This is a genomic window from Paracoccus sp. SSK6 (genome assembly GCF_039770665.1).
In the GTDB taxonomy this organism is placed as follows: Bacteria; Pseudomonadota; Alphaproteobacteria; order Rhodobacterales; family Rhodobacteraceae; genus Paracoccus.
Genome location: NZ_JBDPNJ010000005.1, coordinates 1 through 56,033, shown reverse-complemented (window position 1 = coordinate 56,033; position 56,033 = coordinate 1). Strand labels below are relative to the sequence as shown.

The following is a 56,033-nucleotide window of genomic DNA, read 5'->3' as shown; positions in this document are numbered from 1 at the left end:
GATCTGCGACATCAACATCGATGCGGCGCAAAAGGCGGCTGATGGCTTGGGCGAAGGCGCCATCGCCGTCAGGTTGGATGTGACCGACCAGGCCTCCATCGACGCCTGCGTGGCAGAGGTCGAGGATGCCTTCGGCGGCATCGACATCCTGGTCAACAACGCGGCCCTGTTCACCGCCGCGCCCATCGTCGAAATCACTCGCGCCGATTACGACCGGATCTTCGCCGTGAACGTCCAGGGCACGCTGTTCATGATGCAGGCCGTCGCGCGCGGGATGATTCAGCGCGGTCAAGGCGGCAAGATCATCAACATGGCCTCTCAGGCGGGTCGCCGGGGCGAGGCCCTGGTTGCCGTCTATTGCGCCAGCAAGGCCGCCGTCATCAGCCTGACCCAGTCGGCGGGGCTGAACCTGATCGCGCACGGCATCAACGTCAACGCCGTCGCCCCCGGCGTGGTGGATGGCGAGCATTGGGACGGCGTGGACGCCTTCTTCGCCCAGTATGAAAACAAGGCCCCCGGCCAGAAGAAGAAGGAAGTGGGCGAGGCCGTTCCCTTCGGCCGCATGGGCACCGCCGCGGATCTCACCGGCATGGCGATCTTCCTGGCTTCGCCCGAGGCGGATTACATCGTCGCCCAGACCTATAACGTCGATGGCGGCAACTGGATGAGCTGAGGCTTGTCCCCACAGAAGAAAGGTTCGGCCATGGCCGTTTCATTGAACGCATCCGCCTTGCGCGATCTGCCCGACAGTGTGGGGGGCCCCGGATACGACCGCGCGGGCCTGCGCCCCGGCATCGTCCATGTGGGCGTCGGCAACTTCCACCGCGCGCACATGGCCTGGTATCTGGACCAGTTGTTCGAGATGGGCGAAGGGCAGGACTGGGCGCTGATCGGCGCGGGGGTGCGTCCGGGCGATGCGGCCATGCGCGACCGGCTGGCCGCGCAGGACTGGCTGACCACGGTGGTGGAACTGGATCCGAACGGGCTGAACGCGCGCGTGATCGGGTCCATGGTCGATTTCGTCCCCGTCGATCCGCAGGCGGTGATCGCGGCCATGGCGGATCCCGCGATCCGCATCGTGTCGCTGACCATCACCGAGGGCGGCTATTACGTCGATGCCAAGACCAACGGTTTCGACGCCGACCATTCCGACATCGCCCATGACGCGGCCAACCCGGATCAGCCGCGCACGGTCTTCGGCATGATCCTGGCCGCGCTGCGCCAGCGCCGGCAGGCGGGGGTCGAGCCCTTCACCGTCATGTCCTGCGACAACCTGCCCGAAAACGGCCATGTCTGCGCGCGCACCGTCACGGAACTGGCGCAACTGTCGGATCCGGCGCTTGCGCAATGGATCCGCCAGAAGGTCGCCTTCCCGAATTCGATGGTCGATTGCATCACCCCCGCGACCTCGGACCGGGAACGCGCCCTGGTCCGCGACCGCTTCGGCATCTCTGATGCCGCCCCCGTGGTTTGCGAGCCGTTCCGCCAATGGGTGCTGGAGGATCACTTTCCCCAGGGCCGCCCGCCGCTGGAGAAGGTCGGGGCGGAATTCGTGGAGGATGTGAGCCGCCACGAGTTGATGAAGCTGCGGATCCTGAACGGCGGGCACGCGGCCATCGCCTATCCCTCGGCGCTGCTGGGCCATCACTTCGTCCATGACGCCATGGCCGATCCGCAGATCGAAGCCTGGCTGCGCGCGCTTGAGGAGCGCGAGATCATCCCGACGCTGCAGCCGATCCCCGGCGTCAGCTATGACGATTACCTGGAGCTGATCGTCAGCCGCTTCGCCAACCCCGAGGTCGGCGACACGATCCCCCGCCTGTGTCTGGACGGGTCGAACCGGCAGCCGAAATTCATCCTGCCGACGCTGGCCGACGCGCTGAAGGACGACCGCGACATCGAGGGACTGGCGCAAGAGGTCGCCTTCTGGTGCCGCTACTGCGAGCGCATGGACGAGGCGGGGAACCCCATCGCGCCCAACGACGACAACAGCGATGCCTTGCGCGAATACGCCATCGCCTCTCGCCGCGATCCCCTGGCCTTCCTGGGGAATGAGACGGTGTTCGGCCCGCTTGCCGCCAATCCGCGCTTCCAGCAGGCCTTTGCCCGGCGGTTGAAGATCGTGCAGGAGCAGGGCGTGCGGGCAGCGATCGAGAGCTATCTGTCCGGCACCTAAACCGGCATGAAAAAACCGGCCCTGAAAAGGGCCGGTTTCTTTGTTGTGCATCGGATCAGGGCCGCAGCGTCTGGATCGTCACATAGCCAAGGTTCGGCCCGATCCACTGCCGCGACACGGCGATCTGGCCGCCCTGGACCATGTAGCTGTTCTGGAAGGTGGCGCCGTGGCCTTCGCAGCTTTCCACCGTCACGCCCGGACGCGGGCCTGCGCCCACGGTGCAAGCGAACTGCAAGGGCCGCTCCACCCCGTCGCCCGCGAAGTAGCGCATGACGCGCGTGCCGCTGCCCGACGCGCCCGCGCGGATCAGCCCTTCGGTCCCCGGCTCTGCCACGGACAGGTCATGGCCCAGCCCCCGCGTGCCGACCAGCATCCCGCCGCGCAGGATCAGCGCCTCCTCGGCCGGGGTCATGTAGGTGCGCAGGGCGCCGTTCTGCCCGGTCATGGCCATGATCTGCGTGCGGCCCAACCCCTCGAACCCCGCCTGGATCAGCGGACCGGGATTGACGCGCAGCGCCTCGGCCGCGGCTTCCTGTGGCGATTTGGCGGGCGCGGCGGGCTGATCGGCTGCGCGGCGCTGCGCGACCACTTGGCCTGCCGTCTGCGCCAGCGCGCCAAGCGGGCCGTTGCCTTCGCTGTCGTTGCCGCAAGCGGCAAGGCTGGCCAGCAGGGACGCCGCCAGCGTGATCTTCAGGACGCCGGTCATCGCCAGAACCTCCCCCAGCCTTCATAGAGTTTGACGGAATGACTGTCCCGGACATGGTCGTACAGGCGGTCGCGGACGTTCAGCTGCGCCCCGCCATCGCGCGACAGGGACCGCAGGTCGGCGTTGACGCGTTCGCGCGACGGCTGTCCGGTCGCCCAACCCAGCGGGATCGACAGGGTGATGCCCTTGTCGAAACTGCCTTCGCCGAATTCCTCGGACGACAGGTCGGTCTTGGTCGCATAGGCGCCGATTCGCCAGCCATTGGCGAATTCGCGCGTCAGGGTCACGGTCGCGCCCTTGTCGCCCGCCAGATACTTGCCCAGGTCAAGCTGCGCCGTGAAGCCTTGCGCGAATTCGTAATAGGCCGAGACATGGCCCATCGTGACCTCGTAGTCGCGGAAGTCGAACAACTGGTCGAAGTCGCGCTTCTTCACGCGGTTGATCTCGGCCCCGAAGGCGAAGGGAGAGTTGACCGGCTTCCACAGCACCTCGGTCGAGACGCCGCCAAAGGAGCGTTCCAGCAGGCCCGCCGTGACGCGGGTATAGACGGTGGGCGTGGGCTTGGCATACCAGGCCAGCGTCAGTTCCGGGATCACCGGATCGTTGTTGCCGGTATACATGCGCGTGTCGGACCGAACGCGCGGCACGCCCTCGGGCGTGGTTTCCAGCGACGGATCGGCCAGGTATTCCTCGGGCGTGTAATGTTCGCCGCGCCTGCCGGGGATGCCGGGCCCGCGTTGGTCGATGTCGCCGAAGGCCCGCTGGCGCAGCGCGCCGGTCAGGACCAGGCCGGGGACGATCTCATAGCTGGCGCGCGCCTCGGCCCCGACCTCGTGGGTCAGCCCGTCCTCGGCGCTGAAGATGCCGAGGTCCAGGTATGGCTTGATGGACCAGCGGAAGCGCGGATAAGCGCCCTCGCTGCGCACAAGGCCCGGCGCGCCCGCCGGGGCGTCCGACAGGACGGAGGCGGCGGCGATCTGTCCCGCTTCGGTATTCTCCAGCCGTTCCACATCCGAACGCCGCACGGTGACGGATGACGTGGGCACCCCGTCGGCGGTCGAGGTGATGACGAAGGTCTCGACCGACGGCGGCAGGGCGCGCGTCATCAGCCGCGCGGTGCGGCCGATGGCCTCGGCCTGGCTGATGTATCGCCCGTTGCGCAGCCGCACCTCGGCCCGGTTCGCGGACAGCGCCATGCTTTCCAGGGTCTGGCCTTCCTTGGCCATGGCCTGCCCAAGAGCGGTCTGGATCGCGGGCTGCGCGGTCGGATCCTGCGCCCAGGTGCCCGACCAGCCATCGGGGTCGGCATTGGGCGCGGGACGCGGGCGCACCGGGGCCGGGGCTTTTTCCAGTCCCGAGGGATAAGGCGCCTCGCGCGGGTTCAGGGTGATGGAAAACTGCGCGCCGAAGGTGTTGCCGCCGATGGTATAGACGCCAACCTCATAGTTGCTGCCGAAACGATAGAAGGCGGCAAGGTTCAGGTTGCTGTCCGGCTCCTCTCCCTGCTGGAAGACCTGGCCGTCGCTGTATTTCGCCACATAGTCGGTGTTGGAATATTCCGCGACCAGGCTCAGCCGGTCGTTGACCTGCCAGCTGACCGAGGCGAAGGGCTTGGCGCCGCCCCGGAACCAATCATCGACATTGGGCGTGCCGCCCTGGTCGTCGCTGTCGATGGTGCGCGGCTTGCCCGCCAGCACGCCCCATCCCAGGCCGGCCGACACGCGGATGGCAGGCGTCACCGTCTTGGTGGCGACGATGTATTCGCCCGAATAGACGCCGGTGCCCAGGAAGTCCTGCAAGCCGACCGCGACGGCGGGACGCCAGCCCTGTTCATCCACGACCTGATAGCGCAGGTCCAGCGACCGGTCGCTGATATAGCCGTCGTTGCGGTAATCGTTGATCCCCTCGACCCGCGAATAGCGCAGGACGGTCGTCAGCCCCGGCAGCGCCTGGAACAGGACGCTGCCGCGGCGGCCGTAATCCGACCAGGACACCGTCGCCCCCAGCGTCCCGTCGGGCAGGGTTTCCGCCGTGGGTGTGTCGATCCCCCCCGGCAGGCCATAGGTGGACATGTTCCGCGCATACATCGGTTCCGCGACGGCGGTCGTGCTGACCGAGCCGATGACCAGGGCCACGGGCAGGGTGGTCGCCATCAGGCGTCCAATAAGGGGGGATCGGCGCATGGGTCGCGTGTCCTCGTTCTGCTTTTGGCCGGATCATAGGCGCAAACCGCCCCGATGGCAGCCCATGGACGCAACATGGCGGGCATGGTGCGTCCTGGCTGCCGCAGGGGCGATCACTCGGCGGGTTGGGTCGTGGTCGTGGTGTCGCCTGACGTGCTTGCAGGCGCGGCGGGGGTTGCAGGCATCACCGGGGGCTTGGGCGCAGTCGTGGCCGCCGGGCTGTCCGCTGCGGGCGGCGGCGGCAGGTCCGCCGTGCCTTCCGAAGCGGGCGCGGCAGGCGCAGACGCAGACGCGGGCGGAGTGGCCGCAGGCGTGCTGGCAGTCGGCATGCTTGCGGGGGGCGTGCTTGCGGTCGGCTGCTGGTCCTCGGCTTTGGGCGCGGGGGTGCTGGCCGCCGGGGTCGTGGCTGCGGGGGCGGGCTTTTCCTCGGCCGCTGCGGGCGTCGCGGCGGGGCGGGCGGCTGCCGGACGCTTTGCCGCCGCCTTGGCCTGGCGCGGCGCGGCGGGCGCGGGGGCCTTGGTCGCGGCGACGGCCTGGGCGACCTCGGCGGTGGCGGGGCCCGCGCAGCCGGTTTCCGACTTGCCCGACACGGTCAGGCGCGCGGTGAAGGGGAAGTCCTGGCCCGACATGCTGTCTTCACATTTCGCGGCGCGGACGTTCAGCACGAAGGGGCGGCCCCCATGGACGCCCACGTATTCCACGCCCTGCGCGAAGGCCAGGCGGTTCACGCGGATCGGGCGGCCCTTCTGGTTGTCGGGCGTCTTGTAGATCGCGGTGCTGCCCGCCACATCGACGGCCCAGAAGGGCTCGTTCCCGCGCGCGCTGAAGGCGGCGGTATTGTAGGTCGCGGCCTCGGCGGTGGAAACCGGCTTCGCCTCGGTCCCCGTCTCGATCGGCTGTTCCAGGGGCGAGACGCCCGGCGGGCCCTTGTGGCCTTGAACCTCGGGCTCGGCGCTGCCGATGGTGGGAAGATTGACGCCCTCGCAGGCGGCCAAGGGCAGGGTCATCAGCGCGATGAGAGCAAGACGCGGTGTCATCGGTCAGCCTTCTATGGGGATCACTGTCGCGCCAGCGTTAGCAACCGCCGCGCGGCGGCACAAGCGCGCCGGAAGGGTGGCGGCGACAGCCCGCCGCATTCCCCATCAACAATTCGGCCCATCAACAATTCGGGACGTTGACCGCCAGCCCGCCCAGCGACGTTTCCTTGTACTTGTCCGACATGTCGCGGCCGGTCTGGCGCATCGTCTCGATGGCCGCGTCCAGCGGCACGAAATGGGTGCCGTCGCCGCGCAGGGACAGGCTGGCCGCGCTGACCGCCTTGATCGCCCCCAGGCCGTTTCGTTCGATGCAGGGCACCTGCACCAGCCCGCGCACGGGATCGCAGGTCATGCCCAGGTGATGCTCCAGGGCGATCTCGGCCGCGTTTTCCACCTGTTCCGGCGTGCCGCCCAGGACCGCCGTCAGCCCCGCCGCCGCCATGGCGGATGCGCTGCCGACCTCGGCCTGGCACCCGGCCTCGGCGCCCGAGATGCTGGCATTATGCTTGACCAGCCCGCCGATGGCCGCCGCCGTCAGCAGGAATTCGGGAATGTCGCGTTCGGACGCGCCCGGCACATGGTCCAGCCAGTAGCGGATCACGGCAGGCACGGTGCCCGCCGCGCCGTTCGTGGGGGCGGTGACGACCTGTCCGCCTGCGGCGTTCTCTTCGTTCACGGCCATGGCATAGGTGGACATCCAGTCGTTGATGACATGGGGCGCGGTCAGGTTCATGCCGCGTTCCGCGATCAGCTTTTCGTGGATGGCCTTGGCGCGGCGCCTGACCGACAGCCCGCCGGGCAGGATCCCGTCGGTCGAAAGCCCCCGGTCCATGCAGTCGCGCATCACCTGCCAGATCCGCATCAGCCCGTCGCGGATCTCGGCGTCCGAGCGATAGACGCGTTCGTTGTCGTGCTTCATCCGGGCGATGGACTTGCCCGAAGCCGCCGCCATCTCCAGCATCTCGGCCGCGCTGGCGAAGGGATAGGGCACGGCGGGCGCGTCGTCGCTGCGCGCCTCATTGCCCTTGCGGGCCAGTTCCTCATCCGTCAGCACGAAGCCGCCGCCGATGGAGTAATAGATGCGGTGGAAGATCACGTCGCCCTGCGCGTCCGTGGCCGACAGCGTCATGCCGTTGGCGTGCCCGGGCAGGGCGTGGTCGTAATCGAAGCGCAGGTCGCGGTCGGGGTCGAAGGCCAGATCGCCAAGCCCCTCGGGCGACAGCACCCTGGTTTCGCGGTTCGTCGCCAGCGCGGCCTCGGCGGCCTCCGCATCCAGCGTGGCGGGGACAAAACCCGCAAGCCCCAGGATCGTCGCACGGTCGGTCGCGTGGCCCTTGCCGGTAAAGGCAAGGCTGCCGTGCAGGCTGGCCTTCAGCCCATGCGCCTTGAAGGGCTGCTGGCGCAATTCGTCCAGGAACCGCGCACCGGCCACCATCGGGCCCATCGTATGCGACGACGACGGGCCGACGCCCACCTTGAACAGATCGAAAACCGACAGGAACATGCGTCCCCCTTGTATTTTGGCATTCATCTAAGCATCTGCCCGGTCAAAGGCCATTCCGATTGCGACACTTGGGCTGGATCTTGGCGACATCCACTGCCAAGCAGCGCCTGCTGATATTTCGGGCTTGATGCTGTAAATATAGGCAATCATGCGGGTGGGCAAAGAGGCGGCAGTCAAGCCTGCGGCCATCATCTTGCGACCCGTGGCGGTCAGGGCGAAGGACAGGTTCATGCAATTCGGCGATCCGATCATTCTTGGCGACACGCGGCTTGGGCCGCCGGTCTTTCTTGCACCGATGGCGGGAATCACCGACCTGCCGTTCCGCCGCGCCGTCGCGCGCCATGGCGCGGGCCTGATGGTCAGCGAAATGGTCGCCTCGACCGAGATGGTGACGCCGCGTCCATCGACCCGCGCCGCCGTCCGGGCCAAGGCGCTGACCGAGGGCGCGTTGCCCGTCAGCGTCCAGATCGCGGGGCGCGAGGCGGGGGCCATGGCGGAAACTGCCCGTATCGTCGAAGAGATGGGCGCGCGGATCATCGACATCAACATGGGCTGCCCGGCCAAGAAGGTCACGGGCGGACTGTCGGGGGCCGCGCTGATGCGGGATCTGGACCATGCGCTGACTCTGATCGACGCGGTGGTGGGCGCCGTGTCCGTGCCCGTCACGCTGAAGATGCGGCTTGGCTGGGACGAGGATTGCCTCAACGCGCCCGAACTGGCGCGCCGTGCCAGCGATGCGGGCGTCAGGATGCTGACCGTGCATGGCCGGACGCGCGCGCAGTTCTACAAGGGGCAGGCGGACTGGACGCGGATCCGGGCGGTCGCGAACCTGCCGGGCCGCCCGCCGCTGGTCGCAAATGGCGATGTGGTAGATGCGGCATCCGCCCGTGCCGCGCTTGCGGCATCGGGCGCGGAGGCGGTGATGGTCGGGCGCGGCGCGCAGGGCGCACCCTGGCGGTTGGCGCAGATCGCGCATGATCTGGTCGGCTCGCCCGCCCCCGAGGTGCCGCAGGGCGACGCCCTGGCCGACGCGGTGGCCGAACATTACGAGGATATCTTGGACTTCTATGGCATCGACCTGGGCCTGCGCGTCTCGCGCAAGCACCTGGGCTGGTATGCCGATGCGAATGGCGCGCCGCTGCGCGACCAGATGCTGCGCGCTGACAGCCCGGCGGCAACCCTGGCGCTGATCCGGCAGGCCTTCGGCGATGCGCAGGTGGCCGCATGACGCGCCACAGCCCGGCCGGTTTCGATCAGTTGCAACCGGGTCCGGGCTGGGACGCGCTGCCGCTGCCTGCGCTGGTGCTGGACAGCCAGGGCCGGGTGGCCGCGATGAACGACGCCGCCGAAGTCTGGCTGAACATGTCCCGCAACTCGACGGTCGGGCGGACGCTGGACGGGGACGAGATGCGGGCGCGGCTGCGCATCCAGCCCTCGCTCTCGCCGCTGATCGGACGCGTGATGAAGGGCGACGAGGCGCTGTACCAGCCCCAAGTCTGCTTCGAGATCGGCGACCGCGCGGGCGGCCACCAGGACCGCCACGCCGCCGTCCATGCCGGGCCCGCCGCCAGTATCGGCGGCGCGGTGTCGCTGCTGCTGGTTCCGCAGGACGAAGGGGCGCTGCAATCGCAAAGTCGCGCCGTGCGCACCGCCGCCCGCAGCGCCATCGGCATGGCCGAGATGCTGGCGCACGAGATCAAGAACCCGCTGGCGGGCATCCGGGGCGCGGCGCAACTGATCGGCATGAACGCCTCGCCCGACGACCGCGAGATGGCCGAGATGATCGTCAGCGAATCCCGCCGCATCGTGTCGCTGTTGGAGCAGGTGGAACGCTTCGGCGACACCTCGGCCCCGAACTTGCAGGCGATCAACGTCCATGACGTGCTGGAAAAGGTGCGCCGGTCCGCCACGGTGGGAATTGCCAGGAAAATAGGCATCGTCGCGGAATACGACCCGTCCTTGCCCGACGCCCTGGCCGATGCCGACCAGTTGACGCAGGTCTGCCTGAACCTGGTCAGGAACGCGGCCGAGGCGCTGAAGGACACCGACCGCCCCGTGATCCGGCTGCGCAGCTTCTACGACCACACCCTGCGCCTGCCCCCGGACGAAACCGACCCGACCGGCCGCCCGCTGCCCCTGCAGATCGAGATCGAGGACAACGGCCCCGGCCTTCCCCCCGCCATCGCCGACCAGGTCTTCGAGCCCTTCGTGTCGGGGCGCGAGAACGGCACCGGGCTGGGGTTGGCGCTTGTCAGCAAGATCATCACCGACCACGGCGCGCTGATCCGCGTGGACTCGCGCCCCGGCCGCACCGTTTTCCGCATCTCGTTGCCCAAGGCATAAGGACCGAACGCCATGGATGGAACCGTTCTGATCGCCGACGACGACCGCACCATCCGCACGGTGCTGACCCAGGCGCTGACCCGCGCGGGTTGCCGCGTCCATGCCACGGGCAGCCTGGCGCAATTGTCGAAATGGGTCGAGGAAGGGCGGGGCGATCTGATCATCACCGACGTGATGATGCCCGACGGCAACGGTATCGACCGCATCCCCGCGATCCGGCAGGCGCGGCCCGACCTGCCGGTCATCGTGATTTCCGCCCAGAACACCATCGTCACCGCCATCCGCGCGACCGAGGCCGAGGCCTTCGAATACCTGCCCAAGCCTTTCGACCTGCCGGATCTGATGGCCAAGGCGAACCAGGCCCTGTCGCGCCGCCCGCGCAAGTCGGACCCCGTGCCTGACGCGATCCCGGCCGCCCGTCCCGCCGCCGACCCGGCCATGCCGCTGATCGGGCACGCACCCGCCATGCAGGCGCTGTTCCGCATGGTGGCGCGGGTGCTGAACGCCGACCTGCCGGTGCTGATCGCAGGCGAGCCGGGAGTGGGCAAGACCACCATCGCGCGGTCCTTCCATGACCTGTCGGACCGCCGCGACCAGGGGCTGGCGATCCTGACATCCGCCGATGCAGGCGAGGACGCGATCGCCCGCGCGGCGGACAAGGCGCGCAGCGGGACGATCATCATCGAAAACCCGGCGGGCTTCGATCCCGCCGCTCAGGCCCGGCTGATCGGGCTGATCGAATCGCTGGAAGGCGGCCCCGACCGCGCCATGGCCCCCCGCATCGTGGCGACCACCGGGCCGGACCCGCAGGCGGATGTGGCGGCGGGGCGGCTGCGGTCGGATCTGTATTACCGGCTGGCCGGGGTGACGGTGACGGTGCCGCCCCTGCGGTCGCGGGTCGATGACATCCTGCCCCTGGCGGGCCACCTGCTGGCGCGCGCGGCGGCCCAGGGCCTGCCCGACCGGACGCTTGGCGACGACGCCGCAAGCCTTTTGCGCGCCCATCCCTTTCCCGGCAATGTGCGCGAGCTGGAGAACATGATGCGCCGCCTGGCCCTGACCGCCAGCGGCACCGCCATCACCGCCCCCGAGATGCGCGAGGCGCTGAGCCAGCAGGGCGGCCCCCGCGCCCCCGTCGTTCCCATGCCCATGCCGGTCGCGCAGGTGGCCCAGGAACCCGCCCTGGGTTTGGGCAATGGCAACGGCCCCCTGTCGGATTCGGTCGAGGCGCATCTGCAACGCTATTTCGACCTGCATGGCGACAGCCTGCCGCCTCCGGGTCTTTACGACCGCATCCTGCGCGAGATCGAGCGTCCTCTGCTTCAGGTTGCGCTGGATGCCACGGGCGGCAATCAGCTGAGATGTGCCGATCTGTTGGGAATAAACCGCAATACCCTGCGCAAGAAGCTGACCGACCTGAATATCGAGGTGACACGGCGCCGCAAACTGATGTAAAACCGCCACAGGGGCAGTGCCATCCGTTTCGGCGCTGCAACAGAAAGCCGCGAAAGACGGCGGGTGGGGGCAATGGCAGGGGCTGCATCAGGGCTGAGCTGGGACAGGCTCGCAAGGGTCAGGCTGCCGCGTCACTGGCGCGGCGCGCTGACGGCGGGGCTGCTGGTCATGGGCGTCCTTCTGGCGGGCGCCACGATGACGGTGCTTGGCCCGCTGGCCCAAGGCGCCGAAAGCCGGATGCTGCGGCTGATCCTGCTGCTGGACTTGGCCTATCTGATCGTGCTGATCGGCATCATCGTGCTGCGCATGGCCCGGCTGATTACCGCGCGGCGCAAGACCGCCGCCGGATCGCGCCTGCACGCGCGGCTGGTGCTGATCTTCGCGGGCCTTGCCCTGGTGCCCACGGTGCTGGTCGCGCTGTTCGCGGGTTTCCTGGTCAATATCGGGCTTGAGGGATGGTTCTCGGGCCGGGTGCAGCAGGTGGTCACGACCTCTCAGGCGGCGGCCGAGGCCTATCAGGAAGAACACCGCCGCGACCTGACCGAGGATGCCAAGGCCTTGGCTGGCGTGCTGACCCAGGCGGGCCGCGCCAATCCGATGATCGAGGACGGCGAGTTGCGGCTGCTGCTGGGCCAGGGGCAGGCGCTGATCCAGCGGGGTCTGCGGGAAGCCTATGTCATCAACGGCAACGGAGAGATCCGGGCACGCGGCGAACGGTCCTATCTGTTCTGGTACGAGGCCCCGTCCAGCAGCGACCTGGACCGCGCGCAGACCGATGGCGTGGTGCTGATCGAGGACTGGCAGAACAACGAATTCCGCGCCTTGGTCGCGCTGCCGCCGCTGGCCGACCGTTACCTGTATGTGACCCGCGACGTGGACGGCAACCTGCTGGGACTGGTGGACGACACCCGCGCGACCGTCGGCAGCTATCGCCAGCTGGAACAAACGCGCAGTCAGGTGCTGTTCGAATTCTCGCTGGTCTATCTGGCCTTTGCGCTGCTGCTGGTCGCCGCCGCCGTGCTGCTGGGCCTGTGGTTCGCGTCCCGCCTGTCGCGGCCCATCGGGCTGCTGGCGCTTGCCAGCGAACAGGTGGGGCGCGGCAACCTGGACGTGCAGGTGCCCGAACCCGATACGGGGGACGAAATCCAGACGCTGGGCCAGTCCTTCAACCGCATGACCCGCCAGCTCAAGGCGCAGCGAGAGGAGTTGGTGGACAGCTATCGCATCAGCGACGAACAGCGGCGGCTGTTCGACAATGTGCTGTCATCCGTGACCTCGGGCGTGATCGGGCTGGATGCGGCGGGGGAAATCGACTTCGTCAACCGCTCCGCCAGCCGTTTGCTGGGGCTGGACCCCAAGCGCGACATCGACGCCCTGCTGTCCGAGGCGGTGCCGGAATTCGCCCCGCTGTTCGACCGCCTGTCGGCCTCGGTTGCGGAGACCGTGCAGGATGAGGTGCGCCTGATGCGCGAAGGGCGCGTGGAAAGCCTGCTGGTGCGCATGGCGGTACGGCGGGGAACGGACGGCGACCTGGCAGGCTATGTCGTGGCCTTCGATGACGTGACCGAACTGGTGACCGCGCAACGCATGGCCGCCTGGGGCGACGTGGCCCGTCGCGTCGCGCATGAGATCAAGAACCCGCTGACGCCGATCCAGCTTTCCGCCGAACGCCTGCGCCGCAAGTTCGGCAAGCTGGCATCGCCCGAGGACAAGGCATCCTTGGACCAATACACCGATGTCATCATCCGCCAGACGGGCGATCTGCGCCGGATCGTGGACGAATTCAGCCGCTTCGCCCGGATGCCCGAACCCGACCGGGCCGAGATCGACCTGGCCGCCCTGCTGCGCGAGGTCGCGCTGCTGCAGCAGGACGCGCTGAAAGGCGCGCTGGCCACCCATATTCCCGACCAGCCGGTGATCGTCGATTGCGACGGGGGGATGCTGCGGCAGGCTTTCACGAACCTTATCAAGAATGCCGGGGAAGCCCTTGACGAAAAGCGGGAAAACCCTCCCGATGGCTGGACGCCAGGGATCGCCGTCGATATGCGGGCCGACCACGATGCCGTCACGATCCGCATCTGCGACAACGGTCCCGGCCTGCCCGCCGACCGCTCGCGGCTGTTCGAACCCTATGTGACGATGAAAAGCGGCGGCACCGGCCTTGGCCTGCCCATCGTCAAGAAGATCGTCGAGGAACATGGCGGCAGCCTGACCCTGTCCGACAACCCAGACGGGCAGGGCGCCGTGGCCGAAATCCGCCTGCCACGGGAACGCCATCCCGTGCGCGGCGCGCAACGCAAGACAAAAACAAAAGAAGATGAGGCAGCACCGATATGAGCGATATCCTGATCGTTGACGACGAACGTGATATCCGCGAACTGGTCGCGGACATCCTGAAGGACGAGGGCTTCGAGACGCGCCTTGCCGCGAACTCGGACGAGGCGCTGGCGGCGCTGAACGACCGCCAGCCCGCGCTGATGGTCCTGGACATCTGGCTGAAGGACAGCCGGATGGACGGGATCGACATCCTGAAGCAGGTCAAGCGCAACAACCCGGACGTGCCCGTGATCATCATTTCGGGGCATGGCAATATCGAGATCGCGGTGGCGGCGATCAAGCAGGGTGCCTACGACTTCATCGAAAAGCCCTTCAACATCGACCAGTTGATGGTGGTAGTGAACCGCGCGATGGAAACCAGCCGATTGCGGCGGGAAAACAGCACCCTGCGCCGGGGCGGCGACCGCATGGCCGAGATGCTGGGCCATTCCGTCGCCTTCAAGCGCCTGCGCGACGCGCTGGACAAGGTGGCGAAATCGAACGGCCGCGTCATGCTGTCGGGAGAGCCGGGCACCGGCAAGGAAATGGCCGCGCGCTATATCCATGCCCACAGCCCCCGCGCCTCGGCCCCCTTCATCACCGTTCCCTGCGCCACCATCGAGCCGGAACGGATGGAGGAGGTTCTGTTCGGCCGCGAGACCCCCGAACGCGGCATCGAGCCCGGCCTGCTGGAGCAGGCCCATGGCGGCGTCATCTATTTCGACGAAGTGGGCGACATGCCCTTGGGAACGCAGCCGAAGATCCTGCGCGTGCTGACGGAACAGCAGTTCGTGCGGGCCGGAGGCGCGGACCGGGTGCGGGTGGACCTGCGCGTGATTTCCTCGACCAACCGCGACCTGCCTGCGGAAATCGCGGCAGGCCGGTTCCGGCAAGAGCTTTATGACCGGCTGAACGTGGTGCCGGTCGCCGTGCCTTCGCTGATCGAACGGCGCGACGACATCGCCCTGCTGGGGCGGCATTTCATCGAGCATTTCCACAAGACCCAGGGCCTCACGCCCCGCGAACTGCCCGAGGAAACGGTCGCCGCCCTGCAATCCATGCGCTGGCCCGGAAATATCCGCCAGCTCCGCAACGTGATCGAGCGCGTGCTGATCCTGGCCGAGGAAAGCGGCCCGATCCAGCCCGGTGAACTGGAACCCCAGGGCGCCACGCCCGACAACAGCGATGCCCTGGCCCTTGGCCCCCAGATCACCGCCATGGCGCTGCGCGAGGCGCGCGAGATGTTCGAGCGCGAATACCTTGTCGCCCAGATCAACCGCTTCGGCGGCAATATCAGCCGCACCGCGCAATTCGTGGGGATGGAGCGCAGCGCCCTGCACCGCAAGCTGAAATCCCTGGGCGTCGTGGGCGGGATGCGGCCCGAGGATGAATTGCTGATGGGCAAGTAGGACGTTGCGCCACGCGTGACGGCGGCATAGGCAGAGGATGATGCAGGCGGCAGGGGGCGGCCATGAAGATCATCATCTGCGGCGCGGGCCAGGTCGGCTGGCAGATCGCCCGGCATCTGTCGGGCGAACGCAACGATGTCACCATCATCGACACCAATGCCGAACTGATCCGCCGCGCGACCGAAGCCCTGGATGTGCAGGGCGTGACCGGCTTTGCCAGCCATCCCGACGTGCTGGACCAGGCGGGCGCCCGCGACGCCGACCTTATCATCGCCGCCACCCATTCGGACGAGGTGAACATGGTCACCTGCCAGGTGGCCCATTCCGTCTTCCAGGTGCCGCGCAAGATCGCGCGCCTGCGCAGCAGCGCCTATCTGGATGCGATCTATTCCGACCTCTACATGACCGCGCACCTGCCCATCGACGTGGTCATCAGCCCTGAACGGGAGGTCGCGAACGCCGCTCTGCAACGGCTTTCCGCGCCATCCACCTTTGACGTGGAAACCTTCATGGGCGGCAAGGTGCAGCTTCTGGGCATCGTGCTGGAAGATGACTGCCCCGCGCTGAACACCCCCCTGCGGCAGTTGAGCGACCTGTTTTCCACCCTGCGCGCCATCGTCGTGGGCGTGCGCCGCCAGGGGCGGCTGTTCGCGCCGGAACCGGGCGACCAACTTTTCGCGCGCGACCAGATCTATGTCTTCAGCCAGCGCGAGGATGTCGGGCGCACGCTGGAGATTTTCGGAAAGCCGCCCTTGAAGCAGGAACGCATCGCCATCCTCGGCGCAGGCAATGTGGGCCTTGCCGTGGCGCAGGCGCTGGAGTCGCGCCCCGACCGCATCCGCGCCAAGCTGATCGAACGCGACCGCGCCCGTGCCGAATATGCCGCCGACCGGCTGGAACGGACCATTGTGCTGAACGGCGACGGGTTGTCCGCCGAACTGCTGGAGGAAGCGGCGGTGCCCACCGCCGATGCCGTGCTGGCCGTGACCGATGACGACAAGACCAATATCCTTGCATCCGTGCGGGCCAAGCAGGCAGGGGCCAAGCTTGCCATCGCGCTGATCAACGACCCGACCATGGTGCCCCTGATGGACGTGCTGGACATCGACGCCTATATCAACCCGCGCGCCACCACCGTATCCACCATCCTGCGCCACATCCGCCACGGCCGGGTGCGCGACATCTATTCCATCGGCGATGCCGAGGCCGAGGTGATCGAGGCGCAGGCGCTGTCCACATCGCCCATATCGGGCCGGGCGATCCGCGACATCGAATTTCCCGAAGGCGTGCTGATCGGCGCGGTGCAGAAGGGCGACCGCGTCGTCAAGCCCGTCCCCGATACGCGCATAGACGAGGGCGACGTGGTCCTGATCTTCGCCCTGTCCAAGGACGTGCCCGAGGTCGAGCGCCTGCTGCAGGTCTCGATCGACTTCTTCTGAGGCACCATGACGCTGCTGCTGCGCCTTCCCCTGTTCGTCCTGTTGGCCGCGCTGTGCGGGCTGGCGATGATGCTGCCCGCCGCCTATGCCTCGGTCAACGATCAGGACGGGCTGGCGCGCAACTTCTTCTATTGGGGATTGCTGGTGCTGGTGGGGGCGGGTCTGGTGGGGCTTGCCACATCCGCCAACCCGACCCCGCCGCGCCCGCGCGACACGCTGCTGGCGATGCTGGCGGTGTTCGGGGGGATGCCCTCGGTCATGGCGCTGCCCTTTGCCGAATCGATGCCCGATACCGGGCTGTTCAACGCCTGGTGGGAAATGACCTCGGCGCTGACGACCACCGGGGCCTCGCTGTACTCCGCCGACCTCCTGCCCCTGCCGTTGCATCTGTGGCGGGCGATGGCAGGCTGGATGGGCGGGTTCTTCATCCTTGTCGCCGCCACCGCGATCCTGGCCCCCCTGAATATCGGCGGGTTCGAGATCATGGCCCGCCCCTATGGCCGCGAGGAATACCGCGACAGCCTGCCGGGCCCCGCCGATCCGCTGGACAAAAGCCTGCACCTGTCGTCGCCCGTCTTCCAGACCCGGCTGGCCCATCCCCATCATCGCCTTGCGCGTTCGGCGGTGATGGTCTTTCCCGTCTATGCCGGGCTGACGCTGGCCTTGTGGCTGATCCTGCTGCTGCTGGGCGATCCGGCGCTGATCGCGCTATGCCGGTCGATGGGCACGCTGTCCACCAGCGGGATTTCTCCGGTCCTTGGCCCCCCCGGCGTCAATTCCGGCCTTGCCGGAGAGGTTGCGGTCTTCCTGTTCCTGATCCCCGCCTTGTCGCGCCGCTTCTGGCCTGGTGGCGGGCAGTTGCGCGCCACCGACAAGCTGCGGGACGATCCCGAACTGAAGATGGCAGGCGGCTTGGTCACCCTTGTCGCGCTGTCGCTGTTCGCGCGCCACTTCCTGGGCGCCATCGAGGCTGAGCAGGCTTCCAACGGGGCTCTGGAACTGCTGCACGACCTGCGCAGCGGCCTTGCCGCCTTCTGGGGCGGGCTGTTCAACGGCCTCAGCTATCTGACGACGACGGGCTGGACCTCGATCGACTGGCAGGGCGCGCGGGCCTGGTCGGGGCTGGCCTCTCCGGGCCTGATCCTTGCGGGGCTGGCGATGATGGGGGGCGGGGTCGCGACCACGGCGGGGGGCGTCAAGCTCTTGCGCGTCTATGCCCTGGCCCGCCACGGCCAGCGGGAAATGGAGCGGATCGTGCATCCGAACTCCATCGCCGGCGGCGGCCAGATCGCCCGGCGGCTGCGGCGCGAGGGGGCGTACCTGGCCTTCATCTTCTTCATGCTGTTCGCGACCTCCATCGCCGTGGTGGTGGCGCTTGTCTCGATCCAGCGGATCGAGATCGAGACGGCGACAATCCTGTCCGTCGCCGCGCTGACCAATACCGGCCCCCTGGCCGCCGCCATCCCCCTGACCCCGGCCTTCCAGGCAAGCGCCGGCATCGCATCGGCCCCGTGGGAGGGGTGGTCGGGCCTGCCGGTCTTCACCAAGACGATCCTGGCGGGCGCGATGATCGTCGGCCGGATCGAGACGCTGGCGGTGCTTGCGCTCTTTTCGCCGCAGTTCTGGCGCCGTTGACGGGGCGGAAACCTCGGGTGCTTGCAAGGGTTGCGGCAAGCGCATAAACGTGAAGTCCAACCGGGACAGTATCAAAACGGAAAAAATAATGGCTGGCGACAAGCAGAACCTGCAGGACGCGTTCCTCAATCACGTCCGCAAGGCAAAGGTGCCCGTCACCATCTTCCTGATAAACGGTGTCAAGCTGCAGGGCGTCATCACCTGGTTCGACAATTTCTGCGTGCTTCTGCGCCGCGACGGCCAGTCGCAGCTGGTCTACAAGCACGCGATCAGCACCATCATGCCGGGCCAGCCCATATCGCTCTATGAAGGCGAGGACTGATTGACGGAGCCCACCTCGACCGAGGCGAAACCGACGCGCGCCTATGTGATCCATCCCGACCTGGCCGGTCGGACGCAACGGCGCGAACCCGAACATGCCCTGGCCGAGGCGGTGGCGCTTGCCCATGCCCTGCCGGGGATCGAGATCGTGGGCGACGAGGTCGCGCGCCTGCGTAAGCCCGATCCGGGCCGCCTGTTCGGCAAGGGCAAGCAGGCCGAGATCGGTGAGCGGCTGAAGGAAGCCGAGGTCGATCTGGTGCTGATCGACGGTCCGGTGACGCCCGTCCAGCAGCGCAACCTGGAAAAGGACTGGGGCGTCAAGCTTCTGGACCGGACCGGGCTGATCCTGGAAATCTTTGCCGATCGAGCCCGCACCCGCGAGGGCGTGCTGCAGGTGGAACTGGCCGCGCTGTCCTATCAGCGCACGCGTCTGGTCCGCGCCTGGACCCACCTGGAACGGCAGCGCGGGGGCTTCGGCTTCGTCGGCGGCCCCGGCGAGACGCAGATCGAGGCCGACCGCCGCGCCATCGACGAACAGATGACCCGCCTGCGCCGCCAGCTGGAGCGCGTGGTCAAGACCCGCACCCTGCATCGTGCCGCACGCGCCAAGGTGCCTTATCCCATCGTCGCGCTTGTGGGCTATACCAACGCCGGAAAATCCACGCTGTTCAATCGCCTGACCGGGGCCGAGGTTCTGGCCAAGGACATGCTGTTCGCCACCCTTGACCCGACCATGCGCGCCATCCGCCTGCCGGGCGCCAAGGGTGTTGCGGGCGGCGGGCAGGGGCGCCGGATCATCCTGTCCGACACCGTGGGCTTCATCAGCGACCTGCCCACGGAACTGGTCGCCGCCTTCCGCGCCACCTTGGAGGAGGTGCTGGAGGCCGACCTGATCCTGCATGTCCGCGACATCAGCCACCCCGAGACCGAGGAACAGGCCGCCGACGTGGCCGAGATCCTGGAATCGCTTGGCGTGGATGAGGATGTCACCCTGATCGAGGTCTGGAACAAGATCGACGCCCTGTCGGCGGAAACGCGCGACGCCCTGCGCCGCACCGATGCGCGGACCGAAGGGGTGCAGGCCGTCAGCGCCCTGACCGGCGAGGGCTTGGACGACCTGATCGCCGCCATCGACGCGCATCTGACGCAGGCTCTGGATGAGCCGAGGGCAGAGGCGGTCGTGACCTTGCCGTTCTCGGACGGCCGCCGCAGGGCCTGGCTGCACGAGGCTGGCGTCGTCCGGCGCGAGGAGAGCGGCGAGGACGGTTTGACGCTGCATCTGCTATGGACCGAACGCCAGAAGGCGGGCTTCGAGGCGCTGTAGGGTGCGTGCAAGCACGCATCCTGCGAGGAAACCCTGCGGTGAACCCCACCTTACCTTGTCAATGACCCGCACCGTAGGGTGGGTTTTCAACCCACCATTTTCGGGCGTGAATAAACGGTGGAGGTGAAACCCCACCCTACATGGTCAAAACCGGAACCGTAGGATGGGGTTTCACCCGCCCTCACGCCGCCCAATCCACCGGCTCGCGCCCCTGTTCCTCCAGCCACGCATTGATCCGCGAAAACGGCCTGCTGCCGAAGAACCCCCTCCGCGCCGACAGGGGCGAGGGATGCGCCGTCGCGATCACCAGATCCTGCGGGCGGGGCAGGCCCGCCATCGCCTTCTGCGCGTGCGCCCCCCACAGCAGGAAGGCCAGCGGCCCGTGTTTCTGCGCCTCGGCCACCGCATCGCGGGCCAGCCGGTCCCATCCCCAGGACGCGTGCCGCCCCGCATCCCCCGGCGGCACCGACAGGGATGTGTTCAGCAGAAGCACCCCCTGGTGCGCCCAACCCGAAAGATCGCCCGTGGCGGGGGTCGCGCCGATGTCGTCGCGCAGTTCGGTAAAGATGTTCTTCAGCGACCGGGGCAGGGCCACCTCGGGCGCTACTGAAAAGGCCAGACCGTTGGCGTGGCCGGGCGTCGGATAGGGATCCTGGCCCAGGATGACGACGCGCACCTTTTCGGGCGGGGTCGCCTCCAGCGCGGCAAAGACCAGGGCGGGGCCGGGCAGCCAGTCGTCCAGACCTTCAAGCCGGTCGCGGATCGCGGGCCAGTCCTCGCGGAAGAAGGGCAGGTCGGCCCAGGCCTTGGGGGGCTTCATGCCTCGGGCGCCCCGGTGACCTGCGCCAGCCGGTCCAGCCGCGCCCTGGCCGCGCCGCTGTCGATGGCTTCGGCGGCCATCGCCGCGCCTTCCCGCAGGTCGCCAACCTTCCCGGCGATCAGCAGCGCGGCGGCGGCGTTCAGCAGAACCGCGTCGCGATAGGCGCTGCGTTCCCCGCCCAGAAGGGCACGGAAGGCTGCGGCGTTCTCATGCGGCTCGCCGCCGATGATCGCCTCGAACGGGTGGCGGGTCAGGCCGGCGTCCTCGGGAGTCACGGTGAATTCGCTGATCTCGCCGTCCTTCAGCGCGGCGACATGCGTTTCGCCGGCGATGCTGATCTCGTCCGTGCCGTCGGCGCCATGGACCAGCCATGCGGCCTCGCTGCCCAGGTCGCGCAGCACCTCGGCCATGGGACGGATCCATTGGGTGCTGAAGGCGCCGGTCAACTGGCACCGGACAGAGGCCGGATTCGTCAGCGGTCCCAAGAGGTTGAAAACGGTTCTTGTGCCCAGTTCCGCGCGCGGGGGACCGACATGGCGCATGGCGGGATGGTGCATCGTCGCCATCATGAAGCAGATGCCCGCGTCGTTGACCGCCTGCTGTGCGACGGCGGGACCGCCCATCACGTTGATGCCCATGGCCGTCAGCGCATCCGCCGCGCCCGATTTCGACGACAGGTTGCGGTTGCCGTGCTTGGCGACGGGCACGCCCGCGCCCGCCACCACGAAGGCCGTCGCGGTCGAGATGTTCAGCGTCCCCTTGCCGTCGCCCCCGGTGCCGACGATGTCGATGGCCCCCTGCGGCGCGGTGATGCGGTTCATCCGCTTGCGCATGGCGCGGGCGGCCGCGGCGATTTCCTCGACCGTTTCGCCGCGCACGCGCAGCGCCATCAGCAGGCCCCCGATCTGGGCGGGCGTGGCCGCGCCGTCGAACAGGGCGGAAAAGGCGGCCTCGGCCTCGGTCCCCGTCAGGGGGCGGGTGGCGGCGATGCCGATCAGCGGGCGGATGTCGGTCACGCTCATGCCGCGGCCCTTTGCGGCGTGCAGCGGGACAAGAAGGTGCGGATCATCTCGTGCCCGTGTTCCGAGGCGATGGATTCGGGGTGGAACTGCACGCCTTCGATGGGCAGCGCCTCGTGGATCAGGCCCATGATGGTGCCGTCGTCCGAGGTCGCGGTGACGCGCAGGCAGTTGGGCAGGCTTTCGGGTTCCACCGTCAGCGAATGATAGCGCGTGGCCGTCACGGGCGATTGCAGCCCGGCAAAGACGCCCGTGCCGTCATGGCTGATCGCGTCGGTCTTGCCATGCATGATGCGGGTGGCGCGCACCACCTTGCCGCCAAAGGCCTCGCCAATGGCCTGGTGGCCCAGGCAGACGCCCAGAAGCGGGATGGCCCGGTCGGCAGCGGCGCGGATCAAGTCGAGGCAGATGCCCGCCTGCGCCGGGTCGCAGGGGCCGGGCGAGATCACGATTCCGTCAGGCGCCATGGCCAGCGCCTCGTCCACGGTCAGGGCGTCGTTGCGGCGCACGACGACCTCGGCCCCCGCCTCGGCCATGTAATGCACGAGGTTCCAGGTGAAGCTGTCGTAGTTGTCGATCAGAAGGATCATGATGGTGCGCCCTGATATGGTGGCGGTTTCCCCGCCTGAACGGGTCCGCTATAGATGGGCCAAAGCGCGCCGGAGGGTCAAGACCGGCGCGGACAGAAGGGACATATGGCACGCGGTTTCTGGACAGGTCTTCTGCACGGCGGGGTGGTCAGTGTGCTTGCCGTGGCGGCATTGTCGCTGGCCGCGCCCCTGCCGCAGCCGGACCCCGCGCTGCCGCCTGCGCCCGCCGTCGTGCCTGTCGCACCGCAGCCCGCACCTGCACTTGCGCCCGTCCCGCAGCCCGGCGATGCCCCGCAGGCGGGGGCGGTCGATCTGCCGGTCGGGTCCGAGTTCGGGCGCGGCGGCGATGTCGCCCCGCGCCTGCCCGTGCCGCTGGCCACCGACCGCCCCGACCAGGCCGAGGCGCCTGCGGTCATGGCCCCGACCTCGGAACCCGCGCCGGTCGCGTTGACCGCCGCCGATCCGCGTCCGCAGCCTGCGGGCGACGGCGGTGGCCCGGTCCAGGGCGCCCCTTCAGCGGGCGAGGACGCGCCCCGGCTGGACCGTCCCGCCGCGCTACCGCAGCCGACCGCGCTTGCCGCCCCCGACAGGGCGGCAGCCGACGCGCCCGACGCCGCGCCCGCCGTTCCTGCGGAGGAGCCTGCGCCGATCCCACCTGCAACGGCCCAACCCGAGCAGCAGATCCCGACGCCGGGCCTTCCCGCGCCCGTGCTGGATCTGTCGTTGCCGCCCGACCTGTCCGATCTGCAAGGCCTGACCCGTGACTGATCCTTCGCCCCTGAACCCGGCCTTGGCCGCGACCTTTTCGCCCCCGGTGATGGAGGCGCGCCGTTGGCTGGCCGGCGTGACCCTGCCGCCCGACCTGCCGCTGATCAATGTCAGCCAGGCCGCGCCCGTGGATCCGCCGCCGATGGCGCTGCGCCAGGCCATGGCAGAGGCCGCGCTGCACCGGGCCGATGCGCATCTTTACGGTCCCGTCCTGGGCAATCCCGCCTTGCGCGGGGCCGTGGCGCAGGAGTTTTCCGCCAGCTACGGCGGCGCGGTCTCGCCCGCGCAGGTCGCGATCACGCAGGGCTGCAACCAGGCCTTCTGCGCGGCCATCGCCACCGTGGCGCAGGCTGGGGACGAGGTGATCCTGCCGACGCCTTGGTACTTCAACCACAAGATGTGGCTGGACATGCAGGGCATCCGTGCGGTGCCCTTGCCCTGCGGCGACGACCTGCTGCCCGACCCGGAACGCGCCGCCGCGCTGATCGGTCCGCGCTGCCGGGCGATCGTGCTGGTGACGCCCAACAACCCCTCGGGCGCGGAATATCCGGCGGAACTGGTGGGGCGCTTCTTCGATCTGGCGCAAAGCCGTGGCCTGACGCTGGTTCTGGACGAAACCTATCGCAACTTCGACAGCCGCGATGGCGCACCCCATGACCTGCTGGCACGGCCCGGATGGGACCGCACGGTGATCCAGCTTTACAGCTTTTCCAAGGCCTATCGCCTGACCGGCCACCGCGTCGGCGCCCTGGTCACGTCGGAAGCGCGGATGGCGCAGGTCGAGAAGTTCCTGGACACGGTGGCGATCTCGACATCGCAGTTAGGGCAGATCGGCGCCTTGTGGGGGATGGGGAACCTGCGCGACTGGCTGGCGGGGGAACGGGCCGCGATCCTGGCGCGGCGCGACGCCACGGTGGCGGCGCTGTCCGCGCTGCCGGGCTGGCGGGTCAAGAGCGCCGGGGCCTATTTTGCCTGGGTGGAACATCCTTTCGCGGCATCCTCGGCGGATCTCGCGCGGCGCATGGTGGCGGATATCGGCGTGCTGGCGCTGCCCGGCACCATGTTCGTGCCGCCGGACGACCCCACGGGTCCGCGTCACCTGCGCATCGCCTTCGCCAATATCGACGCGCCCCGCATCGCCGAACTTGCCGCGCGGCTGCGCGCGTTCGGGGGCTGACAGGCTTGTGGCGGGGCCGCGCCCGCCCTAAAGAAACCCGACAAGACCACAAGGGAAACCGGGCCATGAAGAACCTGCGCACACACGGGAAATCCACCATCGTCTGGGTGCTGATGGGCCTGATGATCCTGGGCCTGGGCGGCTTTGGCGTGACCAGCTTCTCGGGCGGGTCCACCGCCATCGGCTCGGTCGGCGGCACCAAGATCACCGCCGAGGATTACGCCCGCGCGCTTCGCAACCAGATGAACGCCTATGGCCAGCAGACCGGCCAGCCGCTGAGCATGGCGCAGGCCCAGGCCATCGGCCTGCCGCAGGCGGTCCAGTCGCAGCTGATCACCGCTGCTGCGCTGGAGGATCAGGCGAGCCGCATCGGCGTTTCCGTGGGGGACGAGAAGGTGCGCCAGACCATCCTGGAAGCCCCAGCCTTCCGGGGTCCGACCGGCAGCTTCGACCGCGCCGCCTATGCCGACGTGCTGCGCCGCGAGAACATGTCCGAAGCCGAGTTCGAGCGCGAGATCCGCACCGACGAGGCCCGCCTGCTGATCCAGCGTGCGGTCGCGGGCGGGATTAGTGCGCCGAAGCCTGCGGTGGACACCACGGCGAAGTGGATCCTGGAGCGCCGCGACATTTCCTGGCGCGAACTGACCGCCGACATGCTGCCCGCCCCCGTGGCCGAACCCGACGAGGCGGCGCTGAAGGCCTGGCACAGCGCCAATGCCGACCGCTTCACCGCGCCCGAATTGCGCAAGATCACCTATGTCTGGCTGACGCCAGAAATGCTGGCCCCCTCGGTGCAACTGGACGAAGCCGCCCTGCGCGCCGCCTATGACGCCAATATCGGCGAATATCAGCGCCCCGAGCGTCGCATGGTCAGCCGCCTGGTCTTCCCCTCGGCCGAGGAGGCGCAGGCCGCCAAGGCGCAGATCGACGCGGGCACCGCGCCGTTCGAGACCTTCGTGGTTCAGCGCGGTCTGCAGCCCGAGGATGCGGAACTGGGCGAGGTGTCGCAGGCCGACCTGGGCGCGGCGGGCGAGGCGGTCTTTGCCCTTGAACAGCCCGGTGTCGTCGGCCCCCTCCAGACCGACCTGGGCCCCGCGCTGTTCGCCGTCCACGCCATTCTTGAACCTGTGAACATCCCCTTCGAGCAGGCGCGCGAGGATCTGCGCGCCGAGGCCGCCCTGGACCGCGCCGCCCGCACCATCGAGGAACGGTCGGCCGAATACGAGGATCTGCTGGCGGGCGGCGCCACGCTGGAACAGGTGGCCGAGGAAACCGACCTGGAGCTTGGCACCCTCGACTGGTCGGCGGATGCCGCGCCCGCCGAGGGCAGCATCGCCGGATACCAGGCCTTCCGCGATCGGGCGGCGGAAACCTCGGAAGCCGATTTCCCGGAACTGGCGAGCCTGGACGATGGTGGCGTCTTTGCGCTGCGCCTGGACCAGGTCGTGCCGCCGACCCTGCGCCCCTTCGAGGAGGTCCGCGACGAGGTCGAGGCCGACTGGCGCCGGTCCGAGGCCCATCGCCAGCTTCTGGCCCTGGCCGAAGAGCAGCGGTTGTCCGACGCGGCGGAAGGACAGGCCGCGCCGGAATGGACCGCCGTCAAGGATGTCACCCGCGACGGCTGGGCCGAGGGTGCGCCCGCCGAAACCGTCCGCCGCGCCTTCGCCATGACCGAGGCCGGGGATGTCGAGATCGTGGATGCCGAGAACCGCGTGATCCTGCTGCGGCTTGACGCGATCCACGAGGCCGACATGACCGCCGAGGACGCGCTGCGCATCAACGACGCCGTGCGCGAGCGCCTGGGCCAGTCGCTGCAGTCCGACATCTTCGATTACTATGCCCGCGCCGTGCAGCGCGAGGCCGGGATCGCGCTGGACCAGCAGGCCATCAACGCCATCAACGCGCAGGTCCAGTGATGGAACTGACCCCCGACTTCGCTGCCTTTGAAGCCGCGTGGAACGCCGGCCAGAATCAGCTTGTCACCATGCGCCTGGCCGCCGACCTGGACACGCCGGTCAGCCTGATGCTGAAGCTGGCCGAGGGCGCGCCCATGTCCTTCATGCTGGAATCCGTGACCGGAGGAGAGGTTCGCGGCCGCTACTCCATCGTCGGCATGAAGCCGGACCTGATCTGGGATTGCCGGGACGGCCGCGCCCGCATCAACCGTCAGGCGCGCTTTTCGGACGATTTCCAGCCCGACGACCGCCCGGCGCTGGACAGCCTGCGGGCGCTGATCGCCGAAAGCCGGATCGAGGTGATGCCGGACGGCGTGCCGCCGGTCGCGGCGGGGCTGTTCGGATATCTGGGCTATGACATGATCCGGCTGGTGGAACACCTGCCGCATGTGAACCCCGACCCGCTGGATCTGCCCGACGCCATGCTGATGCGTCCGTCGGTCGTGGCGGTGCTTGACGGCGTGAAGGGAGAGGTGACGCTCTGCGCCCCTGCCTGGCACAATGGCGGCGACAATGCGCGCGCCGCCTATGCCCGCGCCGCCGAACGGGTGATGGACGCGCTGCGGTCGCTGGATCGTCAGCCTTCCGAACCCCGCGCGCTTGGCCATGATGCCCGGATCGGCGAGCCGGTGTCGAATTTCAGCAAGCCCGACTATCTGGCGGCGGTGGAGAGAGCCAAGGACTATATCCGCGCGGGCGACATCTTCCAGGTGGTGCCCAGCCAGCGCTGGCGGATGGATTTCCCGCTGCCGCCCTTTGCACTGTATCGCAGCCTGCGCCGCACCAACCCCTCGCCCTTCATGTTCTTCCTGAACATGGGTGGCTTCCAGATCGTCGGCGCGTCCCCCGAAATCCTAGTGCGTCTGCGCGACGGAGAGGTGACGATCCGCCCCATCGCGGGCACCCGCCCCCGTGGCGCGGACGAGGCCGAGGACCGCGCGCTTGAGGCCGATCTGCTGGGGGACCAGAAGGAACTGGCTGAACACCTGATGCTGCTGGATCTGGGCCGCAACGACGTGGGCCGCGTGGCGAAACCCGGCACCGTCCGCCCGACCGAGCAGTTCGTGATCGAACGCTACAGCCACGTCATGCATATCGTCTCGAACGTCGTGGGCGAGTTGCGGGATGGAGAGGACGCGCTGTCCGCGCTGCTGGCGGGCCTGCCCGCTGGCACCGTGTCGGGTGCCCCCAAGGTTCGCGCGATGGAGATCATTGACGAATTGGAGCCCGAAAAGCGCGGCGTCTATGGCGGCGCGGTGGGTTACTTCGCCGCCAATGGCGAGATGGACATGTGCATCGCACTGCGCACGGGCGTGCTGAAGGACGGTGCGTTGTATATCCAGGCGGGCGGCGGCGTCGTCTATGACAGTGACCCGGAATCCGAATTCACGGAAACGGTGAACAAGAGCCGTGCCCTGCAGCGCGCCGCCGAAGGCGCTGCGCGCTTCGTGCGCGGCAATCAGTAACGGAAAACGGCCCCCGAAGGGGCCGTTCCGATGATTCCCGAAGGATCAGTTCGACGGGATCAGTTGGACGGGGCGGGCGCGGTGCCGTCCGCCGCCGGGGCGGCTGCGTCCGAACCCATCGGCGGGGTCGCGGGCGTTTCCGCCGTATCGTTGGGGGTGGGGGCGCCCGTCGCCGCCGGTTCGGTCGAGGTGGTGGCCGCAGCGTCAGGCGTCGTCATGGGGGCTGCGTCGGTTCCGGTCGCAGGTGCCGTGGCCGTCGAGTCGGTCGGGGCGGTGCCTGCGGGGGCCGTGGTCGTCGAGTCGGTACCCGCGGGCGCCGGGGCCATGGACGGGCTGCCAGTCTCGCCAGCTTCCGCAGGGGCGGATTCCTGGTCGCGGAACACGTATTCCGGCGCGGCCTCGGCCTGCTCCTTGGTCAGTTCGCTGGTGATTTCCTGCGCGTCATAGTTGATCGTCAACTGGTCCCACGGCACGGCGATCTGCTTTTCGCCGATGCCCAGGAAGCCGCCCACGCCGATCACGGCGGCCTTCACGGTGCCCGCATCCCCATCCACGATCACGTCGTTGATGTCGCCGATGGCGGTGCCGTCCGGGGCGTTGACGGTCGCGTCGGTGATCCAGTCGATCCGCAACTCATTCTCGGCCTGCTGCTGCTCGACCTTGCCGCTGGCGGCAACCTCGGCTGCTGCTGCGGCGTCGTCAGCCTCGTCGGCGGCGGCTTCGGCCTCCATGGTGGTGCCATCGGCGGCCGGGGTCGCGTCGGCCCCCATCGGAGCCGCCGTGGTGTTGGTGGCGGGATCGGCGGGGGCAGGCGTGGCCGTGTCCTGGGCCAAGGCCGGAGCCATCATCAGCGGCAGGACCATCGCGGTGCCAAGCAACAGATTGCGCATGTCTTTCCTCCTGAGAAGTGGACGCGCATGGGGGATGCGCGATTCGGAAAGACAATGCCCTGCACGCCCAAGGGTTCCCTCGGGCAGACCCGAAAACTGGCCGGCGGGCCTCAGTCCTCGCCGCGGTAGGGCTGGACGTATTGCAGCGCCATGTCCCAGGGGAAGAAGATCCAGGTGTCCTGGCTGACCTCGGTCACATAGGTCTGGACCATCGGCTTGCCCTTGGGCTTGGCATAGACGGTGCCGAAATGCGCCTTGGGATACATCTCGCGGATCAGTTCCAGGGTGCGGCCCGAATCGACCAGGTCGTCGATCACCAGGATGCCTTCGCCATCGCCCATCAGCTCGGGGTCGGGATTGTTCAGAACCTCAAGCTGGCCCTGGCCCGCCTCGGCCCCCACACCCTTGTAGGACCGGATCGAGATCGAATCGATCGTGCGGATGTCCAGTTCGCGCGCCACGATCATCGCGGGCACCAGCCCGCCGCGCGTCACGGCCACGACGGCGCGCCAGTCGGTCCCGTCCAGCCGCCAGGCCAGGGCGCGCGCATCGCGGTGCAACTGGTCCCAGCTGACATGAAAACCCTTTTCGTGGGGAAGGCGGTCGATCATCGAAGTTCCTTTCAATGGCGCAGGATCAGGGACAGGCCCAGCAGGCCGATGGCCAACCCCGCCGCCCGGTCGATCCAGAATTTCGCGGCATAATACCTGCGCCGCAGCCAAGGCAAAGCCATCAGAGAGGCGAGCGCGCTATAAAATGCCAGTTCGACCGATGCTGCCGTAACGTAAATGGCCAGCTTGTCGCCCGCCGACAACAGCGCCGGGAAGATCGACAGCAGCACCGCCGAATAGAACAGCGCGGGCTTGGGGTTCGACAGGTTCAGCATCATGCCGCCGCGAAAGCCCATGCCCCGGCTGCCATCGGCCGGATCGGGCAGCGGATCGGGCGCGTGGCGCCACATCTTCCAAGCGATCCAGACCAGGTAAGCCCCGCCCAGAACCTTCAGGGCGACATAGGTCCAGGGCAGCGCCCGAAAGACCACGGTCAGGCCCAGCAACGCGAAAAGGCACCAGACCGAGGCCCCAAGTGCCAGTCCCAGGGCATAGGGCAGGGCGCGCCTGCGGCCCAGGGCGAAGGCGCCCTGGCTGACGGCGATCACGCCGGGGCCGGGCGACAGGATCGCCACAGACAGCGTGCCCACGAACAGCAGAAGCTGGTCGGCGGTGATCGCCATTGCCGCCGGTCAGTCCTTCTTGACGGTGGCGATGTCGGGCGCGTCCACCGCCTTCATGCCCACGACATGATAGCCCGCATCGACATGATGCGTTTCCCCCGTCACCCCCGCGCCCAGATGCGACAGCAGGTACAGGGCCGAATTTCCCACATCCTCGGTCGTGACGTTGCGGCGCAGGGGCGAGTTCAGCTCGTTCCACTTCATGATGTAACGGAAATCGCCGATGCCGCTGGCGGCCAAGGTCTTGATCGGCCCGGCGCTGATCGCGTTGACGCGGATGCCGTCCTTGCCCAAATCCTCGGCCAGGTAGCGGACCGATGCCTCCAGCGCGGCCTTGGCGACGCCCATCACGTTGTAATGCGGCATCACGCGTTCCGCCCCGTAATAGGTCAGCGTCAGCAGGCTGCCCCCATCGGGCATCATCGCCGCCGCATGGCGCGCCACGGCGGTGAAGGAATAGACCGAGATGTCCATGGTCATCAGGAAGTTGTCGCGGGTCGTGTCGGCATAACGGCCGCGCAGCTGGTCCTTGTCGGAAAAGCCGATGGCATGGACCACGAAGTCCAGCGAACCCCATTCCTGCCGCAAGGCCTGGAACAGCGCGTCGATCGAGGATTCGTCGCTGACATCGCAGGGCAGCACCAGCGACGATCCAAGCTGCTGGGCCAGCGGATCGACGCGCTTCTTCAGCGCCTCGCCCTGATAGGAAAACGCAAGCTCGGCCCCTTCGGCCGCGACCGCGCGGGCGATCCCCCAGGCAATCGACTTGTCATTTGCCAATCCCATGATCAGGCCGCGTTTTCCGGCCATCAGGCCCTGCTTCTGCTCGCTTGACATGTGCCGCCTTCCGCGCTTTCAACCCTTTGTGAAATGTGCTTAGGCCAAAGGGTTGCAAGCATCAAGCGCAAGGACAAGCGGCATGGCGGATCGAGACGGACTGTTTGCGGGCGACGACCCTTTCGACATCGCCCGCCGCTGGCTGGCCGAGGCCGAGGCGACCGAGCCGAGCGACCCCAACGCCATCGCACTTGCGACCGTGGATGGGGACGGGATGCCCGACGCGCGCATGGTCCTGCTGAAGGGGATCGAGGGGCAGGGCGCGGAGGGGGGCTTCGTTTTCTATACCAATTACGACAGCGCCAAGGGCCGCCAGATCGCCGAGACCGGGAAGGCGGCCTTTGTGATGCACTGGAAATCCCTGCGCCGCCAGATTCGCGTGCGCGGTCATGTCAGCCGTGTCGAAGGCGCGCAGGCCGATGCCTATTACGACAGCCGCGCGCTGCAAAGCCGGCTTGGCGCCTGGGCGTCGCGACAGTCGCAGCCCCTGGAAAGCCGCGGGGCCCTTGTCGCCGAGGTGGCTAAACTTAGTTTACGCTACGGAACCCGGCCGCCGCGTCCCGCGTTCTGGGGCGGGTTCAGGATCGCCCCTGTGCAGATGGAATTCTGGGCCGATGGCGCTTTCCGGTTGCATGACCGCTTTCGGTGGGACAAAAAGGCGAGCGGTGCGTGGTTTGTTCAGCGGCTTTCACCCTAGGACTTGACGGAAAGGCCCTGGTGGCTGACCATAGGTATTAGGGACCGAGTTGTTTGCTCGCCGTTGTTTTCCGTGATCGACCACCGCAGAACAGGAACATTAACAAGTTTCGTGGTTGATACAGGACAGAACAAAGACGCGCATTGCGCATGTGGTGGGAAGATGACGGAAGAGAAGGGACTGAAGCTGGTATCGGGCCTGGTCAAGTGGTTTGACCCGGCCAAGGGCTATGGCTTCATCCTGAACGAGGAAGGCGGCGCGGATATCCTGCTGCACGCCAATGTCCTGCGGAACTTCGGACGCAGTTCCGTGGCCGACCAGTCGCGCGTGACGGTCTGGATGCAGCCGACCCAGCGTGGGTTGCAGGCGACCGAGGTCGTGTCGATCGAGCCTCCGGTATCGGAAGGCGCGCCGATCGCCGATCTGGACAACGGCGTGATCGAGCATCTGGAGACGCTGCCGCTGCGCCCGGCCCGCGTCAAGTGGTTCGACAAGGCCAAGGGATTCGGATTTGCCAATATCTTTGGCCATCCCGACGACGTGTTCCTGCATGTCGAGGTGCTGCGCCATTCGGGCTTTGCCGACCTGACCATCGGCGAAGCCATCGGCGTGCGCGTCGTCGAAGGACCGCGCGGGCTGATGGCGGCGCAGGTCACAAGCTGGGACCGCGGGACCGAGCAGGGGGCGCCATCGCTGGGCGCCCCCGGCCTTGGCGACCAGGCGCAAGAGGTCAAGGACTTCATGACGCATGTCGCCGAATAGGGCGGCTCTGGCGGCCCTGCTGTTGTGGTCGGGCGTGCTGGAGGCCGCGGCCTCTGACGTGGCCTGTTCACCAGGCAGTGTGGTCTTCCAGACCGGCCGCGACCCCGTGACCGTCCGGGTCGAGATCGCCGATGACGAGGCCGAGCGTGCGCAGGGGCTGATGTTCCGGCGCAAGCTGGACCGGGGAACCGGGATGCTGTTCATCTATGACAGCCCGCGCGCAGTCGGCTTCTGGATGCGCAACACCTATGTCCCGCTGGATCTGGTCTTTCTGGACCGGACCGGCGTGATCCGCCATATCCACCGCAACGCCGTGCCCCTGGACGAAACGCCCCTTCCGGGCGCCGCGCCGGGTGACCCCCGGCCCGAACGCCTGATGGTCCTGGAAATCGGCGGGGGAGAGGCGGACCGCCTGGGCCTGGCCGTGGGCCAGCCCATGGCCCATCCCCGCCTGCAACAGGATTTGGCCGCGCTGCCCTGCGGCTAGGTCTTTTCCCCGGCGACGGGATAGGCTAAGCGTAACCCGTCGGGGCGTAGCGCAGCCTGGTAGCGCGACGGTTTTGGGTACCGTAGGCCGGAAGTTCGAATCTTCTCGCCCCGACCACCGCCTTCATTCCGCCGCCTTGACCGCCATCGGGTTGTTCGGATGCGTGGTCCAGTTGGCATAGGTGCCGCGGCGAATCCCGGTGCGCAGGTCCATCTCTCCGACCGCCAGTTCGCGCATGTCGATGCAGTTTTCGACCGGGCAGACATCCAGGCACAGGTTGCAGGCGACGCATTCGTCCTCCTTCACCTCGAAGACGCGGCCGGGAAGCATGGCGATGGCTTGATGCGACGTGTCCTCGCAGGCGGCATAGCAGCGGCCGCACTTGATGCACAGATCCTGGTCGATGCGGGCCTTGGTGACATAGTTGAGGTTCAACTGGTTCCAGTCGGTGACGTTCGGCACCGCGCGCCCGATCAGGTCCGACATCGCCATGTCGTGGCTGTCCAGATAATCCCGCAGGCCCGAGATCATCTCTTGCACGACCTTGAAGCCATAGGTCATGGCCGCCGTGCAGACCTGCACCGTGCCCGCGCCAAGCGCCATGAATTCCGCCGCATCGCGCCATGTCGTCACACCGCCGATGCCGCTGATCGGCAGCCCGTAGGTCGCCGGGTTGCGTGCGATTTCCGCCACCATGTTCAGCGCGATCGGCTTGACGGCGGGACCGCAGTATCCGCCATGCGCGCCCTTGCCGTCGATGGTGGGCTGGGGCGCGAACAGGTCCAGATCGACCGAGGTGATCGAGTTGATCGTGTTGATGAGGCTGACGGCATCGGCACCGCCGCGCATCGCGGCCTCGGCAGGCTTGCGCACATCGGTGATATTGGGCGTCAGCTTCACGATGCAGGGCATCCGTGAATACTGCTTCACCCACCGCGTCACCATCTCGATATATTCGGGCACCTGGCCCACGGCGCTGCCCATGCCGCGTTCGGACATGCCGTGCGGGCAGCCGAAGTTCAGTTCCACCCCGTCGGCGCCGGTATCCTCGATCCGGGCCAGGATGTCGCGCCAGGACTGTTCGTCGCAGGGGACCATGAGCGAAATGACCAGGGCGCGGTCGGGATAGTCGCGCTTGACCTGCTTGATCTCGCGCAGGTTCACCTCAAGCGGGCGGTCGGTGATCAGTTCGATGTTGTTGATCCCCAGCACCCGGCGGTCGGGACCGTGGATCACGCCGTATCGCGGGCCGTTCACGTTGACGACGGGCGGGCCTTCGGACCCCAGCGTCTTCCACACCACGCCGCCCCAACCGGCCTGGAAGGCGCGGCGGACGTTGTATTCCTTGTCGGTGGGCGGGGCGGAGGCAAGCCAGAACGGGTTGGGGGACTTGATCCCGATGAAATTGGAACGCAGGTCGGCCATGATGGAAACTCCTCAACCGGGAAGCTCGACCGGGCGGCCGGTCAGATGGGCGTCGATGTCTTCGGCGGCGTCGCGGCCCTGGGCCACGGCGGTGACGGTCAGGTCGTCGCCCCCCGCCGCGCAGTCGCCGCCCGCCCAGACGCCGGGGATGCTGGTGCGGCCGGGACCAACCACGCCGATCTTGCCGCCGTTCAGCGCCAGGTCATCGGGCACGCCGTCCAGCCGCTGGCCGATGGCGCGGAACAGCTGGTCGGCCTTCAGTCGGAAGCGGTCGTCCGACAGGTGCAGCCCGCCATCGGGATCGACGGCGGTATAGGCGAACTCGACCTCGACCACCGCGCCATTGCCATGCACCTTGACGGGCGCGGCGTTGCAGATGATGCGGACGCCGCTGCTGGTCGCGTGTTCCTGTTCGTGGCGGCTGGCGCCCATCTGCGACTGGTCGCGGCGATAAACGATGGTGACGTTTTCCGCCCCCAGCAGCCGCGCCTGCACGGCGGCGTCAACGGCGGTCATGCCGCCGCCGATCACCACCACGTCGCGGCCCACGGGCAGGGCGGTCAGGTCGCTGGCCTGGCGCAGGTCGCGGATGAAGCTGACCGCGTCCAGGACATTGCGCCGATCCTCGCCCTCGGCCCGCAACGCGTTGACGCCGGCCAGGCCCATGCCCAGGAATACCGCGTCATAGTCCGCCCGCAGCGCCTCCAGCGTGATGTCGCGGCCCAGGCGGTGGCCGTGGCGCAAAGTGATGCCGCCGATGCTCAGCAGCCAATCGACCTCGGCCTGGGCGAAACCGTCCACGGCCTTGTAGCTGGCGATGCCGTATTCGTTCAGTCCACCGGGCTTGGGCCTGGCATCATAGACCGTGACATCGTGGCCCTTGGCGGCCAGGCGGTGCGCGCAGGACAAGCCCGCCGGTCCCGCGCCCACGACTGCGATGCGCTTGCCGGTGGGGGCGGCGCGGCGGAACGGATGTCCCGCCTGCGCCATCAGCCCGTCCGTGGCGTATCGCTGCAGGGCGCCGATCTCGACCGGGTCGCCCTCGGCCTCCATGCGGACGCAGGCGCCTTCGCACAGGGTTTCCGTGGGGCAGACGCGACCGCACATGCCCCCGAAGATATTGGCGTGAAAAATGGTCATGGCCGCCGCGTCCGGGGTGCCGGTCGCGATCTGGCGGATGAACAGCGGGATGTCGATGCTGGTCGGGCAGGCCGTGATGCAGGGCGCGTCGTGGCAGAAGTAGCAGCGGTCGGCTGCGACGCGGGCTTCGTGGTCGGTCAGGGGCGGGGCGACATCGACGAAATTCGCCGCCAGCTCATGGGGCGTAAGGCGGCCGGGGACGACTCCCGGCGCCAGTCTTGCTTGGGACATTTACGTCTCCTGGCTCACCTGTTGGCAGGAATCAGGCTGGCACAGGTCCGATTTTTTATCAAATGGTAAAACTTCTGCGGAGCGTTCGTTGCAAAGATTTCAGGCAGGCAGCACCAGGATCGCCGCCAGTCCGCCAAGCCCCGACCGTTCCAGCCGAAGGCTGCCGCCATGCAGCGCTGCCAGATCGGCCACGATGGCCAGCCCCAGCCCCGACCCCGAGGCGCCGTGTTCGTCCAGCCGCCCGCCCCGGATCAGCGCGCGGGGGGCGTCGGTTTCCGCCATGCCGGGGCCGTCATCCTCGATGCGGATGGTCAGGTCGGGGCCATGGGTGACGGTGATCGCCAACTGGCTGCGGCCCCACTTGACGGCATTGTCGGTCAGGTTGCCGATCATCTCCTCCAGATCCTGACGCTCGCCCGCGAAGGCGGCAGGGGCGGGGCAGTCGATGCGCGCGGCGATGCCCTTGTCCTGCATGGGCCATCGCAACACCATCAGGATGTCGTCGATCACCGGACGCACCGGGGTCCGCTGGCCCAACATGCGCGGCCCGGCGGACCGGGCGCGGCGCAGGTGCCAGCCGATCAGCCGGTCCATGCGGGCGATCAGCGCCTGCCCCTTGTGGTCAGCGGGCAGTTCGTTCGCCAAGGCCGACAGCGGTGTCTTCAGCGAATGGGCAAGGTTGCCCAGATGCTGGCGTGACCGGGCCAGCAACTCGGCGTTCTGGTCAAGCGCTGCGTTGATCTCGGCCGCCAGGGGGCGCAACTCGCTGACCGGGGGCAAGGTCAGGCGGTCCTTTTCCCCCGCGCGGACCCGCGACAGGTCGCGGCGCACCTGGTTCAGGCTGTCCAGCCCCGCTGTCACCTGCACGACGCTGGCAAGGGCGGTGGCGACGCCTAGAACGGCAAGCGCGATCCCCAGGGGACGGCTGATCTGGCGCAGGCTGTCGTCGATCTGCGCGCGCGGGGCGGTGACGATCACCGCCACCGGCACATCGCTGTCGGGCAGGCTGACCGCCCGCCGCAACACGCGCAGGGCCGCGCCATCCGCGCCGATCCCCCGGCCCCCCGCGAAATCGCCCGAAGGCCCCTGCAAGCGCCCGTCCAGCAGCGACCCCGACCGGGCGATCACCGTGTCATCCGCCTGGACCTGCCAATACCAGCCGGTCAGGGGCAGGTCGAAGCGCGGATCGGCGGGGGGATCGTCCAGTTCAATCCGGCCTTCATCATCCGTTTCCAGCGATGCAGTCAGTGCGTCGGCAAGGGCCCCGGCCTCGGCATCGAAGCGGTCGGTGACGAAATCCTCCAGCAGCGAGGAGATGAACAGGAAACCCGCCAGCAGCGCCGCGCCCAGCCAGACGGCGGCCAGCAGCAGCAGCCGCCCCCGGATCGACCGCATCATGCGGGCGCCAGCAGCAGATAGCCCTCGCCCCGGCGAGTCTCGATCACGCCGTCGCCGACCTTGCGGCGCAATCGGCCGATCACGACCTCGATGGACTTGAAGTCGCGGTCGGCTTCCGCGTCATACAGGTGGTCGGACAGTTCCGTGCGGCTGACGATGCGGTTCTGGTGGTGGATCAGATAGGCCAGGATGCGCTGTTCGAAACCCGTCAGCTTCAGCGCCACGCCATCGCGGGTGATGACGCCCAACTGGCTGTCCAGCGCCAGCGCGCCTGCACGGATCACCGGGCGCGCATGGCCCGCCGCGCGGCGGATCAGGGTCTGGCAGCGCAGCACGACCTCGTCCAGGCGGAAGGGCTTGACGGCGTAATCGTCGGCCCCGGCGCGGAAGCCCGCCACCTTGTCCGTCCAGTCGCCGCGCGCGGTCAGGATCAGGACTGGCAGGGTCAGGCCTGCTTCGCGCCAGCGGGTCAGAACCTCGATCCCCGGCATTCCGGGCAGGCCCAGATCCAGGATCGCCACGTCATAGGATTCGGTCGCGCCCAGGTATTCGCCCTGGGTTCCATCCGCCGCGCAGTCGGTGACAAAGCCCGCGTCCCGCATGGCGGTGGCAAGCTGGCCGGACAGGATGGGATCATCCTCGACGATCAGGGCGCGCATGGGTTTTCCTTATTCCTTCGCCACCGGCGGCCTGCGCGCGGCAAGCTGGCCCCGGCCCGTGACCGACAGGAAGCGTCCGTCGCGCGCATCGACGCGGATGTCCAGAAGGTTGCGTTGCGGCGTCAGAAGCCGGAACTGGTAAACCAGATCCGCCCCAAGGTCGCGTTCATCCGGCAAGGGGGGGCGGATATTGGCGGCCAGCAGCCGCCCCTCGTATCGTTCCGACACGGCGGCGGCGAGTTCGTGGAAGGGCAGGGGGCGGAACTGGCTGATCGCGGGCGCGACCTCCTGCGCCTGCGCCTGCGCGGGGGCGCAGGACAGCAGAAGCAGGGCAAGGGCGCGGATCATGGTCATGCCCCCAGTCTAGCGGCTGAAATGGAAATGAAAACCAAACGGACCATTGGCGATTGGTTCGGCAACGGGGGGATAAAACATGATTCGTCAGGGCGCCTTGCCGCCCGGGAAATCGAAAGGACAAGATCATGGTCATGCGCAAATTCACCACCTCGGCCGCGATGCTGGCATTGATCGCAGGCATCGGCACGGGCGCCATGGCGCAGACGGCCCCCGCCGCGACCGACCTGCCCGCGCCGCTGGCGGGCCTGAACCTGAAAAACCTGGACATCGAGACCAAGCGCGACGGCATGCGCGAGATCGAAGGCCGCACCGCCGACGGCGTCGATATCGAGGCCAAGGTGGACATGGCCGGCAACCTGGTCGAGGTCGAGGCCGATGGCGGCGCCTTGCCGCAACCGCTGCTGGATGCGATGGTCCCGGCAGATCTGCGCGGCCAGCAGGTCATGTCGCTGTTCGGGTCGATCACCGAGGTCAAGCAGCGCCCCGAGCATGTCGAGATCAGCGGCCGCCAACCGACGGGGGCCGAGATCGAGGCGCGGTTCGACCGGCAGAACGCCCTGATCGGGGTCGAGGTGGATGACGCCTCCCTTCCCGCCGATCTGGTCGGCGCGCTGCTGCCCCAGGCCGTCCGCGACAACGAGGTGATTGGCCAGTTCGACCGTATCGAGGAGATCATGAACCGCAACGGCCGCATCATGGTCGAGGGCGAGGACGCGAATGGCGAGGACATGCGCGCCATGTTCGACACCGACGGCCGCGTGCTGCGCTTTGGCCGCGAGGATGACGACGGCCCGAAGGGTGATCGCGACCGTGGCAGGCATGGCGACCACGGCCCCCGCATGGGCGATCGCGGTCCCGGCGACCACGGGCCGCATGGCGAACATGGCGCGCGTGGCGCAGGCCCGGCGGGTGACGGCCCGCGCGGCCCCGCGCCGATCCCTGCCGATTTCGACGCCGTGGCGGTCAATCAGAAGCTGACGCAGGCGGGCTACAAGGACTTTGGCTTTCTGCGCGCCGAAGGGCCGCGCCTGATGCTGGAAGCCACTAACCCGCAGGGCGAAGCCGTGACGCTGGAACTGGACCCGCGGGGAGAGGTCGTCCGCGAAACCGCCCGCTGAAGGCAGCGCGGGGGCGGGCGACCGCTCCCTTCGCCATCAGGCGATATAGCGGTCCTTGCGGTGGTTCACCGCGATGGTCAGGTTCAGGATGAGGGCGCCAAGAAAGCTCCACCCCACCGTGACCGGGTCGCGCAGGAACAAGGCAACCGCGAACAGGATGGCGTCGAAGGCAAGCTGCACCCATCCGGCCCGAAAGCCGGTGGCGTCCTGGATATACAGACCCACGATCCCGATGCCGCCCAGCGATGATCCATGCCGGAACAGGGCCAGCAGTCCCGCGCCCGTCAGGCAGCCGATCAGTATCGCGCCCACGGCGGGATGGACGAAGCCGAACTGCAGATAGGGCGGCAGGACCAGCGTCAGGGCGGACAGGATCGCCACCGCCATGAAGCTTTTGGCGACGAAGGTCGGGCCGAAGCGCTTCCAGCCCAGCCAGTAGAAGGGCAGGTTGACGACAAAGAACACCGGACCGAAGGCCCAGCCGGTCGCATAGGAGATCAGGATCGCCAGCCCCGCCGTCTGTCCGGTGACGAAGCCCAGATGGGTCAGCAGAACCACGCTGACGGCGGCCACGAAGCTGCCGAAGGCAATACCTTGGGCGTCGTCGGTGAAGCTGTGTCTGGGGGGCGGCAGGCTCATGGCGGGTGCTATGCCGCGCAGGCGGGGGCGCTGCAAGGGGCGATGAAGAAGGGGGGCTGTCTGCCCCCCCATCCCCTGCATCGGCCTGCCGCATGGCGGCAGGCGTTCGTCGCGGGAAAAGGTCCACTGGACCTTTTCCCGGGCGCGCCTCACCCCCGAAGATATTTGCGCACAGAAGATGGTCAGTCGAAGGCGCGGTCGGTGATGATGTGGTTGAAGGCCCCTTCCGGCGCTTTCGAGATCACCGGATCGGATCCGCCCGCCATCAGCGTGTCCACGGTGCGCTGATAATCCGCCTCGTCCAACACGCCGTTGCTGCCTGCGGTCAGCTTGCCGATCTCCTTGACCATGCGGACCTGGTGGTCCAGCGTCTGCGCGCCGGTCTCGTCGTTGTCCAGGACGATCTGGGCGGCTTCCTCGGGATGTTCCTCGGCGTATTTCCAGCCCTTCATGCTGGCGCGGACGAACTTGACCAGATCCGTGACCTTGGCCTTGTCCTCAAGCGTGCTTTCCAGAACGTAAAGGCCGTCCTCCAGCGTGGCGACGCCCTGGTCCTCGTATTTGAAGGTCACCAGATCCTCGGGCGCGATGCCGGCGTCCAGAACCTGGCCGTATTCGTTATAGGTCATGGTGCTGATGCAGGCAGCCTGCTTCTGCAGCAGCGGATCGACGTTGAAGCCCTGCTTCAACACGGTCACGCCGTCCGGGCCGCCTTCGGTGGACAGGCCAAGCTGGCTCATCCAGGACAGGAACGGGTATTCGTTGCCCGAAAACCAGACGCCCAGCGTCTTGCCCTTGAAGTCGGTCTTGGGATCGTTGATGCCGCTTTCCTTGAGGCAGGTCAGCATCATGCCCGAGGACTTGAAGGGCTGCGCGATATTGACCAGCGGCAGGCCCTTTTCGCGCGCGGCCAAGGCGGCGGGCATCCATTCGACGATCACATCCGCCCCGCCCCCCGCCAGCACCTGCGTCGGCGCGATGTCCGGGCCGCCGGGCAGGATGGTCACGTCGATGCCTTCCTCTTCGTAGAAGCCCTTGTCCTTGGCGACGTAATAGCCCGCGAACTGCGCCTGCGTGACCCATTTCAACTGCAGGGTCAGGTCTTGGGCCCCGGCGGTGCCAGCGGCCAGGGCGATGGCGGTTCCCAGCATCAATGTCTTCATATTCCCTCTCCTGTGTGTGGGGACTTACCCCCGTTGACGGCGCTGCGACGGGTGCCAGAACGTCACCTTCTTCTCGATCAGCGCCACGATGCCATAGAACAGCGATCCCGCGATCGCCGCCACAAGGATTTCCGCCCAGACCAGCGGCAGATCCAGCCGCCCCACGGCGGTAGAGATGCGAAAGCCCATGCCCTTGGTCGGACTGCCGAAGAACTCGGCCACGATGGCGCCGATCAGGGCCAGCGTGGTGGTGATCTTCAGCCCGTTGAACAGGAAGGGCATGGCGGCGGGCAGGCGCAGCTTCCACAGGCTGGCCCCATAGGGTGCGGCCCAGGTGGCCATCAGGTCGCGCTGCATCGGTTCTGTCGCGGCAAGCCCCGCCACCATGTTCACCAGGATCGGGAAGAACACCATGACCACGACCACGGCGGCCTTGGACTGCCAGTCGAAGCCGAACCACATCACCAGGATCGGCGCGATGCCGACGATGGGCAGGGCGGCCACGAAATTGCCGATGGGCAGCAGCCCGCGCTGCAGGAAGGGGCTGCGGTCGATGGCAATGGCCGTGGCAATGGCGGCGGCGGCGCCGATCAGCCAGCCGGTCAACGCGCCTTTCAGGATCGTCTGCACGAAATCGGTCCACAGGATCGCGGTGTTCTGCGCGAAGCTGGCGCCGATCTGGCTGGGCGCAGGCAGGATCACCGGCGGGACGGCATAGATGCGGACGATCATCTCCCACAGGATCAGTGCCGTGGCGCCGAAGATCAGCGCCACCGCCAGCCGGGTCGCGCGGGTGTCGAAGCGGGACAGCCAGGTGTTCAGCCCCATGGCGCCCAGCCAGACGGCGATGATGGGCAGCGCGTTCATCGCGCCAGCCCCATGCGGCGGAGGGTCAGCCGCTCGATCCCGCCGATCAGCATGACCAGGGCAGCGGCCAGGATGGCGGCGGCGAACAGCGCCGACCAGATCTGCACCGTCTGCCCGTAATAGCTGCCCGACAGCAGCCGCGCGCCAAGCCCCGCCGTGGCACCGGCAGGCAATTCGCCCACGATGGTGCCGACCAATGCGGCGGCGATGGCGACCTTGAGGCTGGCGAACAGATAGGGCAGAGAACTGGGCAGCCGCAGCCGCCAGAACACCTGCGCCGGGCTGGCGTTCCAGCTGTGCATCAGGTCCAGCTGCATCGCGTCGGGCGTGCGCAGGCCCTTCACCATGCCCACCAGCACCGGAAAGAAGGACAGCCAGGCCGCGATGATCGCCTTGGGCAGCAGGCCGGTGACGCCCGCGCTGGCAAAGACCACGATCACCATGGGCGCGATGGCCAGGATCGGCACCGTCTGGCTGGCCACCGCCCAGGGCATCACCGACTGGCCCATGGCGCGGTTGTGCACGATCCCCACGGCAAGCGCGATCCCCGCCGCCGTGCCGATCGCAAAGCCCGCCAGCGTCGCCGACAGCGTGACCCAGCCATGCCAGACCAGGCTGCGCTTCGAGGTGATCTTCTGGCCCGCGATCCCGTCCCACAAGCCTGCCGCCACCTGATGCGGGGCAGGCAGGACCGGGCGTTCCAGCGTCAGGGTCTGGCGGATCAGGTCGCCGGTGGACAGTGTGGCCTCGGCGCGCGCGGCTTGGTCGCGCACCCAAGGCGCGTTCATCCAGATCGCCGCCAGATACCAGATCGCGACAATCGCCAGCAGCACGGTCAGGATCGGTAGAACGCTCCGCAGGGCGGGGTCCACTCCACCGTCCCCCCGTGCCGCCGCCGCGTCAGTCATAGCTGTGCCCTTCGCGCAGCCCGTCGCGCACCTGCTGGGCCAAGGCGATGAATTCCGGCGTGTCGCGGATCTCCAGCGGGCGGTCGCGAGGCAGGGGGCTGTCGATGACCCGCGTGATCCGGCCCGGACGCGGCGACATGACGATGATCTTCGTGGACAGATACACCGCCTCGGGGATGGAATGCGTGACGAAGCCGATGGTCTTGCCGGTTTTCTTCCACAGATCCAGCAAAGCCTCGTTCAGCCGGTCGCGCACGATCTCGTCCAGGGCGCCGAAGGGTTCGTCCATCAGCAGGATGTCGGCATCGAAGGCAAGGGCGCGCGCGATGGAGGCGCGCTGCTGCATCCCGCCCGATAGCTGCCAGGGATACTTGCCGCCAAAGCCGCCCAGATCCACCAGATCCAGCACCCGCGCGATCCGCTGCGCCCGGTCTGGCTTGGAAAAGCCCATGATCTCCAGCGGCAGGCTGATGTTCCCGGCAATCGTCCGCCATGGATAAAGCCCCGGCGCCTGGAAGACATAGCCGTAAGCCCGCCTGCGCCGCGCCTGGTCGGGCGTCATGCCCGCGACCGCCAGCGTTCCGGCCGTGGGGGTTTCCAGCGCCGCGATGACCCGCAGGAAGGTGGTCTTGCCGCAGCCCGAAGGCCCGATGAAGCTGACGAAATCCCCCCGGTCGATGGTCAGGCTCACATCCTTCAGCGCGTGGACTGGGCCGTCGGCGGTCTGAAAGGTGAGGGAAACGTCGCGGGCCTCGATGGCGGTCAAGTCACACCCCGCTTGCCGGAATGCCCGACCGTTCCACAGGACGCGGCGCGGTCAGTTCCTTCCAGGCCGAGAGCGCCCGGTTCACGGTGCCGCGTGGCTCTCGGGCGACGAATTCGCCATGACCTTCGCGGCTGGTCAGGGTGCCGCCGTCCACCGCCACATGTCCGCGCGTCAGGACATGGCGCGGCAGACCCTTGACGCGCTGGCCCTCGAAGACGTTGTAGTCGATGGCAGATTGCTGGCTGTCCGCGGTGATGGTCTTCTTGGCTTCAGGATCCCAGACGACCAGATCGGCGTCGCTGCCCACCAGCACCGCGCCCTTCCGGGGATACATTCCCAGGATCTTGGCGATATTGGTCGAGGTCACGGCCACGAATTCATTGGGTGTCAGCCGCCCGGTCGCCACGCCATGCGTCCACAGCATCGGCATCCGGTCCTCCAGCCCTCCGGTGCCATTGGGGATCTTGGTGAAATCGCCGATACCGGTGCGCTTCTGCTCCGTCGTGAAGGCGCAGTGATCCGTCGCCACGACCGACAGCGACCCCGATTGCAGCCCTGCCCAGAGGCTGTCCTGATGCAGCTTGTTGCGGAAGGGCGGCGACATGACGCGGCGAGCGGCATGGTCCCAGTCGGCGTTGAAATATTCGCTTTCGTCCAGCGTCAGATGCTGGATCAGCGGTTCCCCCCAGACGCGCTTGCCCTGTGCCCGCGCGCGGCGGATCGCCTCGTGGCTGTCCTCGCAACTGACATGCACGACATAGAGCGGCACCCCCGCCATGTCGGCCACCATGATGGCGCGATTGGTGGCCTCGCCCTCGACCTGCGGAGGGCGGGAATAGGCATGGGCCTCGGGGCCGGTATTGCCCTCGGCCAGAAGGCGGGCGGAGAGTTCGGCCACCACGTCGCCATTCTCGGCATGGACCATCGCCACGCCGCCCAGGTCGCCGACCCGGCGGAAGCTGGCGAACAACTCGTCGTCGTTCACCATCAGCGCGCCCTTGTAGGCCATGAAATGCTTGAAGCTGGTGATGCCGCGATCCACCACCGCCTGCATCTCGTCGAAGACCTGCTCGCCCCACCAGGTCACGGCCATGTGGAAGCTATAGTCGCAATGCGCCCGGCCCGACTTGTTGTCCCACATCTGCAGCGCATCCAGCAGCCCCTGACCGGGCGAGGGTAGGGCGAAATCCACCACCATCGTCGTCCCGCCCGCCAGCGCCGCGCGCGTGCCGCTGTCGAAGTCGTCGGCGGAATAGGTGCCCATGAAGGGCATTTCCAGATGCGTATGCGGGTCGATCCCGCCGGGCATGACATAGCAGCCGGTGGCGTCCAGCACCTTGTCGCCCGTCAGGCCCTGACCGATGGCCGCGATGCGCCCGCCTTCGACCAGCACATCCGCCTTGTAGGTCAGATCCGCCGTGACGATGGTCCCACCCCGAATAACCGTGCTCATGCGTGCCCTCATCTTCTGTGTTCAAATATCCCGCGGGGGTCCGGGGGCGCGAAGCCCCCGGCCTTCAGGTCAGCGCACGACCTCCGCCGCATCCAGCACCGCATGCAGCAGCACATCGGCCCCGGCCTCCGCCCATTCCGGGCTGATCTCCTCGGCCTCGTTGTGGGACAACCCGTCCACGCAGGGGCACATGATCATCACCGTCGGCGCCACGCGGTTGATCCAGCAGGCATCGTGCCCCGCGCCCGAGACGATGTTCATGTGGCTGTATCCCAGCCGTTCCGCCGCATTTCGGACCTTTTCGACCAGGCCGGGATCGAACGCCACCGGGTCGAAATGACCGACCGGCTCGATCTCGATCCCCAAGCCCAGGTCGGCGGCGATCCGGGGCGCTTCCTCCTCCAGCCGGGCGCGCATGGCGTTCAGCTTGGACAGATCCGGGGATCGGAAATCGACGGTGAAGACCGCGCGGCCGGGGATCACGTTGCGGCTGTTCGGCCAGACATTGGCCTGGCCCACGGCGCCCACGGCATCCGGCTGGTGGTCCATGGCGATGCGATGCACCAGTTCAATAATCCGCGCCATGCCCAGGCCAGCGTTCACCCGCATGGACATGGGCGTGGACCCGGTATGCGCCTCTTTCCCCGTCAGCGTCACCTGCAGCCACCACAGGCCCTGGCCATGGGTGACGACGCCGATCTGCTTGCCCTCGGCCTCAAGGATCGGACCCTGCTCGATATGGTATTCGAACATCGCGTGGATCTTGCGGTCGCCCGGCGCCTCTTCGCCGCGCCAGCCGATGCGGTCCAGCTCGTCGCCGAAGCGCTTGCCCTCGGCATCTTCGCGGCTGTTGGCGTAATCCTCGGTCAGCACGCCCGCGAAGACGCCCGATGCCAGCATGGCGGGGGCAAAGCGCGTGCCCTCCTCGTTCGTCCAATTGGCCACGACAATCGGGCGGCGCGTGGTAATCCCCATGTCGCGGATCGACCGGATCACCTCCAGCCCCGACAGCACGCCCAGGACGCCGTCGAACTTGCCGCCCGTGGGCTGCGTGTCCAGGTGGCTGCCGATATAGACGGGGTCCAGGTCCGGCTCGGCCCCCTCGTGGCGCATGAACATGTTGCCCATGCGGTCTAGGCCCATGGTCATGCCCGCATCCTCGGCCCACTGGCGGAACAGGGCGCGCCCTTCGGCATCGGCGTCGGTCAGGGTCTGGCGGTTGTTGCCGCCCGCCACGCCGGGGCCGATCCTGGCCATCTGCATCAGGCTGTCCCACAGCCTTTCGCCGTCAACCTTCATGTTGGCAGCCGGAACCAGCCCGCTGGCGTCGGTCATCTGTCGTCCTTCCTGTCTGGCTGCCCCGTTCTGGCGCAGGGTCGGCTGGATCGGGGCAGGGCGCGAATGCGTCCCCGCTGCCCTTCCTTTATTGACCAATTGGTCAGGATCACGCTAGCACGGGGCAGGAACCAGTCAAGCGTCCCGAAGGGCGCCGCGATGCCTGCTGCCCAAAAATGCACCATGCGGAAAGGCGAAGGAATGGCCGATCAGCCCGACGCACCCCTGACCCGCATCCAGCAGAAGAATCGCGACCTGATCCTGGAGGGCGCGCTGACAGCCTTTTCCATCAACGGCTTCCGCGGCGCGACCGTTGACCAGATCGCCGAGGCGGCGGGCCTGTCCAAGCCCAATGTGCTGTATTACTTCGCCTCCAAGGACGACATCCACAAGACGCTGCTGACCACGCTGCTGGACATGTGGCTGGCGCCGATGATCCGCATCGACGCGGATGGAGAGCCCTTGGCCGAGGTCATGGGCTATGTCCGCGCCAAGCTGGAGATGTCGCGCCGCTTTCCCCGCGAAAGCCGCCTGTTCGCCTATGAGATCCTGCAGGGCGCCCCGCATCTGACCGAGATCCTGGGCGGCAGCCTGCGCGGGATCGTCGATACCGCCGCCGCGATCCTGGGGGGCTGGATGGACCAGGGCCGGCTGGCGCGGGTCGATCCGCATCACCTGATCTTCTCGATCTGGGCGCTGACCCAGCATTACGCCGATTTCGACGTGCAGGTGCGGGCGGTGCTTGGCCCCGGCCACGATCCCTTTGTCGAGGCCGAGCCCTTCATCGAAAACCTTTATCGCAAGATGCTGGCCGTCTAGCAGGGACGCTGGCCCAGCAATTCGGCGGCGGGCTGGATCAGCAGCAGGTTTTCACGCGCGGCGGCGATGAAGTCATCCACCTCTCCGCTGGCCCAGGCCTTGGTGGCGGCGTTCGTCGCGGCGACGATGGCGGCGGCCAGGATCTCGATCTGCGCGGGGCGGGTGGCCGGGCAGCGGCGGCGCAGCAGGTCGCGCATCTGGGCGCGGCGCGACAGGATGGTGGAATTGCGCAGGGCGTCCAGCTTGGGGTCGGTGTCGGACAGCGCCAGGATATGGACCAGCAGCTCGCGTTCGTCCAGGAAGCGCGACAGATGGACGGTGATCAGGCGGTCCAGATCCTCGATCAGCGTGCCGGTGCCCTTCACGAACTGCTCGGATGCCTCGGCGGGATAGTCCGGTGGCGGCCCCATCATCGCCGCTTCCTTGTAGGGGTAATAGTTGAAGAAGGTGCGGGTGCTGATGCCCGCTTCCCGCGCGATCGCCTCGGTCGTGACATTGGCCAGCCCGTCGCGCACTGCCAGTTGGATTGCCGTCGCCTGGATCTTCTTGGCGGTTCGGTAACGGCGCGTCCTATGCGGCATCATGCGGCCTTCTGTATCGTGCTGGTTGCCAATGGTTTCCGCAACGGCCCGGCTTCGTCAAGATGCATCCCGCAACCGGGCCGACCGGAAGGACGGCATGGAAAAAGCGCCGCGCGCATGGGGGCGAGCGGCGCAGAGTCAAGCGATACGGATCCGGGGCTTTTCAGGCGCCCCAGTTGCGAACCGGACCGCAATCCATGTGGACGAAGTTCGAACGCGAATACTTGCCCACGCCGCCCGCGCGGCAGGACATCGCGGCATTGTACATCTGCCCGACCGAGCGCGACTTCAGCCGCAGGTCGGCGGCCTTGCCCACCATGTGCAGCGAATTGCGTGCAACCCCGCTCGAGGAACGGCGCAACATCGCGTTCGTGCGGGGCGAGCGATAGCCCGACAGCATCATGTAGGGTTCGTTGGTCTGCAGCAGCCGGTGAGAGGCGGCGGCGACATCGATGGTGCGCGGGTCGATCCCGATCACCTCGCCCGTGCGCCAGTCGCGCATGAAGACGTTGATCTCGTTCAGGGCTTCGCGGATGTACTTGCCATCGACCCAGTAAACGGTGTCGAGGCTTTCGCCGGTCCTGCCCGAATACATGCGGACGCGGCGCATGTCGCCCGCACCGCGAAGGAAACCGAAGGCGTTGGCCATCACCGGCGCTGCCGTCACGGTTGTGGCCGCGAACACACCCAGGATGCCGCGACGCGAAAGAAGGTCGAATGCCATGTCAGATCGCCTGTCCCACTTCGTCTTTTTTCCGCCACATCCTTGCGGCGCGACCAGGGTTATCCCCGGCTGCTTAACAATATGTCAAAAGAACGTGCGCTCAGAAACAGATTCCTCTCCTTGGAAGATGTGTATCCACAACTTTAGGCGAAATCCTGCCGACATTGTCCTTGTGTTGCCAAAGAGTTCAGGCGCTGTGGCGCGTCTGCAACCCTTCCTTTCCCGTTCGGTCGGACAGCCTGCATTTGCTGGTGCAGGCGATATGCTGGTGGCAGATTTGGAACGGAAACAGGGCAGGGTGGTCATGGGTGGCTTGAGGCTGGTTGCAGCTATTCTTCTGATTTTGGGCGCACAATCTGCGGTTGCTCAGCCGCAGGGCGGGCTGGCGCCGTCGGTCGGTGTTGCCGCCGCACCACGCCTGCATTTCACGCCTGCGGAAATGGCCCTGGCGCAGGCCGCATCGGCAAACCCGGATCTTGCCGCCTATTACGGCACCCATGGCCTTCAGCCGGTTTTCATGGGGCCGCAGGCCACGCTTCGGCGCGAGGCGCTGCTTCGGGCGGTCGCCACAGCCCCGGCGCATGGCATCCCCGCGGGCCGCTATGCCAGCGCGGCGCTGTCGGGTAACGCCCGCGACATCCCAACGGAGATCGGGCAGGCGCGAATCCTGGCGCGATATCTGCGCGACATGACCGGCGGCCTGGTCCGCCCCGGCAAGGTCGATTCGCTGATCAAGCGAGAGGTCAGGCGCCCGCCCATCGACGGGCTGATCCACGACTTTACCCAGGCCCCCGATCCGTCCCGCTTCCTGCTGGACCTGCAGCCCCGCCATCCCGCCTATCTTGCCCTGCAGCGCGCGCTGTCGGGCGGCGAGACCCTGGCCGTTCCCCCCAATCTTCCCCGCGTGCCCGAGGCGATGTGGCGCCTGGGCGCGCGGGGCGAGGGCGTTCTGGCCCTGCGCGTCCGTCTGGACAGCATCGGATTTGCCGCGCCCGCCGCCGATCCGCAGGCCTATGACGCAGCCCTTGCCGATGCGGTCGGGCGCTATCAGGCGGCGGCGGGTCTGCCTTCGGACGGTGTGGCCGGGCCCAAGACCATCCGCCACCTGAACGGAGACGTGCCCGACGACGCCCGCAGCCGCGCCATCGTCGTCGCGCTGGAACGGATGCGCTGGATGGCGGGTGAGGATCTGGATGCCCGCCACGTCTGGGTGAACATCCCAGAATACACCGCCCGCATCATGGAAGGCGGGGCCGAAGTGTTCCGCACCCGCGTCGTCGTGGGCAGCACCGACCATGACCGGCAGACGCCCGAGTTCTCGGACGAGATCGAATATGTCGTGGTGAACCCGCGCTGGAACGTGCCGCGGTCGATCACGGTCAAGGAATACCTGCCCCGGCTGCAGGCCAACCGCCATGCCGTGTCGCATCTGGACGTGGTGGACGGGAACGGCAACGTGATCCCGCGTGACCGGATCGACTTCGGGCGCTATACGGCGGCGAACTTTCCCTATCGGATGCGCCAGAAGGCCAGCGACGACAATGCGCTGGGGCTGGTGAAGTTCATCTTCCCCAATCCGTGGAACATCTATCTGCACGACACGCCGACCAAGCACCTGTTCAGGAACGGGGCGCGCGCCTATTCCCACGGCTGCATCCGCATCGGCGATCCCTTTGATCTGGCTTACAATCTGCTGTCGGTGCAGGCCGTGGATCCGAAGGCCATGTTCCACCGCGCCCTGGATCGCGGCAAGGAGGCCTGGCTGAAGCTGACGCCGCCGGTCCCGGTCCACCTGGTCTATTTCACGGCCTTCCCCGATGCGGACGGCACCATCCGCCGGTTCGACGATGTCTATGGCCGCGACGCGGCGCTGTATGACGCGATCCAGAAGGCCGGGCTGGATTCATAACCACGGAAGGTCTAAGTCGCCTCCAACAAGGGGGCGACCATGGCAATCACCATCCGCGAACTGGCGCAGGCACTGGACGCGCAGGGCTGGGGCGACCTGGACCTGCCCGTCACGGGCGCGGCCGAACCGCAGGCCACCGGCCCGGTCGGACCGGGAGGCGGCGTGATCGCCCTGGCCATGTCGCCAAAATATGCCGAGGCCTTGCAGCCCGGCAGCATCGCCATCCTGGCCGAAGGGATGGACCCCCAGGCGCTTGGCCTGAAGGCCGCAATCTTCGCGCCGCGCCCGCGCCTGCTGATGGCGGGGCTGACGCGGGCCTTCGATCCCGGTCCCGACCTTGCCCCCGGCATCCATCCGACGGCGGTCATCGACCCTTCGGCGCAGATCGGGGATGGCGCGGCAATCGGGCCCTTCGTGGTGATCGGGGCGGGGGTGCGGATCGGATCCGGCGCGCGGATCGGGCCGCATGTCTCGATCGGGCGCGGCTCGACGCTGAGGGACGACGTGCTGATCCATGCCGGTGCACGCATCGCCCCTGGCGTGACGGCGGGCCATCGGCTGATCGTGCAGTCGGGCGCCGTGATCGGCGGCGACGGCTTTTCCTTCGTCACGCCCGAGGAATCGGGGATCGAGGAAATCCGCCGCACCCTGGGCGCGCGAGACGAGATCAAGCAGCAGCACTGGATGCGCATCCATTCGCTGGGCGGGGTGGAAATCGGCGACGACGTGGAAATCGGCGCCAATGCCACCATCGACCGGGGCACGATCCGCGCGACCCGCGTGGGCCACGGCACCAAGATCGACAACCTGGTGATGCTGGGCCACAACGTGGTGGTGGGCGACGACTGCCTGCTGTGTTCGCAGGTGGGCATCGCCGGGTCGTCCAGGGTCGGCAACCGCGTCGTGCTGGCAGGCAAGGTCGGCGTCAGCGACAATATCGAGATCGGCGACGACGTGATCGCGGGCGGCGCCAGCAAGATCTTCACCCGCGTTCCCGCCGGACGGGTGATCCTGGGCAATCCGGCGGTGAAGATGGAAACGCAGATGGAGATCCAGAAGGCCATGCGCCGCCTGCCAAGATTCGCGCAGCAACTGGCGAAACTTCAGGAAACTGTTACACGACTGTTGGAAAAGGGCTGAGCAGGAGGCTCCATGACCGACCAGATCAGAGACCGCATCACGGCCATCATCGCCGAACAGGCCATGCTTGAACCCGACCAGATCAGCGACGAATCGACCCCGCAGGATCTGGGCATCGACAGCCTGGGCCTGGTCGAATCGATCTTCGCGCTGGAGGAGGAGTTCGACATCTCGATCCCCTTCAACGCCAACGAACCGGACAAGTCGGACTTCGACATCTCGACCATGGGCACCATCATCGCGGCCGTCGAACGGCTGGTGGCGCAGAAGGCCGCATGAGTCCGAAGAAAACCGCGAAAAAGGCCGGGGCGCCCGAGCCCCAGGCAAACGGGCTGCGGCGGGTCGTGATCACCGGCGCGGGCACGATCAACGCGCTGGGCCACGATGTGCCGACGACGCTGGCCGCGTTCCGCGAAGGGCGCTGCGGCATCAGCCAGCTGGATTTCCGCGACGTGGACCGGCTGTCGATCCAGATCGGCGCGCAGGTCCATCCCTGGCGGGCCGAGGATTACTTCAACCGCCAGCAGATCCTGCTCTATGACAAGTTCACGCAATTCGCGCTGCTGGCCGCCAAGCAGGCGGTCGCGCAGGCGGGGCTGGATTTCCAGGGTGCGCTTGGGCTGCGGTCGGGCGTGGTGCTGGGCACGGCGGGCGGCGGGCTGAACACCTGGGATGAAAATTACCGCACGGTCTATGAGGAAGGGAAGAACCGCGTTCATCCCTTCGTCGTCCCGAAGCTGATGAACAACGCCGCAGCCAGCCATGTCAGCATGGAATTCGGATTGCGCGGCCCGGCCTTCACGGTGGCGACCGCCTGCGCCAGTTCCAATCACGCCATGGGCCTTGCGTTCCAGATGATTCGGTCGGGCGCGGCGCAGGTCATGCTGACAGGCGGGTCCGAGGCGATGCTGTGCTTTGGCGGCGTCAAGGCCTGGGAAGGGCTGCGCGTCATGTCCAAGGACGCGTGCCGCCCGTTTTCCGCCAACCGCAACGGCATGGTCCAGGGCGAAGGCGCGGGCGTCTTCGTCTTCGAGGATTACGAAAACGCCCGCGCCCGCGGCGCCGACATCCTGGCCGAGGTGGTGGGATTCGCCATGTCCTCGGACGCGCAGGACATCGTGATGCCGTCCGCACAGGGGGCCGAACGGGCGATCACCGGCGCCTTGCAGGACGCGGGCCTGAACCCCGAGGATGTGGGCTATATCAACGCCCATGGCACCGGCACGGCGGCGAATGACAAGACCGAATGCGCGGCGGTGGCCCATGCCTTCGGCCATCACGCGGACCGTCTGATGATGTCTTCCACCAAGGCGATGCACGGACATGTCATCGGCGGCACGGGCGCGGTGGAACTGCTGGCCTGCATCATGGCGCTGCGCGACGGCGTGATCGCGCCTACCATCGGCTATCAGGAACCCGATCCCGAATGCGCCCTGGACGTGGTCCCGAACGAGGCGCGGGATGCCCGCGTCGATGCGGTCCTGTCCAACGCCTTCGCCTTTGGCGGGTTGAACGCCGTGATCGCCCTGCGGCGGGTCTGAGGATCAGGCATGGAAAAGCCGCGCCCGAAGGGGCGCGGCTTCTGTCTTCTTGGCCGGATCAGTTGGCCGGTGCTTCCGCAGCCGGTGCTTCCGCAGCCGGTGCTTCCGCAGCCGGGGCGGGTTCGTCGGCATAGGCCGACAGCGCGTCGAAGGCCTTGGTGAAGCCAGCCAGGGACAGCGTCAGGCGAACGGGTTTCTCGCGGTCGCCGCCGAAGGGCAGCAGGGTCAGGGTCGCGTCCTTCCCGCGCTTCAGCCCGTCAAGCTCGGCCTGGGTGAAGCCCATGCGGGACACGCAGCCCACCGGGGCGCAGAAGCTGAAGGGATAGCCGCGCGCCTCGCCCGTGCCGACGGCAAGGCCCAAGCCCTGGATCAGGTCGGTTTCCAGCGGTGCGACCAGCGTCGCGCCCGCTGCCACGTCCTTGCTGTTCTTCAGGGGGATCAGGGTCATCTCGGCGACCGAGTTCCCTTCGCCATCCTTCAGCAGCTGATACAGCTCGCAGGGATCCTTGCCCTGTTCGGCCTTGAGGCAGCGGGTGGTCCAGGCCTGTTCCGTGGCCTTGACGTAATACTGCCCGACCTTCGGCGCGGCATCGGCATCGGCATTCACAGCCGGAGCATCCGCAGCGGGGGCGGCGGCAGCGGGCGCGGGCGCGGCGGGCGTGTCAGCGGCAGGGGCTTCCGCAGCGGGGGCCTCGGGCGTGGCCGGGGCGGTGCTGTCCTGCGCGAAAGCCGGTGCCGCGACCAGGGCAAGCGCAGCCAGAAGGGCCTGCGAGGGTTTGATTGGCATCGTTGTTTCGTCCCTTTGCTCAATGCGTTGAGCGGGCGTAGCATGTCCGTTTTCATTTGTCAGGCGGCAACAGGACAGCCGTGTTCACCAAGCGTTGACCCGGACGGGATTGGCGATGTTCTGCCTGTCACCGGATCGACACGGGCCGCATGGCATGGGTGGGCCGGCGGAATCAAAAGGGTCGTGGCCTGAACCACGACCCTGGCGCCATGGGCGCGATCTTCCCCCCTGCCGGACTGGCCGGTCATCATTGATCTGCACGCTAGTCGCGCCGCCGTGATCCGTCAACTGTCCAGATGTTCAGGGTCCATCACAAAAAAGCCGCGCCCGAAGGCGCGGCAGTCCAACAGGGAGGAAGGTTCGTCATCGACGATCCTGATGCCGAACGATTGGGATACTGGCACGGTTTCATTAACATTGTATTGTCAGGCCGAACGCTGCATGGGCGCGCGGCGCAACAGGGACAAGGGGGCGGGCATGACAGGCGTGGTGGACAGCCGGGCAAACACCGTTTTCGTGGGCGGCGGCGGGGCAGGGCACGCCGTGCCGCAGAACCTGCTGCTGAAATACGCCAACCGCCATGGCCTGATCGCGGGCGCCACCGGCACGGGCAAGACCGTCACCCTGCAGACGCTGGCCGAAAGCCTGTCGCTGGCAGGCGTTCCGGTCTTTCTGGCCGATGTGAAGGGCGATCTGGCCGGCATGGCGCGGGCAGGCAGCACGGATGCCAAGGCGCATCAGTCCTTTGCCGACCGGGCTGCGCAGATCGGCGTGCCGCTGGATTATCAGGCTTTCCCCGTCACCTTCTGGGATGTCTGGGGCGAAAGGGGCCATCCCGTCCGCACCACCCCGGCCGAGATGGGGCCGCTGTTGCAGTCACGCCTGTTGGACCTGACCGAGGCGCAGGAAGGGGTGATGAACATCGCCTTCCGCGTGGCCGACGAACAAGGCCTGGCGCTGCTGGATCTGAAGGATCTGCAGGCGATGCTGGTCTGGGTCGGGCAGAACGCCGCTGATCTGTCGCTGCGATACGGCAATGTCAGCACGGCCAGCGTGGGCGCGATCCAGCGGGCGCTGCTGGTGCTGGAAAACCAGGGCGGCAACCGGCTGTTCGGCGAACCCGCGCTGGAGTTGTCGGACATCATCCGGCAGGACGCCTCGGGCAAGGGGATGGTCAACATCCTGGCTGCCGACCGGCTGATGCACTCGCCCCGGCTTTACGCGACCTTCCTGCTGTGGCTCTTGTCCGAACTGTTCGAGCAACTGCCCGAGGTGGGCGATCCCGACCGCCCGCGCATCGCCTTCTTCTTCGACGAGGCGCATCTGCTGTTCGACGGTGCGCCCAAGGCTTTGATCGAAAAGGTCGAACAGGTCGCGCGGCTGATCCGGTCCAAGGGCGTCAGCCTGTGGTTCGTCAGCCAGAACCCGGCCGACATTCCCGAAGCGGTGCTGGGCCAGCTTGGCAACCGCATCCAGCACGCGCTGCGCGCCTTCACCGCCAAGGACCAGAAGGCGTTGCGGATGGCTGCGGAAAACTACCGCGCCAATCCCGATTTCGACACCGCCGAGGCGATCCAGCATGTCGGCACCGGCGAGGCCGTGACATCGCTGCTGGAGGAAAAGGGCGTGCCGGGCATGGTCCAGCGCACGCTGATCCGCCCGCCTTTCAGCCGCATGGGCCCGATCAGCGATGCCGAGCGGGCCGAGGTGATGGGCGCGTCGCCCATGGGGCTGAAGTATGCCAGGACCATCGACCGCGAATCCGCCCAGGAACTGCTGGCGCGGCGGACCGAGGACGCGGCCCGCGCCCAGGAAAAGGCCGACACCGACGCGCTGTTCGACATGAACCGCAGCGAATACCGCAACGCGCGCCGGTACGAGCCGCGGGACGGCGGGCATGACGGGGCGCGGCCCACCCGCGCCCGGTCGTCCCGCAGCGATTCGATCATGGAAACCTTCGGCAAAAGCCTTGCGCGGCAGCTTGGCACGAAATCCGGCCAGGCCATCGTCAGGGGCGTGCTGGGATCGCTGTTCCGGGGACGTTGAGCGCCGCGCTCATCTGCGCCAGCATTGCCGCACCGATCCGCGTCCCCGCCGTGACCGGTGCCGGAGCATCGGCCACGGCCGCGCGCATTTCCGCAAGGATGGCGATCATCACCAGGACATGGCGGTGCATGTCGTAATCCGCCGCGCGTTGCAGCCGGGCTTCGTTCAGGGCTGCTTCCTCGGCCCGCAGGCGGGGCAGGGCGGCGCCGGGGGTGGGGCAATGGTCGGTCCGCAGCAGGCGCCTGAGGTCGCGGTCGCGGCGCCAGCCAGCTTGCCCCTCGCGGGCGGCGCGGATCAGGAGGCGCGGACGGCGCAGCGGCTGGGCCGCGGGGCGGGGACGGAAGGCGATGACGTTCGGCATGTAGCTCATTTTTGAACTGTCCCATGTGTTGGTGGGACCAGCTTCACACAACTTTAACGGGTGTTGCCTGCCGGTTTATCGCAGCGTTCGGTCGGGAAAGATATCTTTAGGGTTTG

Annotated in this window: 53 protein-coding genes and 1 tRNA gene (1 of these 54 running past the window's edge); 26 read left to right on the top strand and 28 right to left on the bottom strand. The window is 67.6% G+C overall.

What is annotated here, in order from left to right; translation table 11 throughout:
• On the top strand, window positions 1-673 hold the 3' portion of the coding sequence (locus AAIL68_RS05405) for an L-iditol 2-dehydrogenase (RefSeq protein WP_347138559.1). Its footprint begins 101 nt before the window's first position; only the last 673 of its 774 coding nucleotides appear in the window; its start codon lies off the left edge, out of view; it ends in the stop codon at window positions 671-673.
• Between the two features lie 30 nt (window positions 674-703).
• Window positions 704-2,176 (top strand): mannitol dehydrogenase family protein, encoded by a 1,473-nt coding sequence (locus AAIL68_RS05400; RefSeq protein WP_347138558.1) that lies wholly within the window; start codon window positions 704-706, stop codon window positions 2,174-2,176.
• A gap of 55 nt (window positions 2,177-2,231) precedes the next feature.
• Here AAIL68_RS05400 and AAIL68_RS05395 read toward each other — a convergent pair whose 3' ends face one another.
• The 5 genes from AAIL68_RS05395 to AAIL68_RS05375 all read right to left on the bottom strand — a co-directional run bounded on the left by AAIL68_RS05395 (window position 2,232) and on the right by AAIL68_RS05375 (window position 7,837).
• Window positions 2,232-2,882, bottom strand: a complete 651-nt coding sequence (locus AAIL68_RS05395) for a YjbF family lipoprotein (RefSeq protein WP_347138557.1) — start codon at window positions 2,880-2,882, stop codon at window positions 2,232-2,234.
• On the bottom strand, window positions 2,879-5,035 hold the full coding sequence (locus tag AAIL68_RS05390) for a YjbH domain-containing protein (RefSeq protein ID WP_347138556.1): 2,157 nt from the start codon (window positions 5,033-5,035) through the stop codon (window positions 2,879-2,881). The genes AAIL68_RS05395 and AAIL68_RS05390 overlap by 4 nt, the downstream gene beginning before the upstream one ends.
• Before the next feature lie 143 nt (window positions 5,036-5,178).
• Entirely contained in the window at window positions 5,179-6,102 is a 924-nt protein-coding gene (locus AAIL68_RS05385; protein WP_347138555.1) for a hypothetical protein, read from the bottom strand.
• A 121-nt stretch (window positions 6,103-6,223) separates the two neighbouring features.
• On the bottom strand, window positions 6,224-7,606 hold the full coding sequence (locus AAIL68_RS05380; RefSeq protein WP_347138554.1) for an L-serine ammonia-lyase: 1,383 nt from the start codon (window positions 7,604-7,606) through the stop codon (window positions 6,224-6,226).
• Window positions 7,607-7,633: 27 nt separating this feature from the next.
• Window positions 7,634-7,837 (bottom strand): hypothetical protein, encoded by a 204-nt coding sequence (locus AAIL68_RS05375; protein ID WP_347138552.1) that lies wholly within the window; start codon window positions 7,835-7,837, stop codon window positions 7,634-7,636.
• Between AAIL68_RS05375 and dusB the strand changes: the two genes are divergently transcribed.
• From dusB to hflX, 9 genes are all read left to right on the top strand, one after another.
• Window positions 7,836-8,834: a tRNA dihydrouridine synthase DusB gene (gene dusB / locus AAIL68_RS05370; protein ID WP_347138550.1), complete on the top strand. Its 999-nt coding sequence runs from the start codon at window positions 7,836-7,838 to the stop codon at window positions 8,832-8,834. The two genes, AAIL68_RS05375 and dusB, sit on opposite strands and share 2 nt — an antisense overlap.
• Complete coding sequence (locus AAIL68_RS05365; protein WP_347138548.1) at window positions 8,831-9,949, top strand: ATP-binding protein; 1,119 nt, start codon at window positions 8,831-8,833, stop codon at window positions 9,947-9,949. The genes dusB and AAIL68_RS05365 overlap by 4 nt, the downstream gene beginning before the upstream one ends.
• Window positions 9,950-9,961: 12 nt before the next feature.
• Window positions 9,962-11,404, top strand: a complete 1,443-nt coding sequence (locus AAIL68_RS05360) for a sigma-54 dependent transcriptional regulator (protein WP_347138546.1) — start codon at window positions 9,962-9,964, stop codon at window positions 11,402-11,404.
• 72 nt (window positions 11,405-11,476) lie between these two features.
• Complete coding sequence (locus AAIL68_RS05355; protein ID WP_347138544.1) at window positions 11,477-13,741, top strand: ATP-binding protein; 2,265 nt, start codon at window positions 11,477-11,479, stop codon at window positions 13,739-13,741.
• The gene (locus AAIL68_RS05350) at window positions 13,738-15,129 is read left to right on the top strand and encodes a sigma-54 dependent transcriptional regulator (RefSeq protein WP_347138543.1); all 1,392 of its coding nucleotides are present in this window, start codon (window positions 13,738-13,740) and stop codon (window positions 15,127-15,129) included. The genes AAIL68_RS05355 and AAIL68_RS05350 overlap by 4 nt, the downstream gene beginning before the upstream one ends.
• Before the next feature lie 62 nt (window positions 15,130-15,191).
• Window positions 15,192-16,568: a Trk system potassium transporter TrkA gene (gene trkA, locus AAIL68_RS05345; protein WP_347138542.1), complete on the top strand. Its 1,377-nt coding sequence runs from the start codon at window positions 15,192-15,194 to the stop codon at window positions 16,566-16,568.
• Window positions 16,569-16,574: 6 nt separating this feature from the next.
• A complete protein-coding gene (locus AAIL68_RS05340) occupies window positions 16,575-18,203 on the top strand; it encodes a potassium transporter TrkG (RefSeq protein ID WP_347138541.1) in 1,629 nt (542 codons plus the stop codon).
• A gap of 88 nt (window positions 18,204-18,291) precedes the next feature.
• Complete coding sequence (hfq, locus tag AAIL68_RS05335; protein WP_020949330.1) at window positions 18,292-18,525, top strand: RNA chaperone Hfq; 234 nt, start codon at window positions 18,292-18,294, stop codon at window positions 18,523-18,525.
• Window positions 18,526-19,848: a GTPase HflX gene (gene hflX / locus AAIL68_RS05330; RefSeq protein WP_347138539.1), complete on the top strand. Its 1,323-nt coding sequence runs from the start codon at window positions 18,526-18,528 to the stop codon at window positions 19,846-19,848.
• A gap of 181 nt (window positions 19,849-20,029) precedes the next feature.
• Here the strand turns inward: hflX and AAIL68_RS05325 are convergent, their stop codons facing one another.
• Genes AAIL68_RS05325 through AAIL68_RS05315 form a run of 3 tightly spaced genes read right to left on the bottom strand, consistent with a single transcriptional unit; the run spans window position 20,030 to window position 22,277 of the window.
• Window positions 20,030-20,668 (bottom strand): uracil-DNA glycosylase, encoded by a 639-nt coding sequence (locus AAIL68_RS05325; RefSeq protein WP_347138538.1) that lies wholly within the window; start codon window positions 20,666-20,668, stop codon window positions 20,030-20,032.
• Window positions 20,665-21,690: an anthranilate phosphoribosyltransferase gene (trpD, locus tag AAIL68_RS05320; protein ID WP_347138536.1), complete on the bottom strand. Its 1,026-nt coding sequence runs from the start codon at window positions 21,688-21,690 to the stop codon at window positions 20,665-20,667. The genes AAIL68_RS05325 and trpD overlap by 4 nt, the downstream gene beginning before the upstream one ends.
• Window positions 21,687-22,277 (bottom strand): aminodeoxychorismate/anthranilate synthase component II, encoded by a 591-nt coding sequence (locus AAIL68_RS05315; RefSeq protein WP_347138535.1) that lies wholly within the window; start codon window positions 22,275-22,277, stop codon window positions 21,687-21,689. Before AAIL68_RS05315 ends, trpD begins: the two co-directional genes overlap by 4 nt.
• 105 nt (window positions 22,278-22,382) lie before the next feature.
• Here AAIL68_RS05315 and AAIL68_RS05310 point away from each other — a divergent pair, with 105 nt between their 5' ends.
• The 4 genes from AAIL68_RS05310 (at window position 22,383) to trpE (ending at window position 27,643) form a co-directional block, all read left to right on the top strand.
• Complete coding sequence (locus AAIL68_RS05310; protein ID WP_347138534.1) at window positions 22,383-23,045, top strand: hypothetical protein; 663 nt, start codon at window positions 22,383-22,385, stop codon at window positions 23,043-23,045.
• The gene (locus AAIL68_RS05305; RefSeq protein WP_347138533.1) at window positions 23,038-24,222 is read left to right on the top strand and encodes an aminotransferase; all 1,185 of its coding nucleotides are present in this window, start codon (window positions 23,038-23,040) and stop codon (window positions 24,220-24,222) included. Before AAIL68_RS05310 ends, AAIL68_RS05305 begins: the two co-directional genes overlap by 8 nt.
• A 65-nt stretch (window positions 24,223-24,287) precedes the next feature.
• Window positions 24,288-26,138, top strand: a complete 1,851-nt coding sequence (locus AAIL68_RS05300; protein WP_347138532.1) for a SurA N-terminal domain-containing protein — start codon at window positions 24,288-24,290, stop codon at window positions 26,136-26,138.
• Window positions 26,138-27,643: an anthranilate synthase component I gene (gene trpE / locus AAIL68_RS05295; RefSeq protein WP_347138530.1), complete on the top strand. Its 1,506-nt coding sequence runs from the start codon at window positions 26,138-26,140 to the stop codon at window positions 27,641-27,643. Before AAIL68_RS05300 ends, trpE begins: the two co-directional genes overlap by 1 nt.
• A gap of 59 nt (window positions 27,644-27,702) precedes the next feature.
• Here the strand turns inward: trpE and AAIL68_RS05290 are convergent, their stop codons facing one another.
• From AAIL68_RS05290 to fabI, 4 genes are all read right to left on the bottom strand, one after another.
• Window positions 27,703-28,533, bottom strand: coding sequence for a PRC-barrel domain-containing protein (locus AAIL68_RS05290; protein ID WP_347138529.1), 831 nt, complete (start codon window positions 28,531-28,533; stop codon window positions 27,703-27,705).
• A gap of 110 nt (window positions 28,534-28,643) precedes the next feature.
• Complete coding sequence (gpt, locus tag AAIL68_RS05285) at window positions 28,644-29,144, bottom strand: xanthine phosphoribosyltransferase (RefSeq protein WP_347138528.1); 501 nt, start codon at window positions 29,142-29,144, stop codon at window positions 28,644-28,646.
• Between the two features lie 11 nt (window positions 29,145-29,155).
• Window positions 29,156-29,767, bottom strand: a complete 612-nt coding sequence (locus AAIL68_RS05280) for a LysE family transporter (protein WP_347138527.1) — start codon at window positions 29,765-29,767, stop codon at window positions 29,156-29,158.
• A 9-nt stretch (window positions 29,768-29,776) separates the two neighbouring features.
• Window positions 29,777-30,604: an enoyl-ACP reductase FabI gene (gene fabI, locus AAIL68_RS05275; protein WP_347138525.1), complete on the bottom strand. Its 828-nt coding sequence runs from the start codon at window positions 30,602-30,604 to the stop codon at window positions 29,777-29,779.
• 82 nt (window positions 30,605-30,686) lie between these two features.
• Here fabI and pdxH point away from each other — a divergent pair, with 82 nt between their 5' ends.
• From pdxH to AAIL68_RS05255, 4 genes are all read left to right on the top strand, one after another.
• Window positions 30,687-31,301, top strand: a complete 615-nt coding sequence (gene pdxH / locus AAIL68_RS05270) for a pyridoxamine 5'-phosphate oxidase (RefSeq protein WP_347138523.1) — start codon at window positions 30,687-30,689, stop codon at window positions 31,299-31,301.
• Window positions 31,302-31,463: 162 nt separating this feature from the next.
• Entirely contained in the window at window positions 31,464-32,063 is a 600-nt protein-coding gene (locus AAIL68_RS05265; protein ID WP_347138522.1) for a cold shock domain-containing protein, read from the top strand.
• On the top strand, window positions 32,050-32,550 hold the full coding sequence (locus tag AAIL68_RS05260) for a DUF192 domain-containing protein (protein WP_347138520.1): 501 nt from the start codon (window positions 32,050-32,052) through the stop codon (window positions 32,548-32,550). Before AAIL68_RS05265 ends, AAIL68_RS05260 begins: the two co-directional genes overlap by 14 nt.
• 40 nt (window positions 32,551-32,590) lie before the next feature.
• Window positions 32,591-32,667 (top strand) — tRNA-Pro (locus tag AAIL68_RS05255).
• 6 nt (window positions 32,668-32,673) lie between these two features.
• On the opposite strand, the gene preA is transcribed toward AAIL68_RS05255, so the two are convergent.
• The 5 genes from preA to AAIL68_RS05230 all read right to left on the bottom strand — a co-directional run bounded on the left by preA (window position 32,674) and on the right by AAIL68_RS05230 (window position 37,757).
• Window positions 32,674-33,975 (bottom strand): NAD-dependent dihydropyrimidine dehydrogenase subunit PreA, encoded by a 1,302-nt coding sequence (gene preA, locus AAIL68_RS05250; protein WP_347138519.1) that lies wholly within the window; start codon window positions 33,973-33,975, stop codon window positions 32,674-32,676.
• Window positions 33,976-33,987: 12 nt separating this feature from the next.
• Entirely contained in the window at window positions 33,988-35,346 is a 1,359-nt protein-coding gene (locus tag AAIL68_RS05245) for an NAD(P)-dependent oxidoreductase (RefSeq protein ID WP_347138518.1), read from the bottom strand.
• Window positions 35,347-35,445: 99 nt separating this feature from the next.
• Complete coding sequence (locus AAIL68_RS05240; protein ID WP_347138516.1) at window positions 35,446-36,744, bottom strand: HAMP domain-containing sensor histidine kinase; 1,299 nt, start codon at window positions 36,742-36,744, stop codon at window positions 35,446-35,448.
• Window positions 36,741-37,403 carry a response regulator transcription factor gene (locus tag AAIL68_RS05235; protein WP_347138515.1) on the bottom strand — a complete coding sequence of 221 codons (663 nt, stop codon included), beginning with the start codon at window positions 37,401-37,403 and terminating at the stop codon, window positions 36,741-36,743. Before AAIL68_RS05235 ends, AAIL68_RS05240 begins: the two co-directional genes overlap by 4 nt.
• Before the next feature lie 9 nt (window positions 37,404-37,412).
• On the bottom strand, window positions 37,413-37,757 hold the full coding sequence (locus AAIL68_RS05230; protein ID WP_347138513.1) for a hypothetical protein: 345 nt from the start codon (window positions 37,755-37,757) through the stop codon (window positions 37,413-37,415).
• Window positions 37,758-37,885: 128 nt separating this feature from the next.
• On the opposite strand from AAIL68_RS05230, the gene AAIL68_RS05225 reads away from it, so the two are divergent.
• The gene (locus AAIL68_RS05225) at window positions 37,886-38,878 is read left to right on the top strand and encodes a hypothetical protein (RefSeq protein ID WP_347138512.1); all 993 of its coding nucleotides are present in this window, start codon (window positions 37,886-37,888) and stop codon (window positions 38,876-38,878) included.
• 36 nt (window positions 38,879-38,914) lie between these two features.
• Here the strand turns inward: AAIL68_RS05225 and AAIL68_RS05220 are convergent, their stop codons facing one another.
• The 7 genes from AAIL68_RS05220 to AAIL68_RS05190 all read right to left on the bottom strand — a co-directional run bounded on the left by AAIL68_RS05220 (window position 38,915) and on the right by AAIL68_RS05190 (window position 46,009).
• Window positions 38,915-39,517 (bottom strand): YitT family protein, encoded by a 603-nt coding sequence (locus AAIL68_RS05220; RefSeq protein WP_347138511.1) that lies wholly within the window; start codon window positions 39,515-39,517, stop codon window positions 38,915-38,917.
• 182 nt (window positions 39,518-39,699) lie between these two features.
• Window positions 39,700-40,680 (bottom strand): ABC transporter substrate-binding protein, encoded by a 981-nt coding sequence (locus tag AAIL68_RS05215; protein WP_347138510.1) that lies wholly within the window; start codon window positions 40,678-40,680, stop codon window positions 39,700-39,702.
• Window positions 40,681-40,704: 24 nt separating this feature from the next.
• Entirely contained in the window at window positions 40,705-41,547 is an 843-nt protein-coding gene (locus AAIL68_RS05210; RefSeq protein WP_347138509.1) for an ABC transporter permease, read from the bottom strand.
• The gene (locus AAIL68_RS05205; RefSeq protein WP_347138674.1) at window positions 41,544-42,407 is read right to left on the bottom strand and encodes an ABC transporter permease; all 864 of its coding nucleotides are present in this window, start codon (window positions 42,405-42,407) and stop codon (window positions 41,544-41,546) included. The genes AAIL68_RS05210 and AAIL68_RS05205 overlap by 4 nt, the downstream gene beginning before the upstream one ends.
• 40 nt (window positions 42,408-42,447) lie before the next feature.
• A complete protein-coding gene (locus AAIL68_RS05200; protein ID WP_347138508.1) occupies window positions 42,448-43,221 on the bottom strand; it encodes an ABC transporter ATP-binding protein in 774 nt (257 codons plus the stop codon).
• 1 nt (window position 43,222) lies between these two features.
• Window positions 43,223-44,674 carry a dihydropyrimidinase gene (gene hydA, locus AAIL68_RS05195; protein WP_347138507.1) on the bottom strand — a complete coding sequence of 484 codons (1,452 nt, stop codon included), beginning with the start codon at window positions 44,672-44,674 and terminating at the stop codon, window positions 43,223-43,225.
• Window positions 44,675-44,743: 69 nt separating this feature from the next.
• Window positions 44,744-46,009 carry a Zn-dependent hydrolase gene (locus AAIL68_RS05190; RefSeq protein WP_347138506.1) on the bottom strand — a complete coding sequence of 422 codons (1,266 nt, stop codon included), beginning with the start codon at window positions 46,007-46,009 and terminating at the stop codon, window positions 44,744-44,746.
• A gap of 201 nt (window positions 46,010-46,210) precedes the next feature.
• Between AAIL68_RS05190 and AAIL68_RS05185 the strand changes: the two genes are divergently transcribed.
• On the top strand, window positions 46,211-46,828 hold the full coding sequence (locus AAIL68_RS05185; protein WP_347138505.1) for a TetR family transcriptional regulator C-terminal domain-containing protein: 618 nt from the start codon (window positions 46,211-46,213) through the stop codon (window positions 46,826-46,828).
• On the opposite strand, the gene AAIL68_RS05180 is transcribed toward AAIL68_RS05185, so the two are convergent.
• Both AAIL68_RS05180 and AAIL68_RS05175 read right to left on the bottom strand, forming a co-directional pair.
• The gene (locus AAIL68_RS05180; protein WP_347138504.1) at window positions 46,825-47,412 is read right to left on the bottom strand and encodes a TetR/AcrR family transcriptional regulator; all 588 of its coding nucleotides are present in this window, start codon (window positions 47,410-47,412) and stop codon (window positions 46,825-46,827) included. The genes AAIL68_RS05185 and AAIL68_RS05180 overlap by 4 nt on opposite strands.
• Window positions 47,413-47,572: 160 nt before the next feature.
• Window positions 47,573-48,133, bottom strand: coding sequence for a DUF882 domain-containing protein (locus AAIL68_RS05175; RefSeq protein ID WP_347138503.1), 561 nt, complete (start codon window positions 48,131-48,133; stop codon window positions 47,573-47,575).
• A 343-nt stretch (window positions 48,134-48,476) separates the two neighbouring features.
• Here AAIL68_RS05175 and AAIL68_RS05170 point away from each other — a divergent pair, with 343 nt between their 5' ends.
• The 4 genes from AAIL68_RS05170 to AAIL68_RS05155 are packed head-to-tail and all read left to right on the top strand — an operon-like array spanning window position 48,477 to window position 52,723.
• On the top strand, window positions 48,477-50,042 hold the full coding sequence (locus AAIL68_RS05170; RefSeq protein ID WP_347138502.1) for a L,D-transpeptidase family protein: 1,566 nt from the start codon (window positions 48,477-48,479) through the stop codon (window positions 50,040-50,042).
• Between the two features lie 39 nt (window positions 50,043-50,081).
• The gene (gene lpxD, locus AAIL68_RS05165) at window positions 50,082-51,182 is read left to right on the top strand and encodes a UDP-3-O-(3-hydroxymyristoyl)glucosamine N-acyltransferase (protein WP_347138501.1); all 1,101 of its coding nucleotides are present in this window, start codon (window positions 50,082-50,084) and stop codon (window positions 51,180-51,182) included.
• A gap of 12 nt (window positions 51,183-51,194) precedes the next feature.
• A complete protein-coding gene (locus AAIL68_RS05160; protein ID WP_268941722.1) occupies window positions 51,195-51,461 on the top strand; it encodes a phosphopantetheine-binding protein in 267 nt (88 codons plus the stop codon).
• A gap of 53 nt (window positions 51,462-51,514) precedes the next feature.
• Window positions 51,515-52,723 carry a beta-ketoacyl-[acyl-carrier-protein] synthase family protein gene (locus AAIL68_RS05155; protein ID WP_347138672.1) on the top strand — a complete coding sequence of 403 codons (1,209 nt, stop codon included), beginning with the start codon at window positions 51,515-51,517 and terminating at the stop codon, window positions 52,721-52,723.
• Window positions 52,724-52,781: 58 nt separating this feature from the next.
• On the opposite strand, the gene AAIL68_RS05150 is transcribed toward AAIL68_RS05155, so the two are convergent.
• Complete coding sequence (locus tag AAIL68_RS05150; protein ID WP_347138500.1) at window positions 52,782-53,510, bottom strand: invasion associated locus B family protein; 729 nt, start codon at window positions 53,508-53,510, stop codon at window positions 52,782-52,784.
• A gap of 477 nt (window positions 53,511-53,987) precedes the next feature.
• Between AAIL68_RS05150 and AAIL68_RS05145 the strand changes: the two genes are divergently transcribed.
• A complete protein-coding gene (locus tag AAIL68_RS05145) occupies window positions 53,988-55,556 on the top strand; it encodes a helicase HerA-like domain-containing protein (RefSeq protein ID WP_347138499.1) in 1,569 nt (522 codons plus the stop codon).
• Here the strand turns inward: AAIL68_RS05145 and AAIL68_RS05140 are convergent.
• Window positions 55,519-55,926, bottom strand: coding sequence for a DUF6477 family protein (locus AAIL68_RS05140; RefSeq protein ID WP_347138498.1), 408 nt, complete (start codon window positions 55,924-55,926; stop codon window positions 55,519-55,521). The two genes, AAIL68_RS05145 and AAIL68_RS05140, sit on opposite strands and share 38 nt — an antisense overlap.
• Window positions 55,927-56,033: the final 107 nt, after the last annotated feature.

Coding starts and splice junctions, on each gene's coding strand:
- AAIL68_RS05400 (WP_347138558.1), top strand. CDS start 704: ATGGCCGTTTCATTGAACGCATCCGCCTTGCGCGATCTGCCCGACAGT.
- AAIL68_RS05395 (WP_347138557.1), bottom strand. CDS start 2,882: ATGACCGGCGTCCTGAAGATCACGCTGGCGGCGTCCCTGCTGGCCAGC.
- AAIL68_RS05390 (WP_347138556.1), bottom strand. CDS start 5,035: ATGGCGACCACCCTGCCCGTGGCCCTGGTCATCGGCTCGGTCAGCACG.
- AAIL68_RS05385 (WP_347138555.1), bottom strand. CDS start 6,102: ATGACACCGCGTCTTGCTCTCATCGCGCTGATGACCCTGCCCTTGGCC.
- AAIL68_RS05380 (WP_347138554.1), bottom strand. CDS start 7,606: ATGTTCCTGTCGGTTTTCGATCTGTTCAAGGTGGGCGTCGGCCCGTCG.
- dusB (WP_347138550.1), top strand. CDS start 7,836: ATGCAATTCGGCGATCCGATCATTCTTGGCGACACGCGGCTTGGGCCG.
- AAIL68_RS05375 (WP_347138552.1), bottom strand. CDS start 7,837: ATGAACCTGTCCTTCGCCCTGACCGCCACGGGTCGCAAGATGATGGCC.
- AAIL68_RS05365 (WP_347138548.1), top strand. CDS start 8,831: ATGACGCGCCACAGCCCGGCCGGTTTCGATCAGTTGCAACCGGGTCCG.
- AAIL68_RS05360 (WP_347138546.1), top strand. CDS start 9,962: ATGGATGGAACCGTTCTGATCGCCGACGACGACCGCACCATCCGCACG.
- AAIL68_RS05355 (WP_347138544.1), top strand. CDS start 11,477: ATGGCAGGGGCTGCATCAGGGCTGAGCTGGGACAGGCTCGCAAGGGTC.
- AAIL68_RS05350 (WP_347138543.1), top strand. CDS start 13,738: ATGAGCGATATCCTGATCGTTGACGACGAACGTGATATCCGCGAACTG.
- trkA (WP_347138542.1), top strand. CDS start 15,192: ATGAAGATCATCATCTGCGGCGCGGGCCAGGTCGGCTGGCAGATCGCC.
- AAIL68_RS05340 (WP_347138541.1), top strand. CDS start 16,575: ATGACGCTGCTGCTGCGCCTTCCCCTGTTCGTCCTGTTGGCCGCGCTG.
- hfq (WP_020949330.1), top strand. CDS start 18,292: ATGGCTGGCGACAAGCAGAACCTGCAGGACGCGTTCCTCAATCACGTC.
- AAIL68_RS05325 (WP_347138538.1), bottom strand. CDS start 20,668: ATGAAGCCCCCCAAGGCCTGGGCCGACCTGCCCTTCTTCCGCGAGGAC.
- trpD (WP_347138536.1), bottom strand. CDS start 21,690: ATGAGCGTGACCGACATCCGCCCGCTGATCGGCATCGCCGCCACCCGC.
- AAIL68_RS05315 (WP_347138535.1), bottom strand. CDS start 22,277: ATGATCCTTCTGATCGACAACTACGACAGCTTCACCTGGAACCTCGTG.
- AAIL68_RS05310 (WP_347138534.1), top strand. CDS start 22,383: ATGGCACGCGGTTTCTGGACAGGTCTTCTGCACGGCGGGGTGGTCAGT.
- AAIL68_RS05300 (WP_347138532.1), top strand. CDS start 24,288: ATGAAGAACCTGCGCACACACGGGAAATCCACCATCGTCTGGGTGCTG.
- trpE (WP_347138530.1), top strand. CDS start 26,138: ATGGAACTGACCCCCGACTTCGCTGCCTTTGAAGCCGCGTGGAACGCC.
- AAIL68_RS05290 (WP_347138529.1), bottom strand. CDS start 28,533: ATGCGCAATCTGTTGCTTGGCACCGCGATGGTCCTGCCGCTGATGATG.
- gpt (WP_347138528.1), bottom strand. CDS start 29,144: ATGATCGACCGCCTTCCCCACGAAAAGGGTTTTCATGTCAGCTGGGAC.
- AAIL68_RS05280 (WP_347138527.1), bottom strand. CDS start 29,767: ATGGCGATCACCGCCGACCAGCTTCTGCTGTTCGTGGGCACGCTGTCT.
- fabI (WP_347138525.1), bottom strand. CDS start 30,604: ATGTCAAGCGAGCAGAAGCAGGGCCTGATGGCCGGAAAACGCGGCCTG.
- pdxH (WP_347138523.1), top strand. CDS start 30,687: ATGGCGGATCGAGACGGACTGTTTGCGGGCGACGACCCTTTCGACATC.
- AAIL68_RS05265 (WP_347138522.1), top strand. CDS start 31,464: ATGACGGAAGAGAAGGGACTGAAGCTGGTATCGGGCCTGGTCAAGTGG.
- AAIL68_RS05260 (WP_347138520.1), top strand. CDS start 32,050: ATGTCGCCGAATAGGGCGGCTCTGGCGGCCCTGCTGTTGTGGTCGGGC.
- preA (WP_347138519.1), bottom strand. CDS start 33,975: ATGGCCGACCTGCGTTCCAATTTCATCGGGATCAAGTCCCCCAACCCG.
- AAIL68_RS05245 (WP_347138518.1), bottom strand. CDS start 35,346: ATGTCCCAAGCAAGACTGGCGCCGGGAGTCGTCCCCGGCCGCCTTACG.
- AAIL68_RS05240 (WP_347138516.1), bottom strand. CDS start 36,744: ATGATGCGGTCGATCCGGGGGCGGCTGCTGCTGCTGGCCGCCGTCTGG.
- AAIL68_RS05235 (WP_347138515.1), bottom strand. CDS start 37,403: ATGCGCGCCCTGATCGTCGAGGATGATCCCATCCTGTCCGGCCAGCTT.
- AAIL68_RS05230 (WP_347138513.1), bottom strand. CDS start 37,757: ATGACCATGATCCGCGCCCTTGCCCTGCTTCTGCTGTCCTGCGCCCCC.
- AAIL68_RS05225 (WP_347138512.1), top strand. CDS start 37,886: ATGGTCATGCGCAAATTCACCACCTCGGCCGCGATGCTGGCATTGATC.
- AAIL68_RS05220 (WP_347138511.1), bottom strand. CDS start 39,517: ATGAGCCTGCCGCCCCCCAGACACAGCTTCACCGACGACGCCCAAGGT.
- AAIL68_RS05215 (WP_347138510.1), bottom strand. CDS start 40,680: ATGAAGACATTGATGCTGGGAACCGCCATCGCCCTGGCCGCTGGCACC.
- AAIL68_RS05210 (WP_347138509.1), bottom strand. CDS start 41,547: ATGAACGCGCTGCCCATCATCGCCGTCTGGCTGGGCGCCATGGGGCTG.
- hydA (WP_347138507.1), bottom strand. CDS start 44,674: ATGAGCACGGTTATTCGGGGTGGGACCATCGTCACGGCGGATCTGACC.
- AAIL68_RS05190 (WP_347138506.1), bottom strand. CDS start 46,009: ATGACCGACGCCAGCGGGCTGGTTCCGGCTGCCAACATGAAGGTTGAC.
- AAIL68_RS05185 (WP_347138505.1), top strand. CDS start 46,211: ATGGCCGATCAGCCCGACGCACCCCTGACCCGCATCCAGCAGAAGAAT.
- AAIL68_RS05180 (WP_347138504.1), bottom strand. CDS start 47,412: ATGATGCCGCATAGGACGCGCCGTTACCGAACCGCCAAGAAGATCCAG.
- AAIL68_RS05175 (WP_347138503.1), bottom strand. CDS start 48,133: ATGGCATTCGACCTTCTTTCGCGTCGCGGCATCCTGGGTGTGTTCGCG.
- lpxD (WP_347138501.1), top strand. CDS start 50,082: ATGGCAATCACCATCCGCGAACTGGCGCAGGCACTGGACGCGCAGGGC.
- AAIL68_RS05160 (WP_268941722.1), top strand. CDS start 51,195: ATGACCGACCAGATCAGAGACCGCATCACGGCCATCATCGCCGAACAG.
- AAIL68_RS05150 (WP_347138500.1), bottom strand. CDS start 53,510: ATGCCAATCAAACCCTCGCAGGCCCTTCTGGCTGCGCTTGCCCTGGTC.
- AAIL68_RS05145 (WP_347138499.1), top strand. CDS start 53,988: ATGACAGGCGTGGTGGACAGCCGGGCAAACACCGTTTTCGTGGGCGGC.
- AAIL68_RS05140 (WP_347138498.1), bottom strand. CDS start 55,926: ATGAGCTACATGCCGAACGTCATCGCCTTCCGTCCCCGCCCCGCGGCC.